The 57,671-nt window shown below is 70.8% G+C and carries 42 protein-coding genes and 1 pseudogene (2 of these 43 only partly in view); 7 read left to right on the top strand and 36 right to left on the bottom strand.

Annotated features, from left to right (window positions below):
• The 4 genes from nrdR to AB8810_RS19480 all read right to left on the bottom strand — a co-directional run.
• Positions 1–45 carry the beginning of a transcriptional regulator NrdR gene (gene nrdR / locus AB8810_RS19465; protein WP_009576486.1) on the bottom strand. 486 nt of this gene lie to the left of the window's left edge, so only the first 45 of its 531 coding nucleotides appear in the window; the start codon lies at positions 43–45; its stop codon lies beyond the left edge, outside the window.
• A 103-nt stretch (positions 46–148) separates the two neighbouring features.
• Positions 149–1,402, bottom strand: coding sequence for a serine hydroxymethyltransferase (gene glyA, locus AB8810_RS19470; RefSeq protein ID WP_369914589.1), 1,254 nt, complete (start codon positions 1,400–1,402; stop codon positions 149–151).
• 123 nt (positions 1,403–1,525) lie between these two features.
• Positions 1,526–1,981 (bottom strand): RcnB family protein, encoded by a 456-nt coding sequence (locus AB8810_RS19475; protein ID WP_179568441.1) that lies wholly within the window; start codon positions 1,979–1,981, stop codon positions 1,526–1,528.
• Positions 1,982–2,233: 252 nt separating this feature from the next.
• Positions 2,234–3,148: a helix-turn-helix transcriptional regulator gene (locus AB8810_RS19480; RefSeq protein WP_369914590.1), complete on the bottom strand. Its 915-nt coding sequence runs from the start codon at positions 3,146–3,148 to the stop codon at positions 2,234–2,236.
• Between the two features lie 134 nt (positions 3,149–3,282).
• On the opposite strand from AB8810_RS19480, the gene AB8810_RS19485 reads away from it, so the two are divergent.
• Both AB8810_RS19485 and ettA read left to right on the top strand, forming a co-directional pair.
• Positions 3,283–4,776, top strand: a complete 1,494-nt coding sequence (locus tag AB8810_RS19485; RefSeq protein ID WP_369914591.1) for an MFS transporter — start codon at positions 3,283–3,285, stop codon at positions 4,774–4,776.
• A gap of 145 nt (positions 4,777–4,921) precedes the next feature.
• Entirely contained in the window at positions 4,922–6,583 is a 1,662-nt protein-coding gene (gene ettA / locus AB8810_RS19490; protein WP_179568447.1) for an energy-dependent translational throttle protein EttA, read from the top strand.
• A gap of 185 nt (positions 6,584–6,768) precedes the next feature.
• On the opposite strand, the gene def is transcribed toward ettA, so the two are convergent.
• The gene (gene def, locus AB8810_RS19495) at positions 6,769–7,284 is read right to left on the bottom strand and encodes a peptide deformylase (RefSeq protein ID WP_369914593.1); all 516 of its coding nucleotides are present in this window, start codon (positions 7,282–7,284) and stop codon (positions 6,769–6,771) included.
• A 385-nt stretch (positions 7,285–7,669) separates the two neighbouring features.
• On the opposite strand from def, the gene AB8810_RS19500 reads away from it, so the two are divergent.
• A complete protein-coding gene (locus tag AB8810_RS19500) occupies positions 7,670–8,686 on the top strand; it encodes a DUF4434 domain-containing protein (protein ID WP_369914594.1) in 1,017 nt (338 codons plus the stop codon).
• Positions 8,687–8,701: 15 nt separating this feature from the next.
• Here the strand turns inward: AB8810_RS19500 and AB8810_RS19505 are convergent, their stop codons facing one another.
• From AB8810_RS19505 to AB8810_RS19615, 23 genes are all read right to left on the bottom strand, one after another.
• Positions 8,702–9,835 carry an acyl-CoA dehydrogenase family protein gene (locus AB8810_RS19505; protein ID WP_206256669.1) on the bottom strand — a complete coding sequence of 378 codons (1,134 nt, stop codon included), beginning with the start codon at positions 9,833–9,835 and terminating at the stop codon, positions 8,702–8,704.
• Between the two features lie 3 nt (positions 9,836–9,838).
• A complete protein-coding gene (locus tag AB8810_RS19510; RefSeq protein WP_369914595.1) occupies positions 9,839–10,519 on the bottom strand; it encodes an alginate O-acetyltransferase AlgF in 681 nt (226 codons plus the stop codon).
• Positions 10,516–11,991 (bottom strand): AMP-binding protein, encoded by a 1,476-nt coding sequence (locus AB8810_RS19515; RefSeq protein ID WP_369914596.1) that lies wholly within the window; start codon positions 11,989–11,991, stop codon positions 10,516–10,518. Before AB8810_RS19515 ends, AB8810_RS19510 begins: the two co-directional genes overlap by 4 nt.
• Positions 11,992–12,018: 27 nt before the next feature.
• The gene (locus tag AB8810_RS19520; RefSeq protein ID WP_369914598.1) at positions 12,019–12,249 is read right to left on the bottom strand and encodes an acyl carrier protein; all 231 of its coding nucleotides are present in this window, start codon (positions 12,247–12,249) and stop codon (positions 12,019–12,021) included.
• 13 nt (positions 12,250–12,262) lie between these two features.
• Positions 12,263–13,843, bottom strand: coding sequence for an MBOAT family protein (locus tag AB8810_RS19525; RefSeq protein WP_369914599.1), 1,581 nt, complete (start codon positions 13,841–13,843; stop codon positions 12,263–12,265).
• 10 nt (positions 13,844–13,853) lie between these two features.
• The gene (locus AB8810_RS19530; protein ID WP_369914600.1) at positions 13,854–14,978 is read right to left on the bottom strand and encodes a cell division protein FtsQ; all 1,125 of its coding nucleotides are present in this window, start codon (positions 14,976–14,978) and stop codon (positions 13,854–13,856) included.
• A 4-nt stretch (positions 14,979–14,982) separates the two neighbouring features.
• Complete coding sequence (locus AB8810_RS19535) at positions 14,983–16,017, bottom strand: twin-arginine translocation pathway signal (protein ID WP_179568461.1); 1,035 nt, start codon at positions 16,015–16,017, stop codon at positions 14,983–14,985.
• Between the two features lie 20 nt (positions 16,018–16,037).
• Positions 16,038–18,881, bottom strand: a complete 2,844-nt coding sequence (locus AB8810_RS19540) for a hypothetical protein (RefSeq protein WP_369914601.1) — start codon at positions 18,879–18,881, stop codon at positions 16,038–16,040.
• Complete coding sequence (locus AB8810_RS19545; protein ID WP_369914602.1) at positions 18,878–21,022, bottom strand: glycosyl transferase family protein; 2,145 nt, start codon at positions 21,020–21,022, stop codon at positions 18,878–18,880. The genes AB8810_RS19540 and AB8810_RS19545 overlap by 4 nt, the downstream gene beginning before the upstream one ends.
• Before the next feature lie 6 nt (positions 21,023–21,028).
• Positions 21,029–23,251, bottom strand: coding sequence for a hypothetical protein (locus AB8810_RS19550; RefSeq protein ID WP_369914603.1), 2,223 nt, complete (start codon positions 23,249–23,251; stop codon positions 21,029–21,031).
• Complete coding sequence (gene wecB / locus AB8810_RS19555; RefSeq protein WP_179568469.1) at positions 23,248–24,432, bottom strand: non-hydrolyzing UDP-N-acetylglucosamine 2-epimerase; 1,185 nt, start codon at positions 24,430–24,432, stop codon at positions 23,248–23,250. Before wecB ends, AB8810_RS19550 begins: the two co-directional genes overlap by 4 nt.
• Positions 24,433–25,333: 901 nt before the next feature.
• Positions 25,334–29,875, bottom strand: coding sequence for a cellulose synthase subunit BcsC-related outer membrane protein (locus tag AB8810_RS19560; RefSeq protein WP_369914604.1), 4,542 nt, complete (start codon positions 29,873–29,875; stop codon positions 25,334–25,336).
• Positions 29,863–31,026, bottom strand: a complete 1,164-nt coding sequence (gene bcsZ, locus AB8810_RS19565) for a cellulose synthase complex periplasmic endoglucanase BcsZ (protein WP_179568473.1) — start codon at positions 31,024–31,026, stop codon at positions 29,863–29,865. The genes AB8810_RS19560 and bcsZ overlap by 13 nt, the downstream gene beginning before the upstream one ends.
• Positions 31,023–33,341, bottom strand: a complete 2,319-nt coding sequence (gene bcsB, locus AB8810_RS19570) for a cellulose biosynthesis cyclic di-GMP-binding regulatory protein BcsB (RefSeq protein WP_369914605.1) — start codon at positions 33,339–33,341, stop codon at positions 31,023–31,025. Before bcsB ends, bcsZ begins: the two co-directional genes overlap by 4 nt.
• A gap of 47 nt (positions 33,342–33,388) precedes the next feature.
• Positions 33,389–35,539: a UDP-forming cellulose synthase catalytic subunit gene (gene bcsA / locus AB8810_RS19575; protein WP_179568477.1), complete on the bottom strand. Its 2,151-nt coding sequence runs from the start codon at positions 35,537–35,539 to the stop codon at positions 33,389–33,391.
• A 95-nt stretch (positions 35,540–35,634) separates the two neighbouring features.
• Complete coding sequence (locus tag AB8810_RS19580; RefSeq protein WP_369914606.1) at positions 35,635–36,057, bottom strand: hypothetical protein; 423 nt, start codon at positions 36,055–36,057, stop codon at positions 35,635–35,637.
• 50 nt (positions 36,058–36,107) lie between these two features.
• Entirely contained in the window at positions 36,108–36,566 is a 459-nt protein-coding gene (bcsD, locus tag AB8810_RS19585) for a cellulose biosynthesis protein BcsD (protein ID WP_179568481.1), read from the bottom strand.
• A 216-nt stretch (positions 36,567–36,782) separates the two neighbouring features.
• Complete coding sequence (gene pncB, locus AB8810_RS19590) at positions 36,783–37,964, bottom strand: nicotinate phosphoribosyltransferase (protein WP_369914607.1); 1,182 nt, start codon at positions 37,962–37,964, stop codon at positions 36,783–36,785.
• 239 nt (positions 37,965–38,203) lie between these two features.
• Positions 38,204–39,193, bottom strand: a complete 990-nt coding sequence (locus tag AB8810_RS19595; RefSeq protein ID WP_369914608.1) for a glycosidase-like protein — start codon at positions 39,191–39,193, stop codon at positions 38,204–38,206.
• Complete coding sequence (locus tag AB8810_RS19600) at positions 39,175–40,689, bottom strand: hypothetical protein (RefSeq protein WP_369914609.1); 1,515 nt, start codon at positions 40,687–40,689, stop codon at positions 39,175–39,177. The genes AB8810_RS19595 and AB8810_RS19600 overlap by 19 nt, the downstream gene beginning before the upstream one ends.
• Positions 40,637–42,526 carry a glycosyltransferase family 2 protein gene (locus AB8810_RS19605; protein WP_369916688.1) on the bottom strand — a complete coding sequence of 630 codons (1,890 nt, stop codon included), beginning with the start codon at positions 42,524–42,526 and terminating at the stop codon, positions 40,637–40,639. The genes AB8810_RS19600 and AB8810_RS19605 overlap by 53 nt, the downstream gene beginning before the upstream one ends.
• Positions 42,527–42,575: 49 nt before the next feature.
• Positions 42,576–43,544, bottom strand: coding sequence for a hypothetical protein (locus AB8810_RS19610; RefSeq protein WP_369914610.1), 969 nt, complete (start codon positions 43,542–43,544; stop codon positions 42,576–42,578).
• A gap of 171 nt (positions 43,545–43,715) precedes the next feature.
• Positions 43,716–44,561, bottom strand: coding sequence for a glycosyltransferase family 2 protein (locus AB8810_RS19615; RefSeq protein ID WP_206230954.1), 846 nt, complete (start codon positions 44,559–44,561; stop codon positions 43,716–43,718).
• A 369-nt stretch (positions 44,562–44,930) separates the two neighbouring features.
• Between AB8810_RS19615 and AB8810_RS19620 the strand changes: the two genes are divergently transcribed.
• The 4 genes from AB8810_RS19620 to AB8810_RS19635 all read left to right on the top strand — a co-directional run bounded on the left by AB8810_RS19620 (position 44,931) and on the right by AB8810_RS19635 (position 50,272).
• Positions 44,931–46,079: a phosphotransferase enzyme family protein gene (locus AB8810_RS19620; protein WP_179568491.1), complete on the top strand. Its 1,149-nt coding sequence runs from the start codon at positions 44,931–44,933 to the stop codon at positions 46,077–46,079.
• Positions 46,080–46,232: 153 nt separating this feature from the next.
• Positions 46,233–48,395 (top strand): TonB-dependent siderophore receptor, encoded by a 2,163-nt coding sequence (locus AB8810_RS19625; protein ID WP_369914612.1) that lies wholly within the window; start codon positions 46,233–46,235, stop codon positions 48,393–48,395.
• A 209-nt stretch (positions 48,396–48,604) separates the two neighbouring features.
• Complete coding sequence (pnuC, locus tag AB8810_RS19630; RefSeq protein ID WP_369914613.1) at positions 48,605–49,186, top strand: nicotinamide riboside transporter PnuC; 582 nt, start codon at positions 48,605–48,607, stop codon at positions 49,184–49,186.
• A 348-nt stretch (positions 49,187–49,534) separates the two neighbouring features.
• Positions 49,535–50,272, top strand: a complete 738-nt coding sequence (locus AB8810_RS19635; protein WP_191825455.1) for a UTRA domain-containing protein — start codon at positions 49,535–49,537, stop codon at positions 50,270–50,272.
• Between the two features lie 268 nt (positions 50,273–50,540).
• Here AB8810_RS19635 and AB8810_RS19640 read toward each other — a convergent pair.
• The 8 genes and pseudogenes from AB8810_RS19640 to AB8810_RS19675 form a co-directional block, all read right to left on the bottom strand.
• A pseudogene (locus AB8810_RS19640) lies at positions 50,541–50,717 on the bottom strand (glycosyltransferase); the annotation flags it as partial.
• A 171-nt stretch (positions 50,718–50,888) separates the two neighbouring features.
• Positions 50,889–51,722, bottom strand: a complete 834-nt coding sequence (locus tag AB8810_RS19645) for a glycosyltransferase (protein ID WP_206256653.1) — start codon at positions 51,720–51,722, stop codon at positions 50,889–50,891.
• 6 nt (positions 51,723–51,728) lie between these two features.
• Positions 51,729–54,017 (bottom strand): type II secretion system secretin GspD, encoded by a 2,289-nt coding sequence (gene gspD, locus AB8810_RS19650; RefSeq protein WP_369914615.1) that lies wholly within the window; start codon positions 54,015–54,017, stop codon positions 51,729–51,731.
• 11 nt (positions 54,018–54,028) lie between these two features.
• Complete coding sequence (gene xpsN, locus AB8810_RS19655) at positions 54,029–54,814, bottom strand: type II secretion system protein XpsN (RefSeq protein ID WP_179568503.1); 786 nt, start codon at positions 54,812–54,814, stop codon at positions 54,029–54,031.
• On the bottom strand, positions 54,804–55,589 hold the full coding sequence (gene gspM / locus AB8810_RS19660) for a type II secretion system protein GspM (protein WP_206231225.1): 786 nt from the start codon (positions 55,587–55,589) through the stop codon (positions 54,804–54,806). The genes xpsN and gspM overlap by 11 nt, the downstream gene beginning before the upstream one ends.
• Positions 55,570–56,694, bottom strand: coding sequence for a PilN domain-containing protein (locus tag AB8810_RS19665; protein ID WP_179568507.1), 1,125 nt, complete (start codon positions 56,692–56,694; stop codon positions 55,570–55,572). Before AB8810_RS19665 ends, gspM begins: the two co-directional genes overlap by 20 nt.
• Positions 56,691–57,551, bottom strand: coding sequence for a general secretion pathway protein GspK (locus tag AB8810_RS19670; RefSeq protein ID WP_191825450.1), 861 nt, complete (start codon positions 57,549–57,551; stop codon positions 56,691–56,693). The genes AB8810_RS19665 and AB8810_RS19670 overlap by 4 nt, the downstream gene beginning before the upstream one ends.
• Positions 57,548–57,671: the final stretch of a type II secretion system protein J gene (locus AB8810_RS19675; RefSeq protein ID WP_369914617.1), read on the bottom strand. 527 nt of this gene lie beyond the right edge of the window; only the last 124 of its 651 coding nucleotides appear in the window; its start codon lies beyond the right edge, outside the window; the stop codon is at positions 57,548–57,550. Before AB8810_RS19675 ends, AB8810_RS19670 begins: the two co-directional genes overlap by 4 nt.

The following is a 57,671-nucleotide window of genomic DNA, read 5'->3' on the forward strand; positions in this document are numbered from 1 at the left end:
ATCGATCACGCGGGTGTCGGTGTGCTGGCAGAAGGGGCAGTGCATTCAGAGTGCCGGGAATAGAGAAAGGAGAATGGAGAATGGGAACGTCAACGGCAGCAGCTTAGCGCTTCTGACCATTCCCGATTCCCCATTCCCGATTCCCGTTTCAGCCATACACCGGATACTTCCTGCACTGCGCGGTCACCGCGTCGCGCACGCGGGCGATGACCGCGGCGTCGGCCGGGGCGTCGAGCACGTCGGCGATCCAGTTGGCCAGGTCGATGCTGTCCTGCTCCAGGTAGCCGCGGGTGGTGATGGCCGGGGTGCCCAGGCGCAGGCCCGAGGTCACGAACGGCGAGCGCGGGTCGTTGGGCACCGAGTTCTTGTTGACGGTGATGTGGGCCTTGCCCAGCGCCGCTTCCGCGTCCTTGCCGGACACGTCCTTGCCGATCATGTCGACCAGCATCAGATGGTTCTCGGTGCCACCGGAGACGATCTTGTAGCCGCGCGCGATCAGGGTGTTGGCCATCGCCTGCGCGTTCTTCACCACCTGCTGCTGGTAGTCCTTGAACTCCGGCTCCAGCGCTTCCTTGAACGCCACCGCCTTGGCCGCGATCACGTGCATCAGCGGACCGCCCTGGATGCCCGGGAACACGATCGACTGCAGCTTCTTGACCAGGTCCTCGCTCGCGCCCTTGGCCAGGATGATGCCGCCGCGCGGGCCGCGCAGGGTCTTGTGGGTGGTCGAGGTGACCACGTGCGCATGCTCCAGCGGGCTCGGATACACGCCGGCGGCGACCAGGCCGGCCACGTGCGCCATGTCCACGAACAGCACCGCGCCGACCTTGTCGGCGATGGCACGGAAGCGCGCCCAGTCGATCTTCTGCGAATACGCGGAGAAGCCGGCCACGACCATCTTCGGCTTGTGCTCCAGCGCCAGCCGCTCGACTTCGTCGTAGTCGATCAGGCCCTGCTCGTCGACGCCGTACTGCACCGCGTTGAACAGCTTGCCGGAGACGTTGACCTTGGCGCCGTGGGTCAGGTGGCCGCCGTGGGCCAGCGACATGCCCAGGATGGTGTCGCCGGGCTGCAGCAGCGCCAGGTACACCGCCTGGTTGGCCTGCGAACCCGAATGCGGCTGCACGTTCGCGTAGTCGGCGCCGAACAATTGCTTGACCCGGTCGATCGCCAGCTGCTCGGCGATGTCGACGAATTCGCAGCCGCCGTAGTAGCGCTTGCCCGGGTAGCCCTCGGCGTACTTGTTGGTCAGCTGGCTGCCCTGGGCTTCCATCACCAGCGGGCTGCAGTAGTTCTCGCTGGCGATCAGCTCGACATGGTCTTCCTGGCGGCCGGCTTCGGCGGCGATGGCCTGGGCCAGTTCGGGATCGTAGGTTTCGATGCGGGCGGCACGCGGGAACATCGGGTCTCCAGGGGCATGGACAAAAGGCAGACCGCTAGTTTAAGCCCCGCGCAGGGCCGGCGGCGAACCAAAACGACGACGGCCTCCCGAAGGAGGCCGTCGTGGCGTGCCATGCGATCCGGATCAGCGGCCGTTGAGCACCAGGTCGGCGATGATGCCGCTGGCGATGGCGACCATCAGCAGGTTGCCGCGGTCGTCGCGCACCCAGCGGTAGCCGTACGGCGGGCGCCGCACCTGGTAGCGGTCGTAGTCGTAGACCACGTAGTTGGGACCGTAGTAGCGCTGGCCGCGCGCCCACGGCGGCGGACCCGGACGGTAGTAGACGACGTCCGGACGGCTGCGATACCCGTCGCGATAGCCCTGGCTGTAGTAGCGGCGGTCGTCGTGGCGTTCGCGTTCGCGCCAGTAGCGGTCGCGATCGCGGTCGCGCCGGTCGTAGTCGCGCCGGTCGTGATCGCGGTCGTGCCAGCCGCGCGGATCGCGGTCGTCCCAGCCGTCGCGGGCGAATGCGGCGGGCGCCATGAAACCCAGCGCCAGCAGGGACGAAAGGGCAAGGGTGGCAATGCGTTTGATGTTCATGGCTGCTCCGTCACTTTTGGTGTCACGACTGCATTAATGCGCTTGTCGTCTGAACCGCTTCCTGCTGGAACCGGTTACGTATTCAGCTTTCCCGAAACGGGTAAGCGCGCATTACGTTTCGGCCCTCTTTTTCCTGTCCACAGCGGCGTTTCGACGTGATCGGCGCCACCGGCGCGGGCCAATCCGCCGCAACCCGCACGCAGCCACCACCTGCGCCTCCCAGCCCTCTGGTCCCGGACTGCGCACCTGCGCTCAGTGGCGATGGGCCGGCGCGGCGACCTCGGCCGCCTGCGCATGCAGTTGCAGCAGCGCGACCCGCGCCACCTCGTCGGCAGGCAGGTACACCACCAGGCGATTGCCGTTGCGCGGCGCCGACCACCAGTTGACCTGCTGCAGGCGCAGTTCGCCCGCCTGCGGGTGGCGGAAGCGCTTGAGCTGGTTTTCCACCCCGCGCACCTCGCGCCGCTGCTGCCACAAGGCGTCGAACTCGGGCGAGGCGGCGCGGTAGCGCGCCAGCAGGCGCTCCCAGGCCGGCTCGCCCAGGTGCTCGCCCATGGCGGCGCGCAACAGCGCCACCATGTGCTGCAGGACGTTGTCCCGATCGGCCAGGCGGGCGCGCCAGTGCGGGTTGGTGAACGCCTGGTAGACGCAGTTGCGGTCGGCGTCCGGCAGATCCGCCAGGGTCACCCCCATCAGCCGCTCGAAGGCCGGATTGGCGCCGAGGATGTCGAAGCGCGGACTCTGCAGCATCGCCGGCCAGGGGCCGAGCTGGTCGAGCAGCATGCGCCCGGTGTCGGTCAACTGCTCGCACAGCGGCTGCAGCCGGGGCGCCGCATCGCCCAATCCGGCCAGCGCCAGCACGTGGCCGGTTTCCACCTCCGAGCACTGCAAGGCGCCGGCGATGGCGGTCAGCACGCGTGCGGAGGCGCGCACCGGCCGTCCCTGTTCGAGCCAGGTGTACCAGGTGACGCCGACGTCGGCGAGCGCGGCCACCTCCTCGCGGCGCAGGCCCGGCGTGCGGCGCCTGCCGGCACGCGGCAGGCCCAGCCGCGCCGGATCCAGGCTCTCGCGGCGCGCCCGCAGGAAGGCGCCGAGCGCGCGCGCGCGTTCGGCCGCCAGCGCAGTACCGTGCGCGGCAACGGCGCCACCGCCCGCCGCGTCGGTCATGGGATTCACCCGATCAATCAACATCTTGCTGTTCTCCCTGCTCCACCGCAGCGATCCCAGCCCCAGGCAGGAAGCGCCAATACCAGGATAAATAACTACTTGTACCAGTTTAAGCGGTCCGGATACTGCGCGCCATGACCACCTCCTCCGCTCCCGCCGCCACGCCCCATTCCCTCGATCGCCTCGACCGGCAGCCGCCTGCATGCGTCTGCCCCAGCGCCTCGCCGCCGACGCTGGGCGCCTGGGGCCTGGCCATCCTGCTGCTCGGGCAGATGCTGCCGCTGATCGATTTTTCCATCATCAACGTCGCCCTGGGTTCCATCGCCCACACGCTGCACGCCTCGGCGACGGCGCTGGAACTGATCGTGGCGGTGTACGGCGTGGCGTTCGCGGTGGGCCTGGCCGCGGGCGGGCGGCTGGGCGACAACCTGGGCCGGCGCCGGGTGTTCGCCGCCGGCGTGCTGCTGTTCGCGGTGGCCTCGCTGCTGTGCGGACTGGCCGGGTCGGTGCCCGCCCTGCTCGCCGGCCGCGTGCTGCAGGGCCTGGGCGCGGCGCTGGCGGTGCCGCAGATCCTCGCCACCATCCACGTCAGCCTGCGCGGCGCGGCGCATGCGCGGGCGCTGGCGCTGTACGGCTCGCTGGGCGGAATCGCCTTCGTCATCGGCCAGGTGCTGGGCGGCACCCTGGTCACGGCCGACATCGCCGGTTCCGGCTGGCGCGCCATCTTCCTGATCAACCTGCCGTTCTGCGTGCTGGCGCTGGCGGGCCTGCGCGCGGTGCCGGAGACGCGCGCGGCGCGGCGGATGCCGCCCGACCTGGCCGGCGCCGGGTTGCTGGGGCTGTTCCTGGCCTGCCTGCTGCTGCCGCTGGCGCTCGGCCCCACCCTGCATTGGTCGGCGCCGTGCCTGGCGGTGCTGGCCGCGAGCGTGCCGTTGCTGGCGGCGCTGGCCCGCACCGAAGCCTGGCAGCAGCGCCGTGGCCGCGTGCCGCTGCTGCCGCCGGCGCTGCTGCGCCTGCCCAGCGTGCGCTTCGCGCTGCTGCTGGGCGGGGTGTTCTTCGCCTGCTGGAGCGGCTTCATGTTCGTGCTCGCGCTGACCTTGCAGTCCGGCGCCGGGCTGTCGCCGCTGCAGTCGGGCAATGCCTTCATCGTGCTCGGCGCGGCGTACTTCTGCTCGGCGCTGGTCAGCGCGCGCGGAGTGGCCCGGTTCGGGCTGCTGCCGACGCTGCTGATGGGCTGCATGGTGCAGATGCTGGGCCTGCTCGCGCTGGCGTGGACCTTGCACGCGGTGTGGCCGCATCCCGGCTGGCGCGCGCTGGCGCCGGCGACCGCGCTGATCGGCGCCGGACAGGCGTGGATCGTGGCCTGCTTCTACCGCATCGGCCTGTCGCAGGTGCCGACCGAACATGCGGGTGCGGGCAGCGCCATGCTCTCCACCGTCCTGCAGGCGGCGATGGGCCTGGGCCCGGCGGCGCTGGGCGCGGTCTACGCGCACGCGCGCGGCGGCGGCAGCCTGGCGGCGATGCAGGCGGCACTGGGCAGCGAGTGGCTGGCGATGCTGCTGCTGGTGGCGTGCACGCTGGTCTACCGGCAGCGCCAGCGCCGCCAGGTGCAGGCCGCGGCCGCCTGAACCCGACCGCGCCGGTACCGCGTCGGTACGCGGCGCATGCGCGCCGGCCGCCGACGTGCCTGCGCCGGTGCCGCTATAATCGCGGACATCCATTTCGCGCCTTCCGGCCCCGGCCGGCGGGCGTCCTGCGCCTTCCGGAGACCCCATGTCGCAATACATCTACACCATGAACGGCGTCAGCAAGACGGTGCCGCCGAAGCGCCAGATCATCAAGGACATCTCGCTGTCGTTCTTCCCGGGCGCCAAGATCGGCCTGCTCGGCCTCAACGGCGCCGGCAAGTCCACGGTGCTGAAGATCATGGCCGGCGTGGACACCGATTTCAGCGGCGAAGCGCGCCCGCAGCCGGGCATCAAGGTCGGCTACCTGGCGCAGGAGCCGGAGCTGGACCCGGCCAAGACCGTGCGCGAAGCGGTCGAGGAAGGCGTCGGCGAAGTGCTGCAGGCGCAGGCCGCGCTGGACAAGATCTACGAGGCCTATGCCGAGGAAGGCGCCGACTTCGACAAGCTCGCCGCCGAGCAGCAACGGCTGGAAGCGATCCTGGCCGCCGGCGATGCGCACCTGCTGGAACAGCAGCTGGAAGTGGCCGCCGACGCGCTGCGCCTGCCGCCGTGGGACGCGGTGATCGGCCCGCTGTCGGGCGGTGAGAAGCGCCGCGTGGCGCTGTGCCGGCTGCTGCTGCAGAAGCCGGACATGCTGCTGCTCGACGAACCGACCAACCACCTGGACGCCGAGTCCGTCGAATGGCTGGAGCAGTTCCTGGCGCGCTACACCGGCACCGTGGTGGCGGTGACCCATGACCGCTACTTCCTCGACAACGCCGCCGAGTGGATCCTGGAACTGGACCGCGGCCGCGGCATCCCGTGGAAGGGCAACTACACCGACTGGCTGATGCAGAAGGAAGAGCGCCTGAAGCAGGAAGACAACCAGGAGAAGTCGCGGCAGAAGGCGATCCAGAAGGAACTGGAGTGGTCGCGGCAGAACGCCAAGGGCGGCCGCACCAAGGGCAAGGCGCGTCTGGCGCGCCTGGAAGAACTGCAGTCGGTCGATTACCAGCGCCGCAACGAGACCAACGAGATCTTCATTCCGCCGGGCGAGCGCCTGGGCAACGCGGTGCTCGAGTTCAAGCACGTCACCAAGAAGTTCGGCGACCGCCTGCTGATCGACGACCTCAGCTTCCTGGTACCGTCCGGCGCCATCGTCGGCATCATCGGCCCCAACGGCGCCGGCAAGTCGACGCTGTTCAAGATGATCATCGGCAAGGAGAAGCCGGACTCGGGCGAGATCGTGCTCGGGCCGACGGTGAAGCTGGCCTACGTGGACCAGAGCCGCGACAAGCTGGAAGGCAACCACAACGTGTTCCAGGAAGTCTCCGGCGGCCTGGACATCCTCAACATCAACGGCGTGGAGATCCAGTCGCGCGCCTACCTGGGCCGTTTCAACTTCAAGGGCCAGGACCAGCAGAAGCTGGTCGGCAGCCTGTCCGGCGGCGAACGCGGCCGCCTGCACATGGCCAAGACCCTGCTGCAGGGCGGCAACGTGCTGCTGCTCGACGAACCCTCCAACGACCTGGACATCGAGACGCTGCGCGCGCTGGAAGACGCGCTGCTGGAGTTCCCCGGCAACACCTTCGTGATCTCGCACGACCGCTGGTTCCTGGATCGCATCGCGACCCACATCCTGGCGTTCGAAGGCGACTCGCACGTGGAGTTCTTCCAGGGCAACTACCGCGAGTACGAGATCGACAAGCGCCGCCGCATGGGCGACGACGCCGGTCCGAAGCGGCTGCGTTTCAAGGCGCTCAAGTAAGCGAGCGCGGAACGCGCAGATGCACCTTGCCACGGCCCGCGCACAGCGGGCCGTGTGCATTCCGGCGCTCGGGTTCTCTCGGCCGCCTGGACCTGTAGGAGCGGCTTCAGCCGCGACCGGGCATTACCGGTAACGCCCGGTCGCGGCTGAAGCCGCTCCTACAGGGGGAAGCGCCGACCAAAGCGCTACAGCTCGTAGGACAGCACGTCCTCGAAGCCGAACTTGCCGAAGTCGCGGATCCGCGACGGGTACAGCCGGCCGATCAGATGATCGTGCTCGTGCTGCACCACCCGCGCATGGAAGCCTTCGGCCTCGCACACCACCGCGTTGCCGTCCGGGTCCAGGCCGCGGTAGCGGATCTGCCGGTAGCGCGGGATCACCGCGCGCAGCCCGGGAATGGACAGGCAGCCTTCCCAGCCATCCTCCAGTTCGTTGGACAGCGGCTCGATCTGCACGTTGGCCAGTGCGGTGCGCGGTACCGCCGGTGCATCGGGATAGCGCGCATTGCTGTCGAAGCCGAACACCATCAGTTGCAGGTCCACTGCGATCTGCGGCGCGGCCAGGCCGACGCCGCGTGCGGCGTCCATGGTCTCGAACATGTCGGCGACCAAGGCGTGCAACTGCGCGCTGCCGAACGTGTCGACCGGCTGCGCGATGCGCAGCAGGCGCTGGTCGCCCATGCGGATGATGTCGCGGATCATGCCCTGCTCCTGTGCCCGAGTGCCGCGCCGATTATCCGCCGACTGGCGCGCGCTTGCAGCCTGGTCGGGTCAGCGTGACCGTGGGTGTTCGCGGCTGCGCACGGGGCCGGGGCCGAAGCCCCTCCCACACTGCACCCGGCCGGCCCTTCGCAAGTCCTGTGCAGCAGCGGTGGCCGGTGGTGTCGGCCGCCACGTGGCGGCCTTTCCCAGCCGGCGTGCTTGGCGCCTGATCGAGCGGGACGCGAGGCCGGCGCCGCGCGCCACTGCGAAATCCATCTGCAGCGGCGCGTTTGCGGCGACCGTCGCCGCATCGCGCATGCGGCGCGACGCGATTTTTCGTGGCGATGCTGTAGAACAACGACCTGGACTCCGCCGCGCGCAGGCAATGCACAACGATCGCCCTGGATCCTCTTTCTTCTCGCCGAGCCGGCGCGACCTGCTGCGGCTGGCCGTGCTGGCCCCGGCGGCGTTCGGACTGGGCCTGCTGCCGGGCTGTTCGAATCCGCCGCGTTTCGACGGCAGCTTCATCCAGCCGTGGCGCAGCCACCTGGACCTGGGCGCGCAGGACTGGCAACAGCACATGGCGCTCGCCCAGCGCCTGGGCTGCCGGCAGATCGTGGTGCAGTGGGCCGGGCTGTACGGCAGCGGCGGCGATGCGGACTGGACCCTGCCGGACAGCACGCTGCAGCTGATCTTCTCCACGGCCGCCGCCGCCGGCCTGCAGGTGCGGGTCGGCCTGCCGTATCACAGCAGTTGGTGGAAGGCGCTGCAGGCGCCGGACCTGGCCACGCTGGATGCGTTCCTGGCGCTGACCCTGGACAACGCGCGCGCCTATCTGCAGGCCGCGCCGTGGCGCAGGCAGGCCAACTTCGACGGCTGGTACCTGCCGTACGAACTGGAACAGTTCCACTGGGCGCAGGACGCGCGGCAGCAGCGCCTGTGCAGCTGGCTGGCCGCGCTGTGCGCAGCGGCCAGCGCCGGCACCGAAAAGGTCACCGCGATCTCCACGTATTTCAGCCGGCTGCAGACCAGCGGTTCGCTGCCGCAGCTGTGGAACCGCATCCTCGACCAGGTGCCGCTGCGGCCGATGGTGCAGGACGGCGTCGGCGTCGCCGGGCTGGACAACCTGGACGGCGTGGATCCGCTGCTGGCGTCGCTGCGCGCGCGCCAGGTCGCCTTCGACGTGGTGGTCGAACTGTTCGAGGAACTGCCCAGCTCGGCCGCCGACGGCAGCCACTTCCAGGCGCAGACCGCCGATGCCGCACGTATCCAGAAGCAGCTGGCGTGGGCGCAGCGCAGCGGCGCCGCCGGCATCTTCGCGTTCGCGCTGGACCCGTGGCTGTCGCAGGACTCGCCACGTGCGCAGGCGCTGCGCCGGCAGTGGCGCGCCGGGCGCCAATAGCCGCCCGGCGCGCGCCTACAGGGCGCGGCCGATGATGTCGCGCAGGATCTCGCTGGTGCCGCCGAAGATGCGCAGCGCGCGCGCATCGGCCCAGGCGCGGCCGATGCCGTACTCGCTGCTGTAGCCGTACCCGCCGTGCAGCTGCAGCAGCGCGTCCAGCACCTGGCCCTGGATCTCGGTGGCGTTGAGCTTGGCCATCGCCGCGGTGGTCGCCTGCAGCCGGCCCTGCATGTGCTCGCCCAGGCACTGGTCGAGGAAACTGCGCAGCATCGCCAGCCGCGACGCCGCGTCGGCGAGCACGAAACGGGTGTTCTGGTGGTCGATCAGGTGGCGGCCGAACGCCTTGCGCTGGCGCACGTAGGCCAGGGTCTGGTCGAGCATGCCTTCGGCCGAGGCCGCGGCGCGCAGCGCGATCGCCAGGCGTTCGGCGGCCAGTTGTTCGCCGAGGTAATCGAAGCCGCGCTGTTCCGCGCCGAGCAGGTGCGAGACCGGCACCGCCACGTCCTGGAAGAACAGCTCGCTGGTGTCCTGCGCGTGCTGGCCGATCTTGGCCATCGGCGCGCCGCGGACGACGCCGGGCAGTGCGGTGTCGACGCAGAACAGGCTCAAGCCGCGCGCGCCCAGTTCCGGCGCCACGGTCGCCACCACCACCGCCACGTCGGCGTTGCTGCCGTTGGTGATCCAGGTCTTCTGGCCGTTGAGCAGGTAGTGTTCGCCGTGGCGCACGGCGCGGGTGCGGATCGCCTTGAGGTCGCTGCCGGCGCCGGGCTCGGTCATCGCGATGGCGCCGATCGCCTCGCCGCGCGCCATCTTCGGCAACCACGCGTCGCGCACCGCGTCGCTGCCGTACTGCATCAGGTACGGCGCGACCATGTCCGAATGGATCGAGAAGCCGATGCCGAGGAAATTCGCCCGCGCCAGTTCCTCGATCACGCAGGCGGCATGCCCGGCGTCGCCGCCCAGGCCGTAGGGCTCGGGCAGCTGGCAGTTGAGCAGGCCGGCCGCGCCGGCCGCACGCCACAGCGCGCGCGGGGTGATGCCGTCGCGCTCCCACTGCGCGTAGTGCGGGGCGATCTGGCTGTCGATGAAACGCCGCACCTGCGCACGGAACAGCGTGTGGTCTTCGCGGAACACGGGGCGCTCGCGCATGGCTCAGCGGCCGACCGGATCGGTGCCGCTGAGCTGGCCCTGCAGCACCAGCGCATTGCCGCTGCCGCTCAGGAACAGGCTGTAGTGGTCGCCGGGCTGCAGCGACGGCAGCGCCAGCGGCACGCTGTCCTTGCTGCCGCACGTGGCGACCAGGCGGGCCTTGACCGGGTTGATCGCGCGCGCGCTGCTGGCGCCCGCGGCGACGGCCGGGAATACCACCGCGCCGTTGTCGGCGATCGCCAGCCGCGCCTGGCCGCAGCCGCCGGCCAGGTTGTAGAAGCGGATCTCGGCCTTGAGCGCGTCGCTGCTGCCGCCGCCATCGGCCAGCACCGCCAGCGGCCGCGACGGCGCGGCCGGGTCCAGCACCAGCGTGGTGAAGCTGCCCGCGGCGACCTGCGCCTGCTCGCGCGCCTTGCCGGCCACGCGCAGCGCGAACGGCTTGCCGCCTTCGACGATGGCGTAGCGGGTGGCGCGGGTGGCCGGACCGATGCGCTGTGCGGCGCCATTGCCGATGCCGACCTCGAGCGCGGCATCGCCCGGGTTGAGCACGCGCACGAACGCCGAACCGGCCGGCGGGCGCGCGGCGTACAGCTGCGCGAGGCGGCCTTCCGCGGCGCCCTGTTGGGCGGTGGCGGCCAGTGGCGCGAGCGCGGTGGCGGCAAGCAATGCGAGCATCAATTTCATCGTGGCGTTTCCTGGCTGCGGAGCGTGCGCGCCATGGCATAGCGCTGCTCCAATTGTTTGCGATCGACCTTGTCGCTGTTGCCGGTGGGCAACGCGTCCACGGCGATCAGTTCGGAGGGAATCATGTAGGCCGGCACGCGGCGAGCGAGTTGCTGCTTCCAGTCCCGCAGCGCATCCGGCAGCGGCTGTACCGCGCCGAGGCCCGGCACCGACAGTTCGACGAAGCCGATCATCCGCACCAGGCTGCCATCGGGCCGGCGCAGCACCACGGCAGCACCGGCGACCACGCCGTCCAGGGTCGACAGCGCCGCATCCACTTCGGCCAGTTCGATGCGATAGCCGTTGAGCTTGATCTGGTCGTCCCTGCGGCCGCGGAAGTAGAGCCGGCCCTGCGCATCGACCTCGCCCAGGTCGCCGCTGCGGTAGGCACGCTTGCCGTTGTGCTCGAACAGCACGCCCTGGTCGAGGTCGGGGCGGTCCAGATAGCCGCGCATCACGTGGTCGCCGGCCATGCAGATCTCGCCGGCGTCGAGGAACACCTCGGCATACGGCTTGGCCACGCCGATCGGGAACGGGTTGGGTGCGGCCGCGCGCAGTGCGGCATCGATCTCCACCCAGGTGGTGGAACAGGTCGCTTCGGTCGGGCCGTAGGAGTTGACGATGCGCGCCTGCGGAAAGCGCGCCCACACCTCTTCGGCCACGCGCGGGGTCAGCGACTCGGCGCCGAACACGAACACCTGCAGCGCGGGCAGGCGCTCGGCGCTGAAGCGCGGATTGAGCAGCTGCTGGCGCACGAACGAGGGCGTGGACGCCCACACCGCCACGTCGGACTGGCGCAGATGGTCGACGAAACGGTCGCTGTCGGCGATCACCTCGCGCGGGCACAGCACGCAGCACCCGCCCAGGCCTAGCGCGCCGCACAGGTCGAACAGCGAGAAATCGAAGTTGAACAGCATCTGGTTGAGGAAGGCCGGCGCCGGCCCCAGCGCCAGGCAGTCGCGGATCCAGCCGGCGAACAGGGCCACGCTGTCGCGGCCGATCTGCACGCCCTTGGGATCGCCGGTGCTGCCGGAGGTGAACATGATGTAGGCCAGCTCCGGCACCGCCAGCGCGCGCGCGTCGTCGGCACCAGGGCCGAACGCATCGGTGGCGGCGTCGTAGACCGCGGCGGCGTGCACCAGCGCGACGATGCGCTGCAGCCGCGCCGGCGGATTGATGGTATCCACCGGCACGTAGGTCACGCCCAGTTGCAGGCAGCCGAGCATGGCCACCACGAAGGCGGACTGCTTGTGGCCCCAGATCACCAGCGCATCGCCCGGCTGCACGCCAGCGCGCTGCGCGCGGGCGACCCACTCCTGCGTGGCCTGGTACACCCCGGCCCAGTCCAGCACGCCATCGGCATCGCGCAGCGCGGGCGCCTGCGCGGCGTGTTCGCGCTCGACGAAACGGCATCGCTCGAAATCAAAGCGCATGCATGCGGCTCCTGGCGCGGTCCGCGCTCAACGCCGGTGCGCGGCCACGTACTCGGCCAGCACCTGCACCGATTCGACCAGCGTGTCGATCTCGTCGATCGGCAGGGTCACGCCGAGACGGTCCTTGACCTCGACCATCAGCTGCACCTTGGACATCGAATCGAACAGCGATTCCATGTATTTGTCGGGCTGCACGCGGGTGCCGATCACGCTCTCGACGATGTCGCTCAGCTGGGTCTGGAGGGTCTGCATGTCCATGGGGTTCACCTTGTCAGAACTGGAAATAGAGGAAACGCGATGCCTTGTGCAGGCTCGACAGGCACAGCACGAGCAGCGACAGCATCGCCAGCAACCACGGCAGGCTGGGCTGCCAGCGCATCCACGCGCGCGGCGCCGGGTTCGGCTTGCTCAACGCGGGCGAATACACGCCCATGATCTGGTGCGCGTTCGGCGCCAGCCATACGATCGCCAGCAGCAGCGCGATGTACAGCAACTGCACGTGATGGCCGATCAGCAGGCGCCAGGCATCGCCCAGGCCCATGCCGGCGACATGGCCGAGGCCGTGCAGGCTTTCCGCGCCGCGCAGGCCGGCCATGCCCTGCACCAACTGCCATGCATCGCCCACGCCGTCGGCGCGGAAGAACGCCTGCGCCACCAGCACCGCGGCGAAGGTCAGCAACAGGTACCCGACATGCTGCAGCGGATTGAACGTGCGCAGCGCCGCCGGCGTGCGGCCGACGACGAAGATGCGCCAGGCATGGTTGATCGCCAGGTAGGCGGCATGCAGCAGGCCGAAGATCAGGAACTGCAGGCCGGCGCCATGCCAGATGCCGGCCAGGCCCATCGCCCACACCGTGGGCAGCACGATCAACGACAGGAAGCCGCCCGCCGAGGCCACCGCGGCCGGGCCGCTGGCGCGCCCGTGGCGGCTGCGCCAGCGCGTCACCGCCATCGCCACCGGGTAGTACAGGTAGGCGGTGATGTAGCGGGTCAGGGTCATGTGCCAGCGCGACCAGAAGTCGATCACGCTGGTCGCCTTGTACGGCGAATTGAAGTTGAGCGGGAAGCGGATGCCGAACATCCGCGCCAGCCCCAGCGCCATGTCCGAGTAGCCGGAAAAATCGAAATACAGCTGCAGCGCGTAGCTCAACGCGGTGGCCCATGCGCCCCAGAACTGCAGCTCGCCGGTGCTGGCGAAACCGGCGTCGGCGTACGGCGCGATGCTGTCGGCCAGCAACACCTTCTTGGCCAGGCCGATCACGAACAGCATGCCGCCGACCGACAGATTGTCGGCGTGGAAACGGTAGGTCTCGCGCCTGCTGAACTGCGGCATCATTTCCTTGTGGTGGAGGATGGGGCCGGCGATCAGGTGCGGGAAGAAGGTCACGAACAACACGTAGCTGAGCGGGCTGCGGTCGTTGACCAGACCGGCGCGGCAGTCGAGCAGGTAGCCGATCTGGGTGAAGGTGAAGAAGGAAATGCCCAGCGGCAGGATCAACGCATCCATCGGGCCGATGTCGACACCCAGGCCGTGCGCGAAGGTGACCATCGCCGCGACGTACTTGTAGTGCATCAGCAACGCCAGGTCGGCGGCCACGCCCAGCGCGACCACCAGCAGTTGCAGCCGTGGCCGCTGGGCCAGCGCCAGCACGAGCAGGCTGACCAGGTAATTGAACACGATCGAGCCGAGCAGCAGCACCACGAACTGCGGATTCCACCAGCCGTAGAACACGATCGAGGCCACGCACAGCCACAGCGCGGCCAGGCGCGGTTGCAGCGCACCGAGCAGGTAGTGCACGCCCAGCGCGATCGGCAGGAACATCAGCAGGAACAGGAAGGAATTGAACAGCATCGGTCGGCGCTCAGTCGATCCCGGCCAAGGCCGCCTGCTCGTCCTCGGTCAGCGGCAGGGACAGGGCCATTTCGGAGAATTCCCAGATCACCAGCTTCAGGCTCGGCGGCCAGTGCGCGCGCTGCGGCCAGGCCGCCAGCAGCGCGCCGGAGAACTGGCCGCCGTCCAGGCTCTGGTTCCACACTTCGCGGCCCAGGGCATTGCCCAGGCGCTCGGCGAACAGGCTGCGGCGTCCGTTGGAGCTGCCCAGCAGTAGTACCTCCACCGGCGGCGTGTCATCCAACAAGCCGCCGCTGCGCAGCGGTGCGATGGTCTGCTGCGGTTCGCGATCCAGTGCCGGGCGCCAGGCCGGCGGCGCATGCTCCAGCCCGGCCAGCACGATCAGGTCGCCCATCCGCGGCGTCGGCGCACCGGGCGCGCCGACCGCGAACGCCTGCCCGCCGCGCCCGCCAAGCAGCGGCAGCGCGGAGGCGGCCACCGCGTCGGCGGCGCGCTGCGCGCCGATGCGGTTCATGTGCACGTCGGTGCGGAAGAACACCGGCGCCTGCCCTGCCTGCAGTACCGGCAGCAGATCGGTCGAGGCCACACCCGCGGCGGCCAGCGCCTGTTGCCACTGCCCCAACCGCGCGCGCATCGGCGCCGAATGGCGCAGGCCGCAGGTATGCGCCTGCTCGATCCGCGATTTGTCCGGCACCACCACCACCAGCAGGTGCACGCCCTGCGCCTGCAGTTGCCGCGACCAGTGCCGCATCAGGCGCACGCGCTGGGCGAACACCGCCGCGCCTGCGCCCGCAGGCGGACGCAGGCCATCGCGGTAGAACAACCAGTCCGGACAACCCAGCGCGACCTGCGGTCCCGGATCGCCGAGCAGCCGATAGCGCACCGCCGCGCCGACCAGGTCGGCACGCTCCTGCAGCGGCAGCTTCAATGCCGCATTGATCGCGCGGCCGGCCTCGCCATCGGCCCAGCGTGCCGGCACCAGCGATGCCGCCGGCAGTTGGGCGCGACCCAGCATCCAGCTCCCGCACGCCAGGCCGGCGACCAGCAGCGCGACCAGCACCGCAGCCGTGGCGATATGCGCGCGCGCCGGGGCCGCCACAGGCAGTGGCGCAGGCGCGCCGGGACGTGCACTCATCGGCTTACTTTCCCAGCGCCTTGTGCAGGCGCGCCTGCCACTGCTGCACGCTCATGATCGAGGCGTTGTCCCACTGGCCGCGCGCGTCCGGGCCCTGCCCATAGGTCGGCTCGAACATCTGCCACACCAGCACCTGCGGCTTGCGCTGCTGGAACTCGGGCGATTCCAGATACTCCAGCAGCGTCGTCCAGTGGCCGACATTGCCGGGCTTCCAGTTGACCGATACAGGGCGATCGAGCGCGTTGGACAGTTTCTGCGGAAAACCGAAATACGGCTGCACCATGCTGTGCCCGGTGACGTGCACCGGTGCCGGCGCGTCGTCCAGCAGCGCCTGCTGCTCGGACTGGCGGCGCACGCTGAAGGTGTCGCGGCCGACCGCCTTGCGCTGCGCATCGGTCAGGAACAGTTCGGCCAGATCGCCGAAGCGGCGTTCCTTGATCTCGCTGCCCAGGGCCATGCCGGTGCCGTCCTGGCCCTGCAGGTGCGGCAGCTGCTGGCGGATCTGCGCGGCGACCGCCATCGCCACCGCGTCGGCGGCCGGTTGGGTCCAATGCTGGTCGCTGCGGTAGAACACGTCCTGCCCGCCCTGCTTGACCTGGCGCAGCACCTGCAGCGCATCCACCGCCGGCACCTGCGCCGTCACCAGATCGGCGCGGACCAACGCATAGCGGCCGCGGACGGCATCGCTCATGCGCTTGCCGTCGGGCAGCTTGTCCTCGTAGAACAGCGCCTTGTCCGGCAGCACCACGACCTCCAGCGTGATTCCGGCCGCCGCCAGCGCCGCGCGCGCCTCGGCGATCAACGCGGTGTTGCGCCCGATCGCGGCGCCATCGACCTCGCTCAGGCTGCCCCATGCAGGGAACAACCAGCCGTCCTTGCCGACCATCACGATCGAGGAATCCTGCGCCGCGCTGGCGCTGGCGCTGGCTGGGGCAGTTGGCGCCTGCGCCAGCACCGGCGCGGCGGCGAAGGCGCACAGCAGGCCAAGCCACAGCGCGCGGGTAGGCACGGGAACAATCGGGGCGACAGGATCGGTCATGGCAGTTGTTTCGGCAGGCATCAGTAGGAGAAGGTGGCGGTGGCGAACAGGCCCTTGGCGCGTTGGGTATCGCCACCGCCGATCGCGAAGCGGTATTGCACGCTCAGGTCCAGGTAGGACCGCGCCGCGTTGTAGCGGTCCTCGCGGAACCAGTAGCGCACGCCAACGCCGGGACCGGCGCCGAGCGACCAGCTGCGGTCGGTGTCGGACAGGGCGAACGCCTGCTCGCCGATCAGCGGGTAGTCGATGTCGCTGACCCGCGAGCGCTGGTCGAGCCAGTCCGCGGCCACCACCAGAGATGGGGTCAGCACCCAGCGGGTCTGCTCGGCGCCGAAGCGGTAGCTGCGCCCGGCATGCAGTTCCGCGGCGGCGAACCATTGCGCGCGATGCAGGCGGCCATCGGAATCGAGCAGGGTTTCGACCGGCGCGCCGCTGCTGTCCAGCCGATCCACGCTGAAGCGCGCGCGGTTGTCGTCCCAGCTGTAGCCGGCCTGCGCATAGCCGCTCAGCGTCCACCACTGGTTCACGTCGGTGCGCACGCCGGTGCCGTGGTAGAAGCCGTAGGTCAGGTAGGACATCCAGCCGCCGGCATCGCTGTCCAGGCGATAGCGCGCCTGCGTATTGATCTGCTGCGGCTGGTTGGAGTCGCGCTGGATGCGGCACTGGATCGCGGTCGCGTCCGGATAGACGCCGCCGTTGCGGGTGCCGCTGCCGAGGAACTGGCGGCGCTCGATGCCCGCGCTCAGGCCGGTGCGGCCGAACGCGTAGCGCACGCCGAACGAGCCGATCGTGGACGGCCAGCCGGCACTGGAACGCGAGCGGCTCAAGCGCTCGGCACGCGCGCGTGCGTCCTCGGTGGCTTCGCCGGTGCACGGGTCCACGGCGAGCACCGATTCGAACGTGCCGCCCTCGTCGTACAGCGTGTTGGCCGCGCGCGCATACGCTTCCAGCGTGCCGTAGCGGTTGTTGAGCGCCTCGGGCCGCCAGAACGCTTCCAGGGTGCTGAACACCGAATCGCCCGGGGTGCTGATCGCCGTGCCGCCCAGGTTGCTCGCGGCCTGGCGCGCACCGCGGTAGCCGGCCGCGGCGGTGATGCCCCACTCGCGCCCGAGGTTGGCGATCGAACTGCGCGTGGTGTAGCGCTGCGCCTTGTCCAGCGGCAGCGTGCCCTGGTCGGCGCGGTCGATCGCGCTGCGCAGCAGCGCCACCGCCTGCGGGTTGTCGCCGTTGGCGGCGCTCGCATAGGCCTGGTCGAGCATCACGCTGGGCGGCGCCTTGCCGGTGGCCTCGGCCGCGCGGAAATCGTCGAGCGCCTGCGCCGGTTGGCCGGCGCGCTGCTGCAGGTAGCCGCGCTGCATCAGCAGGCCGGCGTCGGCGGGACGCTGCTGCAATGCACTGTCCAGGCGCTGCCGCGCCTGGGTGCGCTGGGCGCGGTCGCCGGCGGCCAGCGAGGTGGTGAGCAGGTTCTGCAGGCTGCCATCGTCCGGACTCTGCTGCAGCGCCTGCTGCGCTTCGCGGATGGCGTCCTGGTAATCCTGCCGCGCGTACGCGGCGTAGGCGCGCGACGCGGCGCCACCGTTGCCTTGCAGGTCGGCCGGCGTCAGTTCGCACTGGGTGCCGTAGGGCGTATCGCGGCATTGCTGGAACGGTGCCGGGTACGTCGCCAGGGTCAGTGTCGGCGCCGGGCGGGCGCTGCGCAGTGCCTTCTCGCGCTGGGCGATGGCCTGGCCGATCTGCTGGCGCGCGGGCTCTTCCTCGTCGGCCAGCGGATCGGCCTGCAGCGGCTGCAACAGGCGTGCGGCACGCGCGCGGTCGCCTGCCGCAATGGCCGCGTCCACCGCCAGCAGGCGCACGTTGCGCCGCTGCTGCGCATCCAGCCAGTCCTGCTGCAGGGCGGCGTCGAAATCGGCATTGGCCTGCGCGGTATGCAACTGGCGCTGGCGCAGGTACGCGCGCATCACCAGCGCCACGGTGTTGTCGCTGTCGTTGTCCAGGGCCGCGTCGGCGGTGGCCTCGGCGGCGGCCAGTTGCCCGTCCAGCAACTGCGCGGTCATCAGCAGCAGACGGTGCGACGCCACGTCCGGCGCATACGCCACCGCTTGCCGGGCGAACCCGGCGGCTGCGCCGAACTCCTGCTCGATCAACGCCTGGTAGCCCTGCTGCGCCGGCCTGACCGCGCGCTGGCGGCCCAGCGCCACGCGCTTGGCCTGCAGATCGGCGACATTCGGCGCGCCCAGCTGGATCGCCGCGGCGACAGCGGCCTCGGCTTGTTCGAAGCGTTGCTGGGTTTCCAGCGCCGACACCCACAGGACCGCCCACGCGCCCTGCTGCGGCTGTTGGCGGAAGGCCTGTTCGGCCTTGTCGGCGGCCTCGGCCATGCGGTCGTTGTTGTAGGCGTCGTAGGCCTGGGTGGCGAGTGCGAAGGCGTGCCGATAGGCCTGCTCGGCGGCACTGGGATGCGTGGTGACGCGTGGCGCGGGGGCGCCGCCGGCGCGCGCGGCCGTTGCGCCGGACGCCGTCGTGGATGCCGCGTTAGCGGCGGCCGCCAGACGCGGCAACGCCGGATCCTGCAGCCCGTCGGCGAGTGCACGGCGCGCCTGCGCGCGCGCTTCGTCGCCGCGACCCAGCTTCTGCAGCGCGTAGATCTGCAACAGGCGCAGGCGCACCACGTCCGGGCGCAGCCGCGCCGCTTCGGCCGCCTGGCGGTTGGCCTGCTGGTAATCGCCGCGGGCGTAGGACGCATAGGCATCCTCGGCGATGCGATAGGCGGCGCCGGCCAATGGCAGTTGCTGCGCGTGCGCGGTGGCGCTGCCCAGGCCGAGCAGGCTCAGGGCGATCACGCTGGAGAGCAGGCTGATTCTCATGCGCTCAGCTCTCCGCCGATGCTGTACTGGGGGTTGGCCGCACGGCGATGCTGCTCGCGCACGGCGGCGGCGATCGCCGCCTGGGTGGCGACGCCGTGCTTGACCAGGTAGTCGCCGATGCGGCCGTCGCGTTGCGGCCTGTATTCGTCCAGCACGCGCTCGAACTGGTCGCGCGCGATCAGGCGCAGTTCCACCAGCAGGTCGCCCAGCAGCGGCACCGCGTCGACGCGGTAGCTTTCGCCGCTGATCAGGCGCAGGCCGGCGTTGATTTCGCTTTCGCGCGCGATCGCCTGTCGCAGCACGCTCGCGTCCAGGTCGTGCAGCAACCGTTGCTGCTCCTCTTCGGACAATGCGTTGGAGACCGCGACCGCCACTTCGCCGGGCACGTCCGACGGCAGCGGCAGCAGCCGCCATTGCACGCAGGCCTGCACCGACAACGGGAACTGCCCGGCCTGCAGATACGCCACGTCGATCGCCGCGCGCGGCAGATCGCCCTGGAAGGCGATGGCTTCGGCCAGGGTTTCGTCGTCCAGCCAGCCCTGCGCCACCAGGATCCGTCCCAGCGGTTGCTGGCGTCCGCCCTCCTGCTGCCGCAGCGCCTGCACCAGGCGCTCGGGCTCGACCGCCTCCCAGGTTGTCAGCAGTTCGCCCAGGCGCCTGCGGGTATGCACCAGCTGCGCGGCGCTGGGGAAATCGTGCATGGTCTTGTCCCACACCATGCGCTTGCCGAACAGCAGGTACAGCAGGAACAGGCGCCAGGCGCGCGCGGTGGCCATGAAGTTGATCATGTTGCCGACCACCATGCGCGGGATCGACATCAGCGCATGTTCCCAGCCGTACAGGCGGTTGACGAAGTAGAAGCGCTGCGCCACGCGCGTGGCCAGCGCGGCGGTGGTCAGCAGCGCCACGTTCATCTGCCAGGTGCCGCTCTGGAAGATAGTCGGGAACTGGGTCTCCCACGCGCCGGCGACCTTGAGCAGCCAGAACAGCAACAGCTGCAGGAAGATCAGATAGGCGAACACGCTGACGAACGAGGTGACGATGCCCTTGCGGTCGCGCGCGAGCAGGTACTTGGTCGCCAGCGAACCGCGCCAGCCCAGGGTTTCCCAGCTCTGCAGGCCGATCCCCAGTACCCAGCGCGCCTTCTGCCGGTACGAGGCGCGGAAGTTGTCGGGGAAGTATTCGCGCACGCACAGCGCCATGTGCAGGGTGCGCTCGCGCACAGGGCCCCAGCCGAACCACGACGGACGGCGCACGCGGAACTGCACCGGGAAGCGCGCGAAGATCGAATGCATGCCCATCGCCGCCAGGCGCGCGCCGACGTCGTAGTCCTCGGTCAGGCTGTCGGTGTTGAACGGCTGGTTGTCGCTGGCCTCGCTCAGCGCCAGCAGCGCCTTGCGCGAGAAACAGGTGCCGACGCCGGCCGACGGCACCATGCCGGACACGCTTTCGCGCACCACCAGGTCCTTGGCGTGCCATTCGGCGAATTCGTCCATGTACACGCCGGCCACCAGTTCGTACCACTCGCGGTCCAGCGAGGTCACCGGCAACTGGATCATGTCCTTGCGCGGCAGCAGGTAGTTGAAGAAGCGCAGCTCCATCGGGTGCAGCACGTCCTCGCTGTCGTGCAGGACCACGCCGGCGAACTCGATGTCGTTCTGCTTCTCGTACTCGAAGATCGCCAGGACCAGCCAGTTCAGGCAGTCGGCCTTGCTGGTCGGGCCGTCGTGCGGCACCTCGATGCGGCGCATGCGCTTGTAGCGGCGGCGCATGCGTTCCACTTCGGCGATGGTCTGCGCGTCGTTGGGATAGGTGCCGACGAAGACCACGTAGTCGTGGTAATCGAGCACGTCGATCATGTTCTCGACCATCTGCCCGATCACGTCGAACTCGGCCCAGGCCGGCACCATGATCGCCAGCGTCTGTTCCGGGCGCTGCAACAGGTCCTGCTGGGTCAGCGGCCGGTATTCGCTGCGCTGCTTGAGGATCACGCTGCGCCAGATTTCGCGCGCCCAATACCAGGCATCGATGAACAGGTCGTCGAGGCTGGAGATCAGGATCACCACCGCGACCACCACGGCCGCCGTCTCCAGGAAGGCGTAGTAGTTGGCCAGGTAGATGTTCCAGTACAGACCGTCCACAGGCGATCAGTGCCCGTTGGTCTGCGCGGACTTGCGGCGGCGACGCACCTGCACCACCCGCGCGGCCAGCAGCATGAACACGATCACGCCCACCAGCACCACCAGCCACACCATGTGCTGCTGCCACAGCGGCTGCGGGTTGCTCTGCTCGGCCATGCGCGCGCCGGTCGGGTCCTGACCGTCGAAGTCCTGCACCACGCCGTCGGCATCCAGCAGCGCCAGATTGCCGCGGATCAGCCGGAACGGTTCGGCGATCTGCGGCCCCTGCGTGCCCAGCTCGCGGTAGATCACCCCGGTGTTGGCGCCGCTGCCGACCACTTCGACCAGCGCGGCGCGATCGAGCCCGGCCAGGTCCAGCAGCACCTGCTTGCCCGGGCCGGACACCACCAGCTTGCCGTCGCGTACCGCCCCGCTCTGCGCCAGCCCCTTCGGCGCCAGCACGAAGCTGAGGTAGGCACCGGTCGGCGCGATCGCGGTCCCGGCATCGCCGACCTTCAGCACCGCCTGCATCGGCGAGGCGCCGGTCGCGCCGGCGAGATGGATCACCTTGGCCAGCGAAGCCGGCGCGTCCTGCAGCCAGCTACTGGGTACGAACACCTCGTGCGCGCCGGCCAGCTGCGAGGCCGCGCCGACGAAATTGGCGGCCAGGCTGCGATCGGCCAGGCGGATGTGGCTGCTGGGCAGCACCGACACCGGATAGCCGGTGGCCGGATCATGGCAGTACGGACGCGCCGGCTGGCGCAGGAAGCTGATCCGCACCTGGTTGCGCGCGGCCAGCGCGAAGCTCGGCACCTTGGCGACCAGGCGCTGCGGCTTGCCGTCGGCGTCGAGCACCTTGGCGCCCAGCAGGTAGTCGTTGAAGAAGATCGAGGCGACCGCGCCCTGCCCGGCCGGGTTCGGCGCCGCACTGACGTCGACCACCACTTCGCTGGGCAGGCGTCCTTCGCTGGACAGCGCGCCCAGGTCGAAGTTCGCGGTGCGGTCGCCGCGCGAGACGATGTCCTGGGTCCCGGCCATGTCGCCGAGGCGGCCGAGCAGCACCACGTCCTTGTCGGCCGGCGGCAGCAGCGCGGTGCTCACCAGCAGCGCACGGCCCTGCGCATAGGCGCGCCATTGCTGGGTCAGCAGGCCGGCGACCTTGGCGCCGGCGCCGCTGGCGACCAGCAGGATCGGATGCCCGCCGACCAGCGCCACCTGCACCGACGCGGTGCCGGCCGGCTGTTCGAACCCGGCCATGTCGGCCTTGCGCCACGCGGCGAACGCGCCGGCCGCGTCCGGCGCGGCGCTGGCGACCTCGCTGCCCAGCGCATCCAGCGCGGCGCGCACGCCGGCGCGCAACGGATCGCTCAGCACCGCCACGTCGACCGCGAGCGGACCGCCATCGCCGAGCGACAGCAGCGCGCCGACTTCGGCCAGGCTGCCGATGCGGTGGCTGGCGCTGCCGTCGGCCAAGGCCGCATAGGCGGGGATGCCGGCCAGGCTGGCCGGGATCGCCAGCCCGCGCAGGTCCACGCTTGCGCCCACCGCCGGCAGCGCGACCACGTCGACGCGCTTGCCGCCGTTCTCCAGCGCCGTGCCCACGCGCCACGCGGTGTCGTAGCTTTGCACGCTGGTGGCGCGGCCTTCCACCAGCAGCCGCACCGTGGCCGGCAACGCGCCCCAGGCCTTGGCCACGGTGTCGATCGCGCGGCCGTCGAAGCGGTAGCTGAAGCGCGAATCCGGCGACAGCCGCAGCACGTTGGCCGGCGCGCTCTGATCGGCGCACTGGTACTCGGAGACCACCGACCACCAGCCCACGCCGAAGCGCACGAAGCCGTTGGGGCGGGCGAAGCCGTCGATGCCGATCAGCTGGCTGACGTCGCCCTGGGCATCGGTGATCGAACGCGCCGACACCGGGTCGCCGTCGATCGACAGCAGGCTGGAGGTGCGCCCGGTATGCCCGCGCACGTAGCGCGCATCGACCTGCAACTGCGCATCGCGGGTCGGCACGCCGGCCGGCACCGGCAGGTAGATGTCGCGCTGGCTTTCCTGGCCGCTGAGCACCAGCGGCTGCTTGAAGCCCAGTTCGCGCAGGGTCATCGAGCGGGTGACCGTGGTGGTGCCGGCCCACTCGCCGAACTGGCCGGCGACGGAATCGGCGGCAGCGGCAGGAGTCAGCGCGGTCGACAGGACCAAGGCCAGCGGCAGACCCTGGGGGAAACGGGCGGTGGAACGGCGGGTCTGGGTCATGGCGTCGATTCTGAAAAAAGAGGGAGGTGGGACACCGGCGCGGCACGGCCGGGCACGAAACTGTCGAAGGACTGGCCGCGCAGCGCGGCCACGATCCGCGCCGAGGCGCGGCCATCGCCGTAGGGGCTGGCGTGGGGCAGGAACCGCGCGGGCCGCGCCGGCAACTCGCAGGCCGCCGCGACCGCGGCCACGATCCGCGCCGGATCGGTGCCGACCAGGGTCACCACCCCGGCCTGGACCGCCTCGGGGCGTTCGGTGACGTCGCGCATCACCAGTACCGGCTTGCCCAGTGCCGGCGCTTCTTCCTGCACGCCGCCGGAATCGGTCAGCACCACGTGCGCGTGCTGCATCAGCCGCACGAAGGCGAGATAGTCCTGCGGCGCGATCAGGTGCACGTTGTCCAGCCCGCCCAACTGCGCGCGGACCGGGCCCTGCACGTTCGGATTCAAATGCACCGGGTAGACGATCTGCAGGTCCTTGCGCTGCGCCAGTTCGGCCAGCGCGCGGCAGATGTTGGCGAAGCCGTCGCCGAAACTTTCGCGGCGATGCCCGGTGACCAGCAGCAACTTGCGCTGCGCATCCAGGAACGGGAACTGCGCATCCACCGTGGTGCGCAGCACGGCATCGCGCTCGAGCCGCTCGACGGTCAGTTGCAGCGCATCGATCACGGTGTTGCCGGTGACGCTGATGCGGCCGGACAGGTTTTCCTGCCGCAGGTTGTCGCGCGCGCTGGCGGTGGGTGCGAACAGATGGTCGGCGACCACGTCGATCACCCGCCGGTTCATTTCTTCCGGCCACGGCTGCTGCAGATTGCCGGTGCGCAGGCCCGCTTCGACGTGGCCGACCGGAATGCGCCGATGGAAGGCGGCCAGCGCGGCGGTCATCGCGGTACTGGTATCGCCGTGCACCAGCACGCGGTCCGGCTGCACCTGCGCATACAGGGCATCGAGCCTGGCGAACAAGCGCGAACACAGGCCGTTGAGGGTCTGGTCGGCCACCATCACATCGAGGTCGTGATCGGGCTGGATCGCGAACAACGCCATCACCTGATCCAGCATCGCCCGATGCTGTCCGGTGATGCAGACCAGGGAGTCGATCTCCGGCGCGGCGTGCAGCGCGCGGACCAGCGGCCCCATCTTGATCGCCTCGGGGCGCGTACCAAAAACGCAAAGAACCTTCACCCACCACTCCATTGGCCACAAACAACAGTGACCATCGTCACACAAAATGTGCGAACTGATGTGTACAAATCGTGCGGATCGCAGGGGGATGCCCACGGTCGCCGCTAGCATCGGCACGCGCGCCGCGGCTTTGCGCCGTCGTCCCGAGGGGCTGAAAGCTTGAATTTGCAAGGCGGTCGGCCAGTCACGGCCGGGCGTCGCACAGGCACATGCGCCGCCAGGCGCGGCGCTGGGCCACGGTCAGACGCTGGCGGCAGATGGCTGGGATGGTGCACTGCAACGACGTCGGTCCCGGGCATCGCCGAGGCCGAGGCCGAGGCCGATGCCGATGCCCGCGTCGAAGCGGGCAGTTGCGCTTCGAGGCGCTCAGGCGATGCCGCGACGCGACCGGTGTCGGGGTCGAAGCCCCTCCCGCAGTGCACCCGGCCCCGCCATCCGCGAGTCCGCGGGAAAGCGACTTCGGTCGCGACGAGCGAAGCCGCGGACCGGATCGCGTCGGGGCTGAAACCCCTCCCACAAGTGCACCCAGCCGACATTCGCAAGCCCCCCCTGTGGGAGCGACTTCAGTCGCGACGAGCGACGCCGCGGACCTGACGGCGCCGGACCGGGTCGGGAGCCGAAGCCCCTCCCACAGTGCACCCAACCCGCCATCCGCAAGCCCCCTGTGGGAGCGACTTCAGTCGCGACGAGCGACGCCGCGGACCTGACGGCGCCGGACCGGGTCGGGGGCCGACGCCCCTCCCCCAGTACACCCAGCCCGCCATCCGCAAGCCCCCTGTGGGAGCGACCTCAGTCGCGACGAGCGACGCCGCGGGCCTGACGGCGCCGGGCCGCATCGGGGCCGAAGCCCCTCCTGCGGTGCGCCCAGCCCGCCAAACGCGAGCGCCCTACGTGCCCCCGCTTACTCGCCCACGTACGGCGAGGCCAGCACCTGCGGGCGGCGGCCAAGGCCGGCGCCGAGCCGGTCGAGCACGAAGCGCACGTAGAGGTTGGTGCTGAACTGGTTGTAGTCGCGGGCGTTGTTGAAGATCAGCCGCCCGCCCAGGAACAGCTGCGGAGCCAGCTGCCACTCGGCGGCGCCGGCGACGTTGTAGGACACGCCGGTCTTGCTCTGCCCGGCGTAGACCGGCGCGGTGTAGGTGTCCACCAGGCCCAGCAGCGCGGCCAGCGATGCGGCGTCGTAGGCGTCCTGCTGCATCTGCGCGCTGGTCGGGAAGTAGTTGCTGTCGTCGCTGCGGAAATGCTGCACGCCGACGCTGGCGTCCACGCTCCAGTTGACCTTGCGCCCGGCCGAACGCCCGCTCCAGTGCACCGGGAAGCCGAGGTCGACATAGTCCTGCGGGCTGAAGTAGCCGCCCTGGCCGTAGGTGTAGCCGCTCAGGTTCTTGTCGTACTGCATCGCGGTCAGGTTGAGGCCGGCGGTCAGCGACTGGTTCTCGGTCTCCAGCGCGTGCACGTACACGCCCAGGTCCACCTGGCGGTGGTCGTTGTCGGCGACGTTGTGGCCGACCAGGCGATCGGCGGTCAGGTTGGCGTAGCCGCCGAGCAGGCCGTTGTCGAGCGTGGCCGACAGGCGCACGCCGTTGCTGGTCACGCCGCCCCAGCTGAGCCCGGCGCGGCCGTCGTCGACACCGGCGAAGGACAGCAGGCTGTCGCTGACCGCGCGCCGGAACGCCTGGCCCGAATAGGTCAGGTTTTCGCCGATCTGGCCGCGGTAGCCGACGCCGCCGACGATGCGCTGCTCGGGGAAGCCCACCGGCGTGCTGCCGAGATCGGCCGCGAAGCCGCCGCGCTTGTACTTCACCGACACGCCGACGCCGCTGGCGTCCTGGTCCATGCGCCGCGAGGCCGAGCCGTTGGCGGCCATCGTGTACAGCGCCTGGCTGAAGCCGGCCGGGGTCAGGCTGGCCGCGGTGGTGTTGGCCGCCAGCGCCTGGAAGCGGGCGATGTCGGCGGCGCTGAGATCGGCGCTGCGCGAGGCATCGCCGAGGATCGCGCTGGCCAGGGTGCTGATCGACACGTCCGCGGCGATGTTGCCGAGCAGGAACGCCGACAGCGGCTCGGCATACAGCGCCTGCAGCGCCGCGGCCTCGCGCTGCGCGTTGGTCAAGGTGGCGTCGGTGTCGTTGTACAGCTCGTTGTACAGGCCGGTATTCACCGCATAGGTGCGCAACGCGTTGCGGGTGGCGTTGGTGTCGCCCTCGGTGAGCAGCAACTGGTACAGGTCGCTGCCGACCAGGTCGTCGATCGGGGTGCGGTCGGCGGCCAGCGCATCGCCCATCGCCGCGCTCGGGCCGGCGCCGAACCGGCTGGCGGTGGAATAGGCGGTGTCGAGCGTGCCGGCATCGAGCAGGGTCGGGGTGACATCGACGCTGAGCTTGCCCTCGCCGACCGCGAATTCGCCGTGCAGCGGCACTTCCAGATCGTTCAACTTGCCCAGCCCGGCCTCGCCGTCGCGGGCGCGGTAGGTGGCGCCGGCGGCCAGGCTGTCGCTGTTTTCCGACTGCACTTCGCGCAGTTCGTCGAGCACGGTGCCGGTGCGCGCCGGGGTGGCCAGCGCCTGCGCCTGGCGCGCGCTGCCGGTGGTGGCGACACGGTCGTCGGGATAGTAGGACGGGGCCAGGCTGGCCGCGGCCGGCACGCGCTGGCCCGGCACCGGCAGCGCCGCCAGCTGCACGCCGCCGGCAGCGCCGGCGCTGGCCGGCGGCGGCAGGTCGTCGCCGCCGCTGGCATAGGCCGCGCCGGCCGCGGCCGGCATTGACGGGTATTGGCCCGCGCCGGCCGCGGCGGGCATCGCCGGGAGCGCGGCCTGGCCGGCCGCGGCATAGGCCGGCGCCGGATAGCCGCCGCCGAGGCTGTCGGAGACCACCGCCGGGCTGCGCGGCATGCGCCCGCTCATGCCGGCGAACGGGTTCAACGGGCGCCCGGCGCCGGCGAAGGAGGCCGGACCGTTGGCGGCCGGCAGGCCGTTGTCGTGCTGGCCGGCCTCGCGCGCCTGCGCCGCCAGCGCGGCGCGGAAATAGCTTTCGGCCTTGCGGTTCTTGCCGGCGCTGCGGTACACGCGGCCGGCCGCGCTCAGCACCGCGGGCGAATCCGGCGCCTGCGCCAGTGCGCGCTGCAGATAGTCCTCGGCGCTGTCCAGGTCGCGCAGCGCGGCGGCGGTATTGGCCGCGGCGATCAGCGTGTCCAGGTCGTTGGGCGATTGCTGCAGCTGCTGCTGGTACAGCACCAGCGCCTGGCGCTGGTCGCCGGCGGCGGCGTACAGCCGCGCCAGCGCCGCCACCGCCTTCGGATCCTGGTTCTGCTGCGCCAGCAGCGGCGCCAGCGCGTCGTAGGCCGCTTCCAGGTTGCCCAGCTCGCGCAGCGCATCCACCTGGCGCAGCGTGTAGCCGCTGCGCAGCGCCTGGTAGCGGCGCTGCTGCTCGGCGGTCATGTCGGTATCGCGCAACTGGCGCAGCGTGGCCGCCAGTTCGGCGTCCTGCTGCGCGCGCAGCAGCACGCTGGCGTACTGCAGCCGCGCCTCGGTGCTCGGGTTCTGCGCGACCAGGCGCTGCGCCAGGGTCAGCGCGCGCTGGTTGCTGCCGATGTCGGCGTAGGCGCCGGCCATCGATGCCAGCAGCGCCGGCTGTTCCAGCGCGCCGCCGAGCGCGGCCTCGGTGCGCGCCAGCAGCAGCTGCGCCTCGCCGGCGCGGCCCTGCTGTTGCAGCAGCCGCGCCTGCGCAGCCTGCTGCTCGACCCAGGCGGTGTTGCGCAGCGCGCTCATTTCCGCGGTTCGCGCCGCGCTGGGGATGCGTTCCAGGCTGGCGTAGGCGCTGGCCCAGTCGCCGCGTTCCTGCGCCAGCAGCGCATTGGCGTACAGCGCCTCGGGCATGTCGCCGTGCACCGCGAGCAGGCCGTCCATCACGCTGCGCGCCTGGTCCGGGCGCCCGGCCTGCTGGTACAGCCGCGCCAGGTCCAGCCGCACCCACGGATCGCCGGGACGCTCGACCATCGCCGCTTCCAGTTCGCTCTGCGCCGAGACCGTGTCGCCGGCCTCCAGCGCCTGCTTGGCGCGGGCGCGCTGCACGTTGGAGCGCAGCGTGGCTTCGCCGCCGGCCTTCTCGCGCTGCGCCGGGCTGAGCCTGGCGAACAGCGCGCTGGCCTCGTCGGCGCGGCCCTGGCGGCTGTACAGGCCGATCAGGCCCTGCAGCGCGCCGGCATTGTCGGCGCTCAGCGCCAGCGCCTGGCGATAGCTGCGTTCGGCCGCGGCCGCATCGCTGGCCGATTGCAGATCGCCGAGCAACACGTAGCCGGTCGCTTCGTTGGGCTGCAATTTGAGCGACTGCTGGGTCAGGCGCAGCGCCTCGTCGCTGTCGCCGCGGCCGCGCGCGGCCTGCGCCTGTTGCAGTTGCAGCCAGTAGCGCGCGCTGTCCAGCGCCGAACGCCACTTGCCGTTGCCGGCCGCGGCCGGACGCAGCAGTTCCTGCGCTTCGCCGAAGCGCTGCTGGCGCAGGCGCACCGAGCCCAGGCCGCCGAGCGCGTCGGCATCGCGCGGACGCGCGCGCAGCACCTGGGTGAAGCGCTGCTCGGCCACGGCCAGGTTGCCGGCGTTGAGCGCCTTGAACGCCTCGCCGAGTTGTTCGCCGGCCGGATCGCCGGCCTGCGCGGCACGCTGTTCGCCCAGCTTGGTGGCCTTGGCGGCGACCTCGGCATCGTTCGGATTGGCCGCCAGGAACGCCTGGTACAGCGGCGCATCGGCGTTGCCGGCATTGAGCCACAGCAGCGCCTGGCGCCAGGCGGCGCGCGCCGGGCCGCCGACGTCGGGACGCTTGCTCATCGCGCTGAGCTGGGCGATGCCTTCGCGCCGCGACGGTTCGCGGTAGGTCAGCACCTGCGCCAGCGCCAGCGCCGCGGCGCCGTTGTTGGGCTGCGCGGCGACCAGCCGGCGCAGGCCGTCGCGGGCGCCGTCCCAGCCCTGCGGGGTGCCGGCCAGGGCCTGGTAGTACTCCAGCGCCAGGTGGTCCGGCGGCGCCTTGCCGTCGAACAGCGCCTGGTACTCGCGCACCGCTTCCACGTAGCGGCCGGCCGAGGCGGCGCGGCGCGCGTTGCGCAGGTTGACGCTGTCGCCGCTGCCGCCGATCGCCTGGCTCAGCCGCTGCGTCTGCGGCGCCTGCGGATGGGTCTTCTGCAACTGTTGCAGGCGCTTGCGCGCCTCGCCCTGGCGGCCTTGCGCCAGGTCGATCTGGGCCAGGCCGAGCAGCGCATCGGGCTGGTTCGGGTCGACCCGCAGCAGCTTGCGCCAGGTGTCGGCGGCGAGATCGTCGCGGCCCTGGTCGTGCCAGTAGTTGCCCTGGCTGACCAGTTGCTGGGTGGCGTTGCCGGCCTGCGCGTGCGCGTTGCCGGCGAGCAGGCACAGGTCGATCATGCCGGCCAGATAGAGGGGCTTGAGTTTCATGCGGAACATTGGGTTCTCCAGGCGGGCTGCAGCAGGCCGTCTGCGGAAAAGCGATAGCGGTTATCGAGCCAGCCGCGCCCGAACAGGACCAGCACCCGATCGTAATAGGGAAGTTTCGCCGCGGCGGCGTCGCCGGGCGCGGGAATCTGTTGCGCCTGCGCCTTCAGCAGCAGCGGTTGGCGCAGCGCGCTGAGGTACGGCAGCAGCGCGGCGGCGAAGCCGGGCGGCGCGGTGCCGCTGCCGACGCCCAGCCGCGTGTCCACCTTCTCGCTGAAATGGCCCTGCGCCTGCAATTGCTGCAGCGGACCGGACAGGTCCTCGAGCAGCGCCTTGCGCAGCGGCTCGCCGGCATCGAGCATGCCGGCCCACAGGTACACGCGGACCGCGTCGTAGCTGCCCAGCGCACCCTTGTCCGGATCGACCGCGAACGCGCGGCCGTCCCAGCCGATCCAGTCCGGGGCGAAGCCGACCGGCGCGCTGTCGCGCAGCAGGCGTGCGCTGCGCTGCGCCAGCCCGGCCCACGGTCCTTTCGGATCGGCGGCGGCGAAACGGCGCAGCAGCTGGATCGGCAGGTAGCTGGGATTGAGCGTCCAGCGCGGCGGCTTGGCGAAGCCCTTCACCGCCGGCAGCAGCATGCCGCCGAACCCGGGCAAGTCGGCCAGTTCCTGGCGTCGCACCAGCGCCAGCGTCTGCATGCCGGCCTGGGTGTAGCCGGGCCGCTTCCACAGCCGCCCGGCCTCCAGCAGCGCGTAGGCGATCCACAGGTCGGCGTCGCTGGCGGTGTTGTCGTCGAGCACGCGCCAGCTGCCGTCGTCGGCGCGGCCCCACAGCCAGGCCGGCAGCACCTGTTGCGGGCGGCCGCCGCTGAGGTTGTGCCGGGTCCAGCCGAGCACCCGGTCGAACAGCACCTGGTCGTTGGCGACCAGCGCGAAGAACAGCGCGTAGGACTGGCCTTCGGAGGTGCTGCGCTGATCGGCATTGCTGAAATCGATCACCCGCCCGCTGTCGTCGATATGCTTGGCGACGAAGCCGGTCCACTCGCGCCACGGCGCGCAGGCGGCCGCGGCGGCGGTGGCCGGCAGCGACGGCAGCAGCGCCGCCGCGCCCGCGGCGAGCGCGCCGCCGAGCACGCGGCGGCGCTGTCGCGCGTGCGGAGTCATTGCCCTTCCCGCAACCGTTGCGCCGAATGCCGGCGCAGCACCACGCGCGCGGCCAGCGCCAGCAGCAGGCTCAGCAGCACCACCGCCAGGCCGAGCAGCAGCGGATGCTGCGAAAAGTACCAGCGCGCCCAGGTCGGCAGCGGCAGGTGGCCGACGTAATAGGCCTGGTTGCCGGCCAGGCTGCGGATCTTGCCCTGCTGCAGCAGCACCACGCTGCCCTGGAAATCCTTCAGCGTGGCCGGCTCGAACCAGGCGTCGAACAGCTGGCCGACGCTGGCCGGATCCTCGGCCAGCAGCGCGACCACGCTGCGCCCGGGCTTGAGCGGCGACTCGAAGCCCATCAGCACCACGTCGCCCGGGGCCGGCTTCACCGCCACTTCGGCGGTGGTCGGCAGGTCGGTGCGGCGCGCGTCGAAGGACAGGAAGCCGGGCAGCTTGTCCATCACCCAGTCGGTCATCGAGAAGCGCCGGCCGGTGGCGCCGTCGCCGATCGGCAGGTGCTCGCTCCAGCGCTGGAACAGCGGCTGCGAGCGCGAGGAGCCGAACACCAGCAGGTCGCTGTCGGCGTGCTGGTCCACTTCGCCGGCATGGATCAGGGTGGCGCGCAACGCCGGATAGCCGGTGGAGGCGCCGAGCTTGCCGAGCAGGGTCAGCAGGTTGGACACGTCCTGGTCGCTGGCTTCGTCCGGCACCACGATGGTGGATTCGGACAGGTCGGCCAGGCGCGTGAACGGATAGCCGGCATTGCCGAACGCGGCCAGATTCGGCATCGCCATGTAGTGGTGGAACGAACTCAGGTCCACGCTCGAATCGGGGTCGATCGCGCCGGACACGTCGGGGAAGGTGTTCTTGCATTCGCCGGCCTGCGGGCGGTCGAAGAAGAAGTGGAAGCGCAGCTGGCTGTTGGCCGAGAACGGGCCGGTCGGCAGCAGCAGTTTCTGCTCCACCGGCATCGCGCCCTTGGCCTTGAGGTCGTGCCACCACTGCAGCGGCAGCGATTCGGCGTACGGGCGCCCGCTCAGCGGCAGCGTGGTGACGAAGGCATCGTTGATGCTGACGTTGAGCGCGGACTTGTTGCGCACGTCCGGCACCGTGTAGCGGTAGCGCAGATTGACCGGGATGCCGTCGCGCTGCCACACGAACAGGTCCGGCGGCAGCTGCAGGCCGACCCGGATCAGGTCCGGGTGGTAGCCAGTGACATTGAGCTGCGAGGTCTGCGCGACCAGGTCGGCGAAGCGCACCGGGCCGTCGCTGGAAATCCAGTTCGGCGCGTCGTAGGGCTTGCGCGGCTGCGCCTGCTTGAGTTCGCCGATCCTGGCCACGGCGCCGTTGAACGGCGTGCCCAGCGCCAGCGCGGTGGCCGCCTGCTGCAGGTCGTTGTCGTTGCGGCCGAGCACCAGCAGCAGCTTGCCGGCCGGATCGCGCGGATTGGTGACCACCGCCAGGGTCGGGCCGGCGATCTCGCCCAGGCCGTTCTCGGCGGTCGCCAGTTCGGCCGGCAGCGTGTTCGGGGTGGCGAACAGCACCGCGTTGCCGGTCGCCGGCACGTCGCCGATGGAGACGTTGAACACCGCGCCGCGGTAACCGGCCTGCGCGCCGAACCACGAGGACACGATGCCGGCGCTGCGCAGCGTGGCCAGGTCCGGCCGCTGCGGGAACACGAACGGCAGTTCCAGCCGGCGCGTGTCGCGCTTGTCGTAGAACGGCACCGGCAGCAGCGCCAGGTCGTTGGCCAGCACCAGCGGCGTGGTGCTCAGCGACAGCCGCGTGGCCGGGTCGATGTTGGCCCACAGGCTGGTGTGGTCGGGATCCTCGCATTCGCGGGTGTAGTGCCCGATCAGCTGCAGGTTGAGCTGGTTGTAGTCGCTGACCAGGCGCGGATCGATCGGCACGTCGGTCTGCTGCAGCTTGCCGGCGTTCTCGCGGGTCACCGGCAGGGTCGCCACGGTGACGCCGTTGACGGTGACCTTCAGGTGCGACAGCTCCGGCAGCAGCGCCGGCGAGTAGCTGTAGCTCAGGTGCAGCGTCGCCGCCTCGACCACTTCGTCGGTGCGCGCGCTGAACGCCACGCCGGCGCTGCCCTGGATGCCGCGCAGGGTGATTTCGTAGTCCATGCCGAGCTGCTTCAGCGTCGCCGACCGCTCCTGCACGCCTAGTGTCGGTGCGGCGGGCGCCGGCGCGGCCGGTTCTGGCACCGTGGCCGTCGCGGCGGCGGCGGCGGGCGGCGCCGGAGTGGCGGGAAGCGTCGGTTCCTGCGCCAGCGCCAGGCCGGACAGGATGGTGAGACAGCACGCGGCCAAGGCAGGTAGGCGCATCGAGGGCAACCGGAAGAAAGAGGAAAGGAAAGACGGGGGAACGCGGCTCACGGCGCGGATTCCTCGCCGGCCGGACGCGAACGGAAGCCGCCGCGCACGCTGTCGCCGACATGCTGGCCCAGGCGCTGGAAGCCGCGCATGCTCGCCGCGAACACCTGGCCCATCGATTTCCAGAAATTGTCGCGGTCGTGACGGCCCCACTGCGACACCCAGATGTCGGCGCGGGCGAAGGTGCAGGCCACCAGCCAGCGCTCCTGCTCGATCGACATGGCGCGGAACTGCACGCTGATGTGTCCGTCGCGGTCGTGGCGCACGATCGCCGGCAGGCGCCGTTCGACATTGCGGTGCGACAGGCCCACGTCGACCAGCGTATCCGGCTCGACCGGCGCCGTCTCGACCAGGTTCAGGGCCATGCCGCCGGTGGAGAAGTTGACCGTGCGGCAGGCCAGTTCCTGGCCATCGGGCAGGTACAGCGTGGCCGGGATGTCCAGCGGCACGCGGTGCGAGCGGCGCACCTGGCGCATTTCGCTGGCGGTGGCGATGGTGGCGCCGAGCAGCAGCACGTTGTAGACGGTCCAGGCCAGGTTGAACCAGATCGTCTGCGCTTCGCCGGTGGCGTCGGTGTAGACCAGGCGCATCGCGCCGGCGGCCAGGCCGGCCAGGTTCAGCACCAGCAGGAACAGGTAGGGCTTGGCGATCTGCCGGTCGAAATAGCTGCGCGTGACCAGGCCGCCCTTGGGGGTGACGTTGAACTTGCCGAGCTTGGGATTGAACAGCGCCACCAGCGTCGGGCGCAGGATGTACCAGGCCAGCGTGGTCTCGTAGACCTCGTTCCACAGCAGATGGCGGAACTTGCCCTGGGTGCGCAGGTTGGTCAGGTTGGCCTGCATGATGTGCGGCAACGCGTAGGCCAGGATCATCAGCGCCGACGCGTGGATCACGTGCGCGCCGAAGAACAGGAAGGCCAGCGGCGCGGTCAGGTAGATGATGCGCGGCAGCCCGTAGAAGAAGTGCAGCATCGCGTTGGCGTAGCACAGCCGCTGCGACAGGCGCAGGCCCTTGCCGAGCAGCGGGTTGTCCAGCCGCGCGATCTGCGCCATGCCGCGCGCCCAGCGGATGCGCTGGGCGACGTGGCCGGACAGGCTCTCGGTGGCCAGGCCGGCGGCCTGCGGCACGGTGATGTAGGCGCTGCGGTAGCCGCGCCGGTGCAGCTTCAGCGCGGTGTGCGCGTCCTCGGTGACGGTTTCCACCGCCACCCCGCCGACTTCCTCCAGCGGCTTGCGCTTGATCACCGCGCACGAGCCGCAGAAGAAGGTCGCGTCCCACTGGTCGTTGCCGTCCTGCAGCAGGCCGTAGAACAGCTCGCCTTCGTTGGGCACCTTGCCGTGGTTGCCGAGGTTGCGCTCGAACGGATCGGCGGAGAAGAAGTAATGCGGCATCTGCACCACCGCGAGCATGCGGTCGCGCAGGAACCAGCCCATCGCCACCTGCAGGAACGAGCGGGTCGGGATGTGGTCGCAGTCGAAGATCGCCACGTACTCGCCGCTGGACTTCTTCAGCGCGGCGTTGATGTTGCCGGCCTTGGCGTGGAAGTTGTTGGTGCGGGTGACGTAGTGGATGCCGGCCTGCACGCAGAACTCGCGGAACTCGTCGCGGCGGCCGTCGTCGAGCAGATAGATGTTGAGCTTGTCCGCCGGCCAGTCCATCACGCTGGCGGCCAGGATGGTGGAGCGCACCACCGACAGCGGCTCGTTGTAGGTGGGAATGAACAGGTCCACCGTCGGCCACTGGCTCTGGTCGGCGGGCAGCGGCACCGGGCGCCGGTTCAGCGGCCACAGCACCTGGAAATAGCCCAGCACCAGGATCGTGAAGGCATATACCTCGGCCAGCAGCAGGCCCAGGCCGAGGCTCAGATCGACCGCGCTGCTCACGCCCATGGTCTGGGTGATGCGCCACCAGATGTAGCGCGAGGACACCGCCAGCGACAGCGCCATCATGATCAGCACGGCGAGCCGGCTGCCGCTGCGGCGCAGCAGCATCGCCGCGGCGAACACCACCAGCGAGAACAGCAGTTGCTGCGGCACGTCCATCGGAATGGCGACCACGAACACCAACAACAAGGCGCCCAGCGCCCACAGCGACCAGGTGGCCAGTGTGTGCATGGGTTGACCGGTACGCGATGCGGACGCAGCGCTCATCAGCGATTCCTAACGAAGGGGGCGAAGCCGGCGCGCGTTTTCCCCTCCGCGCGGCGACAGGACGACGATGCGCGGCAGCAACGGCCGCGCGCGGGTCAGCGGTTCTGGAAACGCTTGAGCGGGCTATCGGGCGACGGCGCGCGCGTGCGGTCGCTGTCGAGCAGGCGCTGGAACAACCGGGTCAGCGGCGTGGCCGTGCTGGCCGGTGCCGGCTCCGGCAACGCGGGCCTGGCCTGCGGCGCGCGTACCGGCTCGGTCGCGACCGGCCGGGCGGCGGGCGGCGCGACCGCCAGCCTGGGCTCGGCCGGCGCACGCACCACCGACAGCGTCGGCGCCGGTGCCGCGGCAGGCGGCAGCGGTGCCGCCGCCGGCGGTTCGGCGGCGGCAGGCTCCGGCGCGCTCAGCCGCGCCCCGGAAAAATCCTGGTACGCGCTGGCGCCCTGGCTGCCGAGCTTGGCGAACAGGCTGGAAATGTCGTCGGCCGCATCGGCGCCCGCATGGTCGGTCTTGTTGGACATCGATCACCCCCTAAGATGATTTTTGTAGCCGGTGGAATCGGATGGCCCGCTCAGGCGACCCGGCACAGCACGAAACGACGGACATCCTCCTCGACGGCCGGCACCGCGCGGATCCCCAGACCCGCCAACATGCCGGCCTGCTCGAACCAGGCGTGGTACACCCCTTCCAGGAATCCATCCGCCCCGGCCGTCTCCCCGGCCAGGGCGATCTGCAACGGCGAGCCGACGTGGGCCAGGTCGACCCGGTCGGCCTGCTCCTCGAAGCGCGCATAGCCCCACTCCATCCCCTCCCAGACCCGGTTGACCCCGGCCTGCACCTCGTCCAGCGTCGCGCAGGCCCCGATCGGATGCTCGCCGGCGAAACGGCGCCCGATCCGCGCCATCAGCAGCGCCAGGTCCTCCGTCGACAGCTCCGCCGCGAACTCCTGGGCCAACGCGCGCAGGAAACCGCGCCACTGCCGCGAACAGGCCTGGGTGCGGAAATGCGTCTGCAGCTCGGGAGAGCTCATCGGTGCTGCCTCTGATGGAAAAATGGCACGGCGAGTGCCTCGCAAGGGTATCCAGCAAGCGCGATGCCAATATGGCGAACATTGCCACTAATGCGACACAGTTCTCACTTTCACCGCCAATGGTAGCCCACTGCTGCGCCACAGCAAAGTCCCTCCCAGCCCAATCTCCCGCCATTTTCGTCGCAACCGTCCCGAGGCAGGCAGGCACACGTCCCACTATGGGTGATCGGCCGCCACGTCAAAGACCTGACGCAGATAGGCCAGATATGCCGGGTCGTCGCACAGGTTCTTGCCCGGCGAGTCGCTGAGCTTGGCCACCGGCTGGCCGTTGCAGCGGACCATCTTGATCACGATCTGCAGCGGGGTCGGCCCCAGGTCGTTGGTGAGGTTGGTGCCGACGCCGAAGGCGAGCATGCAGCGACCGTGGAAATGCGCGTACAGCCGCATCACCTTGTCGATGTCCAGGCCGTCGCTGAACACCAGGACCTTGCCGCGCGGGTCCACCCGGTGCCGCTGCAGATGCGCCAGCACGCGCTCGCCCCACTCGAACGGGTCGCCGGAATCGTGGCGCATGCCGTCGAACAGCTTGCAGAAGTACGCGTCGAAATCGCGCAGGAAGGCGTCCAGCCCGACCACGTCGGACAGGGCGATGCCGAGGTCGCCGCGGTATTCGCGCGCCCACGATTCCAGCGCCGCGGCCTGCGAATCGCGCAGCCGCGGACCCAGCGCCTGGAACGCCTGCAGGTATTCGTGGGCCATCGTGCCCAGCGGGGTCAGCCCGTAGCGATGCGCGAAATTCACGTTGCTGGTGCCGACGAACTGCGCGCCCAGGGTCTGCTGCAGCACCGGCAACAGCTCGCCGTGCCAGGCCCGCGAATAGCGGCGGCGGGTGCCGTAGTCGGCGATCGCGCAGCCGCCGTAGCCGCTGCTGTCGCGCAACAGCGCGATCTTGGCCCGCAGCCGGCGCAGGCCCTCGTCGTGGTGGTCGCCGCCGGTGTTGCGGAACCAGACCTCGTTGACGATCGCCAGCAGCGGCACTTCGAACAGGATGGTGTGCAGCCACGGCCCGCGGATGCTGAGCTCGATCTCGCCCGGCACCGTGGCCGAGGCCTGCAGCTGCAGGTACTTGCGGTCCAGATGGAACAGCCCGAGGAAATCGGCGAAGTCCGGTTTGATGAAGCGCAGGCCGCGCAGGTAGTCCAGCTCCTCGGCGCGAAAGCGCAGCGCGCACAGCGCGTCGATCTCGTCGGAGATCTGCCCGATGAACTGCGCCAGGTCGATGCCCGGCGTGCGGCACTTGAAGCGGTACTCCACCTGCGCGCCGGGATGCTGATGCAGCACCGCCTGCATCATCGTGAACTTGTAGAGGTCGGTGTCGAGCAACGAATCGATGATCATCGCGCAATTATGCGCCCAGCGTGTTGCCGGCTCCCGCCTTTCCCTTCCCTTGCAGGAGCGGCTTCAGCCGCGACGAACGAAGCAGGGAACCCCACCCGCTTCGGAAACTGTCGGGGCTCAAGCCCCTCCCACAGTGAACCCAGCCAGCACGCCGCTAGCCCCTGTAGGAGCGGCTTCAGCCGCGACCGGGCGTTACCGGCAAGTCTCGGTCGCGGCTGAAGCCGCTCCTACAGGAAGCGTCAGTGCGCAGCGCTGCGCGCCAGCACCGCCTGCGCCGGCTTGTGCTGCACGGTGAAATCGCTGTCGTGCGCGCCGCCGGCGTCCGGATCGGTGTACCAGCACCACAGCGCGATGCCGGCGATGCGTTGCTCGCCCAACACCCGGCGCCAGTCAAGCAGCACCTGCGCCTGCAAGGCGGTGTCCACCGCGGCGCGGCGTTGCTCGGGACTCTCCCAGGGTGCGGCCAGGCTGCCGCGCGCCGAGCGCAGCCCCAGTTCCGCCACCCACACCGGGCGTCCGCTGCGCGTGCCCAGCGCCTGCACCCGCGCGGCCGCCGCGCGCATCTGCGTCAAGCGCTGCGCCGGCACCGCCGACAACGCCGGATACAGGCTGGTACCGACGAAATCGAAGCGCTCCCAGTAGCCGAACCGCTCGGCCTGCTCCAGGCCGTCGGCCACATAGCCGAGCGGACCGCGGTAGACCTGGCGCACCGCCGCGACCAGCTCGGGCCATTGCGGCGCGTCCTGCAGGCCGCGCAATTCGGTGCCGACGATCAAGGCCTCGGCCCGCTCGTCGGCGGCGACCTGCGCCAGCTGCAGCAGCGCGCGCCGGTAGGCGCCGAACCAGGCCGCGCGATCGGCCGGCGCGGCGTCGCCGGCCCAATGGCCGGGGATCCACAGATGCACCTTCAGCACCGGCTGCAGGCCGGCCGCGCGCATCTGCCGCAGCCCGGCGCGCACCTGTTCGGGAGTGCTGTCGCTGCCCAGCACCGGATCGTCGGACTGCGGCGTGGCCTGCCAGACGAAGGCGACCAGCAGCGCGCGCTCGGCGCCGGCATCGGCCAACTGCTGCAGCGAGCGCTGCGCCGCGTCGCTGCCCCACGGCGCCTGCGCCGATACCTTGACGTTGGCGCCCATCCACGGCGCTGCCGCGGGCGTGGCCGCGCCGCAGCCGCACACGCTCGTCGCGAACAGCATGCCCAGCAGCCACCTCACGGCGATCGACGCCATACCCGGTAGGACCCTTGTCGGTAGACCAGACTGTAGCCCGGCAGGCCCTGCTGCCACAGCTGCGGCAGGCGCCGGTTGACGCTGTCCAGGACCCCGGCCTGGCTCGCCGGGTCGGCCACCACCACCTGCGCCGGCATCTGCCGCGGGTCGTCCAGCGCGCGCTTGAAGCGCGGATCGAACGGCAGGATCAGGCCTTGCGCATCGCCGCGCGCCACGATCACCGCGTAGCCGGCGCGATCGTCAAGCAGGGTCGGCAGCCGCGCCTCGGCCAGCCAGGCGCCCAGCCGGGCTTCGTCCGGGTGCCGCGGCGGCACCGGCGCGCGCAGGGCCGTCGCCCAGTCGCGGGTGGTCGACGCGGCGGTCTGCGCGATGACCCAGCCGCTGGCGACGGCGCCCAGCAGCAGCAGCGCCAACGCCGGCCAGCGCAACTCGCGGCGCAGGTCGCCCAGCACCAGCGCCGCCGGCACCACCATCAGCGCCAGGAAATCCAGCGGCTGCGCGCTGAAGCGCGCCCATGCCGCCAGCGTGCCGGCGCCGATCACGGTGACCGTCGCCACCAGTACCCAGCGCCAGGTGTTGCTCAGGCGCGTGCGCCGCACCAGCAACAGCAGCGGCGTGGTGACCAGGCCGGCCAGCGCCAGGTACAGCGGCGGCCACCACGGCCGCGCCATGGCCTGCTGCAGCCACGGCTGCAGCGCGGCCTGCGCGTAGCTGCCGCGGAACGCCGAATGCTGGTCGCGCACGAACAGCAGCGCATCGCCGAAGAACAGATAGTTGAGGTACATCCAGGTCGCGACCGCGAACAGGAACGGCAGGTAGCACACCAGGTAGAACGACAGCGGCGCGCGCCGCAGCATGTCCTGCGGCGCGATCACGCCCAGCCACGGCGCCATCGCCACGGCCAGGAAGCAGGCGCGTTCGTCGACGAAGAACAGCAGGCACAGGCCCAGCGCCAGGCGCAGGTAGGCGAAGGCTTCCGGATCGTCGCGGAAATGGCGCAGCGCGCGGCAGGTCAGGTAGAACACCAGCAGGCCCAGGCCCTGGTTGTTGCCCGACAGCGTCGGCCACAGGAAGAACGGCTGCAGCACCAGCGCCGCGCACAGGCCCCAGGCCCAGGCGCGGCCCAGGCCCGCGGCGAGGTCGCGCCACAGCAGGGTCACCATCGCCGCGCCGGCCAGCACGTCGGCCAGGTACGGCAGCAACGGCGTGGACAGCCCCGGCACGCCGCCGATCACCAGGCCCAGGTACAGCGAGGCCTGCGCGTACAGGAAGCCCAGGTATTCGGTGCGGAAACCGGCCGCGTCGCGCAACAGCAGCAGCTTGGCGTACTGCGCCATCGCGTCGTCGCTCATGTAGCCGTGCGCCAGCAAGCGCTGGCACAACAGCGCCAGCAGCGCGGCGGTGACCACGAACACCGCGACGCCGCGCGGGCGCCGCGGCGTCTCAGTCGTCGAGTGCGGCGCGGCGCTCTTCGGCCATGTGCTTGCTGATGCCATGGGTGGTCTTTTCCCAGTAGAACGGATTGTGGATGAGCTGCCACAGGCCCTTGTAGGCGGCGACCGATTGCAGCAGCCAGTACAGCGGCACGGTCAGCGCGTACGGCGCCAGCCGGAAGTAGTCGCGCTTGAACGCCGCCAGCAAGGTCATGTAGATCAGGAAGCCGTTGCCCAGCAGCAGGTTGAGCAGGCTCAGGTACAGCAGCGCGGGCGGGAAGAACGGATTGAACGCATGCGTGTCGGTCAGCGCCCAGATCCCGTAGATCAGCCACATCGGCGGGGCGATCAGCGCGGTGAAGAAGGTGCCGCCGACGAAGAACTGGAAGCCCCAGAAGCCGCGGAAGCCGACCGAGCGGTACAGCTGCACCGGATCGCGCATGTGCACCAGCCAGGTCTGCATGTAGCCCTTGAGCCAGCGCGAACGCTGCCGGATCCAGTTGGGAATGCTGACGTTGGCTTCCTCGAACGTGGTCGAGTTGACCACGCTGACCCGGTAGCCCTGCTGGGTCAGGCGCACGCCCAGGTCGGCGTCCTCGGTGACGTTGTACGGGTCCCAGGCGCGCACCTTGCGCAGGATGTCCAGGCGGAAGTGGTTGGAGGTGCCGCCCAGCGGGATCGGGATGCGCAGGGTTTCCAGCGCCGGCAGGTAGAAGTCGAACCACAGCGTGTATTCCAGCGTGAACATGCGCGTGAGCCAGTTCTCGTCGGCGTTGTAGTAGTTCAGCCGCGCCTGGATGCAGGCCACGTCGGCTGGCGACTTGCGGAACGCGGCGACCGCGCGCTTGAGCTGGTCCGGCTCCGGCTTGTCCTCGGCGTCGTAGATGGTGAGCATCTGCCCGCGCGCGAACTGCAGCGCGTAGTTGCACGCCTTCGGCTTGGTCTTGGGCTGCGACGGCGGCACCCGGATGATCTCGAAGAACGCCTCCAGGCCCAGCGCCTTGGCCGCCTCGATGGTCTCGGTGTCGTCGGCCTCCAGCACCAGCTTCACGTCCAGCTTGGAGGTCGGGTAGTCGAGCCGGCGCAGCGCGTTGGCCAGGATCGGCAACACGTCCGGCTCCTTGTACATCGGCACCAGCACCGTATACACCGGCAGGTCCTCGTCGCTGAGCGCGGCCACTTCCGCGTCGGTGACCTTGATCTCGATGCGGCGCCGCGCGCCCAGCCAGGCCAGCGCGAACTTCAGCGCGAACGTGGCCACGAAGGCGATCCCGACCACGCTGTTGATCGCGATCAGGCTCGGCACCGGCCAGATCGCCAGCGCCAGCAGCAACAGCGCCGCCACCGTGCACAGCGACACCACCTGCTTGCGGGTCACCACCTGCTTGGCCGAATGCTCCGGCGCGTGCTCGGCGAGCAGGTTCAGCGCATCGTGGGTGAGCTGCGCATCGGCCTGCTGCTGCAGGCCCCAGACCACATCGAACTTGGAGGTACCGACGAAGCGCACGTCCGCGCCGTACTGGCTGCGCGCCCAGGCGAAGGTCTCCGGGCCGGGATCGGCCACCGCCAGCATCAGCCGGCCCTCTTCCATCCGCCACGGCAGCACCAGGCGTTGCGCGTAGTCGGCCAGGCGCTCCGGCTCGAACAGGGCGGAGTCGATCGGCTGCTGCAGCAGGTTGACGAAGTTCAGTCCGAAATGCGCCGACAGCACCGTGTAGAAGCGCAGCGCGGTGACCCCGCGCTGGGCCAGCACCACGTCGCCCAGGCGCGAACGCCAACGCGCCTGCAACGCCAGCGCGTCCTGCAGCTGCGCCGCATCGATGACCCCGGCTTCGACCAGCGCGGTGCCGATCGGGGTCTGCCAGCCGCGCGGCTCGGGCACGCTGCCGAGCGGGCCGATCGCGTCGTCGGCGGTGCGGCTCGTCGCCGGATGGTTCACCGCGGCCACGTCAGAACCGCCACCAGGCGGCGACGAACGGGCCACCCGCGCCGCCGGTGTTGCGCCCGGCCACCGGCTGCTGGTAGCCGAGCTGCACCTGGGTGCCGCCGGGCAACGTGTGCAGCAGCGAGGCCTGCAGCTTGGTCAGGTCGTAGTTGTTGCCGCGGATCGGGGTGCCGGGCGCGTAGACCGGATTGGGGCCGTTGCCGTTGCCCAGGCCCTGGATCACGTTGAGTTCGCCGATCAGCATCCAGCGCGGCGCCAGCGCCAGGCCGCTGCTGATGTCCAGGCGCGCCTCGTCGGCGGAGTCGCCGCCGCGCAGGCGCACCGCCGCGCCGAGGTCCACGTAGCCGTCGTGGTTGCCGGCCCGATAGCCGCGGCCGACGCTGTAGCGCAATTCGGCGCCGTAGTCGCCCTGCCCCAGCGCCGGATGGTCGCGATCGTCGGCGCCCTGGCGGCTATAGCCGGGGATCAGCGCCAGCACCTGCAGCGCGCCCTGCCACGGTCCGTCGCGGCCGTCCGGATCCAGGCGGTAGCGCAGGCCGATTTCCTGGTCGGCCCAGCCGGTGGTGTGCTGGTTGCCGTAGCCGCTGTCGTTGCGATAGCCGACCTTGCTGAAATAGAAGTTGCCGACCAAGGTAAGGTCCGCGCTCAGCCCATACTCGGCGTAGAGATTCAGCTGGTCCTGGCGGCTGCGCCCGGCATCGGGGAAATTCTGGTCCTGGCCGTGGCTGTTGTAGACCGCGCCGCCGTCGCTATGGCTGGCCTTGAGGATCGCCAGCGCGGCGCCGTCGTCCTGCACCCAGGCCCCGGCGGAACACGGTCCGGTCGCCAGTGCGGCCAGGCCCAGCGCCAGCGTCGACAGCCTGCGTGCGCGCCGGTCAGGTCGGTGCCGGGCGCGGCCATCGCCGGCCACGGAAGAGGGAGTCGCGCATACGCGCGACCACGAGCGCGGGCGCTCGCCGTACGACTGGTTCATCGCAATTGTTTCCTGGAGGGGGGCCCCTGGAACAGGGAGCAGGAAACGATTCCGTAGCGGAATCGCGACAGGAACGTAGCACCTTTCCTGTGTGATTCAAATCACGCGATAAATGAATTGCTCATCACGCATACAGCCTGCGCTAGCGCACGCACCAGCCTGGTGCTGCGTTCAGCCAGGTCGGCGCCAACACAGCCTGGCGAAGGTCACCCAGGCGTGCAGCCAGATCACCGCCCACACCGCCGCACGCACCGGCGCGGTGCGCGCCGGCGCCTCGAACTTGCGGAAATAGCGCCACAGCCCGCGGTGCTTGTGCCATTCCACGAACCAGGGCCGCTTGCGGCTGGAAACGCCGCGCACGTGCAGCACGCGCAGGCGGTTGCACACCGCCACGGTGGCCCCGGCCTGGCGCGCGCGGCGGCACAGGTCCAGGTCCTCGGCATGCAGGCGGTAGCCGGCGTCCCAGCCGCCGATGCGGTCGAACAGCGCGCGCGGCAGCAGCATCAGCGCGCCGGAGATCGCGTCCACGCGCTGCAACGGCTGCGCCGGATCGGCCGCCAGCGCCAACCGCGAACCGGCCAGCGGATGCCGCAGCATTGCCGCGAAGTCCGGATCGCGGCGGCGCACCGCGGCGTCGGCGCGGCCGTGCTCGTCGACCTGCTCGACCCCGAGCAGCGCGTCGCCGAGCGCGGCGACCTGCGCGCGCAGCAGCGCCAGCGTGTCGGCCTCCACCATCAGGTCCGGATTGACGAACGCCAGCCACGGCGCATCGCTGGCCGCCGCGCCCTGGTTGCAGGCGCTGGCGAACCCGGGATTGTCGGGGTTGGCGATGAAGCGCACGCGCCGATCCTCCAGCGCGTGGCGCTGCACGATCGCCAGGGTGTCGTCGCGCGAGGCGTTGTCGACCACGCGGATCTGGGCGACGTCCGCGGCCGCGCGCAGCCGCTGCAGACAGGCGTCGATGGTGCTGCCGCTTTCGTAGGTCACCACCACCACGGCCATCTGCTGTTCGCTCATGCGCCGATTATCCGGGCAAAGCCGCGCGCGCAGAAGGCGTCGCACCTGGCCGGCGTTCGCGCGCGGCGATTCTGCGGCGTGGGCGCCGCGCCGACGCGGTAGAATCTCCGGTTCCATGCCTTGCGCGGTGTAGATGACGGCTAGCGCCCACTACCGCGCGCTGCCGCCAGGATCGAGACGCATCGGCCGCCCAGTTCGCTGGCGGCCGTGCATGCCGATGGCCCGGCAGCGTCGCCGCTTTTCGACCGATGTCGCCGTCGGCCGCAGCCGCAAACCTCCGCATCACTGGTCTAGACCAACGCCCGAAAGGCGCGAAGCGCCGCGCCATTGCGACGCTACGCCTGCGTTCCCGCCGCCGGGACAGGCCCGATGAGCGCGCACCAGATCCACGGCATGAGCCTGGCCCCGGCTGCGGCGGACTGGCCGCCCCTGCGCAGCGACGAGGTGGACGCGCTGTTGCGGCACATGGGCCTGCCCGACGCGGTCCGCGCCGTGCGCTGGCACAGCCCGCGCCCGTTCTCCGCCGCGGCCGAGGTCGAGACTTCCGTGGGCACGCTGTTCGTCAAGCGCCATCACCGCAGCGTGCGCGATGCGCGCACGCTGGACGAGGAGCACCGTTTCATCGAGCACCTGCGCGCACGCGGCATGCCGGTGCCGGGACTGCTGCGCGCGCCCGACGGCACCAGCGCGATCGCGCTCGGCGACTGGACCTACGAAGTGCAGCGCGCCGCCGCGGGCGAAGACCTGTACCGCGACACGGCGTCGTGGCGGCCGTTCGCCGACACCGCCCATGCGCAGGCCGCCGGACGCGCACTCGCGCTGCTGCACCAGGCCGCGGCCGGCTACACGGCGCCACCGCGCAGCACCACCCAGTTGGTCGCCAACCTGCGCCTGTTCGGCGGCGCCGATCCGCTGCAGGCGCTGCAGCAGGACCTGCGCGCGCGGCCGGCGCTGGCCGCCTGGCTGCAGCGGCGCGACTGGCGCGGCGACCTGCGCCGGCATCTGCTGCCCTGGCACGCGCGCGCCTGGCCGCTGCTGCGAACGCCAGCGCCGCCGCTGTGGACGCATGGCGACTGGCACGCCTCCAACCTGCTGTGGCGCGGCCACGGCGCGGCGAGCGAGGTCAGCGCGGTGTTCGATTTCGGCCTGGCCGACCGCAACTTCGCGCTGTTCGACCTGGCCACCGCGATCGAACGCAACCTGGTGCCGTGGCTGGATCTGGACATCGGCGGCCGCGCGCCCGCCGATCTCGACCAGCTCGACGCGCTGCTGCACGGCTACGCGCAGCTGCTGCCGCTGGACGCGGCGCAGCTGCGCCTGCTGGCCGCGCTGTTGCCGATCGCGCATGCCGACTTCGCGCTCGCCGAGATCGACTATTTCGCCGGCATCACCGGCTCCGACGCGAACGCCGAGATCGCCTATCGCCGCTACCTGCTCGGCCATGCCGACTGGTTCGGCGGCGAGGAAGGCCAGCGCCTGCTGCGGCAGTTGCAGCGGCACGCGGACGCCGCGCGATGAGCGTTTCGCGTTCGCTGCCGCGCGCGCCGGCGCGCCCGGTGCGCGCGCATGCCGCGCCGCGCGGCCGGCAGCGCGCCCGCCCACGCCTCCGCCGTTGCCCGCGCGCAGCGGCATCCGTCCTTTCCGTTCCGACTCCCGCTTAGAGGTTCTCCCATGTCCCACGCCTTCCCCGCACTCGCGCCGCTCGCCCTGGCCTTGGCGCTGGCCGCCACCGCCGCACCGGCGCGCGCCGCCGATGCGGACACGCAGACGCCGGTCGAACTGGACGCGGTCAACGTGCAGGGCGAGCAGCCGCGCAACCGCTCCACGCTGGGCGGCTACGGCGACGCCGCGCTGCTGGACACGCCCGCCTCGATCGGGGTGATCGACCGCACGCAGCTGGACGACCGCCAGGTGCGCGTGCTCAGCGAGGTGCTGCGCGCCGACGCCTCGGTCGGCGACAGCTATGCGCCGATCGGCTACTACGAGAACTTCGTGGTGCGCGGCTATTCGCTCAACGCCGCCAACAGCTACCGCATCAACGGCCTGACCGTCACCGGCGAGCAGAACGTGGCGCTGGAAAACAAGCAGCAGGTGCAGGTGCTCAAGGGCCTGTCCGGGCTGCAGTCCGGCCTCACCGAACCGGCCGGCGTGATCGACTACACGACCAAGCGCCCGCAGCAGGTGCGCACGCTGACGCTCGGCACCGACGACGACGGCGGCCGCTACGCCGCGCTGGACCTGGGCGACTGGTTCGGCCGCGACCGCCAGTTCGGGCTGCGCGTCAACGCCGCACACGAGGACATCCGCAGCTACGTCGAGCATGCCGACGGCCACCGCAATTTCCTGTCGCTGGCCGGGGACTGGAACATCGATCCGCAATCGGCGCTGCAGCTGGACGTGGAATACCAGGACCGGCAACAGCGCTCGGTGCCCGGCTATCAACTGCTCGGCGGCGAGCGCGTGCCCGGCGACGTGTCGGTGCACCGGCTGCTGGCCTACCAGCCCTGGTCCAAGCCGGTCGGCATCGACTCGCTCAACGCGCAACTGCGCTATCACTACCGCTTCAACGACGCCTGGCGCGCGCAGTTGGCGGCAGCGCACAGCCGCGCGGTGATCGACGACTATTCCAGCTTCGCCTGGGGCTGCTATGGCGCGGCCAGCTGCGCCAGCGACGCGATCCCCAACTACTTCAGCCGCGAAGGCGACTACGACCTCTACGACTACCGCAGCCCCGACGACACGCGCCGCAACGACCAGGTGCAGGCGACCGTGTCCGGCACGTTCGCCACCGGCGCGCTGCAGCACCAGCTCAACATCGGCGTGGACTACCTGCAGCGCACCATCGACCAGCACGGCTCGATCAACGAATGGATCGGCAGCGGCACTATCGACGCCGATCCGCCGCTGCTGGCCCAGGCCGACGCCGAACTCGGCGCCAAGCGCAGGCGCCTGGACAGCACCCAGCAGTCGCTGCTGGTCAGCGACCGCATCGGCATCGGCGAGGCCTGGCAGTTGCTGCTGGGCGCGCGCCAGGTGCGCTACGACGAGCGCGCCTGGGATCGCGACGGCGCGCTGACCCGCCACACCCGCCGCTCGGAATTGTTGCCGCAGGCGGCGCTGCTGTTCAAGCCGCGGGACACGCTGTCGCTGTACGCCAGCTTCGCCAAGGGCCTGGCGCCGGGCGGCACCGCGTCGTGGTTCGCCAGCAACGCCGATGCGATCCTCGCCCCGACCAGCGCCTACCAGACCGAAGCCGGCCTGAAATACGAGCGCGACGGCCTGGCGCTGGGTGCGGCCGTGTTCGACATCCGCCAGGCCTATCAGTATGCGCAGCCGCAGGCCGACGGCAGCTTCCTGTATGTGCAGCAGGGCCGCCTGCACAACCGCGGCATCGAACTGTCGGCCGACGGCGCGATCGGCGAGCGGCTGCACCTGCAGGCCAGCGTCGCCGGCATCCGCGCGCGCGCCGAAGACACCGGCACGCCGGCCTACGAAGGCCACCAGGCCTTGAACGTGCCCAGGCTGCGCGCCAGCGCCCAGGCCAGTTGGGACGTGCCCGGGGCGAGCGGCCTGGCGCTGCTGGGCGGCGCGCAGTACAGCGGCGCCAAGTACGCCGACCGCAGCGGCCGCGTCGCCGTCGGCGGCTACACCGTCTACAACCTGGGCGCGCGCTACGCGACGCGGCTGGGCACGCTGCCGACCACGCTGCGGCTGAGCGTGGACAACCTCGCCGACAAGCGCTACTGGCGCGACGTCGGCGACTACATGGGCGACGACTATCTGTTCCTGGGCGCGCCGCGTACGGCGCGGCTGGCGCTGCAGTTCGATTTTTGAGGGCCGGGAGTGGGGATTCGGGATTGGGGATTCGTAAAAGCCAAGCGCAGGACACGGAGCGTCACTGTCTTGAGAGCGGCCTTGGCCGCGACAGGACTTCCTGGAAAGCCCGTCGCGGTTGAAGCGCTCCCACAAACGAACGCATTGTTTCGCGCTCGCGGAACCTCTCCAATCCCTAATCTCCAATCCCCAATCCCGGCCTTCCAACAATGTCCCCTCTCGAACTTCTCGCCGTGCTGATCAACGTGCTCGGCGTCTGGCTGACCGCACGTCGGGTGCGCTGGTGCTGGCCGGTCAACGTCGTCGCGGTGCTGCTGTACGCATGGCTGTTCTACCAATGGAAGCTGTACTCGGACATGCTGCTGCAGGGCGTCTACGTGTTCCTGCAGGGCTACGGCTGGTGGCGCTGGAGCCAGGGCCGGCTGGAGCACGGCAAGGTCCAGGTCGGCCCGTTGCCGCTGCGCGAAGCGGTGCTCTCGCTGCTGGCCGGTGCCGCCGGTGCAGCGCTGTTGGGTTGGCTGATGCACCGCCACACCGATGCCGCCCTGCCGTGGCTGGACGCCGCGCTGTCCGCCTTCAGCCTGGTCGCGAGCTTCTGGGCGGCGCGCAAGCACATCGCCAACTGGAGCCTGTGGATCGTGCTCGACTGCGTCTACGTCGGCGTCTTCGTCTACAAGGGGCTGTATCCCACCGCGGCGCTGTACGCCGGTTTCGTGGTGCTGGCGATCTACGGCCTGCGGCTGTGGCGGGCGGACCTGCGGCGCGCCGTCGCCGCGCAGTCGTCGCCATGAGCCGGCGCATCCGCATGCGCTGCGATCCACGCAGGCCGGCGTCGGCGTGCAGGCCGGGACGATCGTCGTGACCGGCGCGCAAGAAGCGCAGACGATGCACGTCAGCCCGCGCTAGCCCGGCATGCCGGTCGCGCCGCAGTGCCACGAGCGCGCGCGGCATCGCTATGCTGGAGCCGCTCGATCCTGGCATTGCAGTGAGCGGAGCGTTGTGGGAGCGGCTGCGGATGGCCCGGGTCGTTCGCCGCGACGGGCTTTGCAAGCGAGGCCTGTCGAGACCGCAGCCGCTCCCACCAGCATCGTTGCCTGCGACCATGGGCAAGAACAGTGCAGCACCGCCACGGAGACCCCATGCCCACGCCGTTGAATCCCGCCGCCGGCTTCGGCCAGCGCATCGTCGATGCACTGCTCGCGCGCATCGTCGGCGGCGAATGGGCCGCGGACCAGCGCCTGCCGGTGGAACGCGAACTGGCCGCGCTGTTCGGCTGCACCCGCATCACCTTGCGCGAGGCGCTGCAGCAACTGGAATCGGAAGGCTACATCTACCGCGAGAACCGGCGCGGCTGGTTCGTCAGCGCAGCGCGCGTGCGCCACGATCCCACCAGCATCGCCGGCTTCATGCAGTACGTCGCCGCGCAAGGCGGCACGCCGCGTACCGAACTGCTCGGCGCGCGCCGCCAGCCGGCCGGCGCGACGCTGGCGCGGCACCTGGAACTGGACGATGCCGGGGCCGAGGTATTCGTGCTGCAGCGCCGGCGCTGGATCGGCCGCCGCGCGGTGCTGCTGGAGACCAATGCGATTCTCGCCGCATGGGCGCCGACCCTGCTCGATCACGACCTGGCCGGCTCGCTCAGCGCGGTGCTGGGACAACGGCTCGGGTTGCGCCAGGCGCGCAGCCGGCTGTCGATGTACCCGGCCACGCTGGTCGCCGAGCAGGCCGCGCTGCTGCAGTCCACCGCCGGCACGCCGTGCTTCCGGCTGCAGCGGGTGAGCTACGCCGCCGACGGCCGCGCGGTGGAATTCGACATCGAGTCCTGGCGCCACGACGTGCTGGAAGTGACAGTGGACGTGCAGGCCCCGCCTGAGTGAGGCCGGCGCGCGTCCGGCGGTGGCGGGCGGTTGCGGTCGCGTCCGCCCGCTCCGGCAATGGCATCGCGAATGCGCCGATCAAGCCGCGCGCGGCGGGTGTGCCCAAGCCAACGACCATTACGGACCTCTTGCACCTTGTGGGAGCGACTTCAGTCGCGATGGGCTTTACCGGTAGAGCCCGTCGCGACTGAAGTCGCTCCCACAACACTCCGCCGACTGACAACACTCCGCAGATTGGCCGATTGCAGATGCCCGCGTCGAAAACGCGCTAGATGTCGAACAACGCGCGCTGCGGGTCCGGCGGCGGCAGCTCGGCGTACAGGCGATGCAGCTCTTCGCGGCGCACGCGCAGCGGATCGTGCATCAGGAAGCCGGCCAGGCGCGCGTGCCAGGCCGGCCAGCGCGTGGCCAGCGCATCCATGTCGCCGTCGGCGGCGCGGCCTTCGCCGCTGCGCGCCACGTAGGAAGTGACGGTTGAGGTGCAGGCGCCACCGGAGTGAGGCCGGCCTGCGCGTTGGCGGGAGCCTGGCGGACATGCACCTGTAGGAGCGGCTTCAGCCGCGACAAGTTGCCGGCCATCTGTCGCGGCTGAAGCCGCTCCTACAATTGTCGCAGGCTAGGCATCGAACAGCGCGCGCTGCGGGTCCGGCGGCGGCAGGTCGGCGTACAGGCGTTGCAGGTCCTCGCGGCGCGCGCGCAGCGGATCGTGCATCAGGAAGCCGGCCAGGCGCGCGTGCCAGGCCGGCCAGCGCGTGGCCAGCGCGTCCATGTCGCCGTCGGCGGCGCGACCTTCGCCGCTGCGCGCCACATATGCGGTCTCGCACAGCACGTTGCGCCAGCCGAGTCCGGCCATGCGCAGCGACAGGTCGATCAGCGCCGCGTACCAGGAACCGTAACTGCTCGCGTCCAGGCCGCCGGCGCGCTGCCGCGCCGCGCCGCGCAACGCCACCGCGTGGCACACCGCCGACGGCAGTTCCGGATGCTCCGGCGGCAGCGCCGCGCAGGCGCGGGCCAGGCGTTCGCCATCGTCGGGCAGCGGATTGATCTCGCCCAGCCGCGGCCAGGCGCAGGCTTCGCCGGCATTGCTCCACGGCGTGGCGCTGGCGATGGCCGCATCGCGCGCCAGGCACGCGCCCAGGTGCTGCAGCCAGCCGGGCAGCGGCTGCGCGTCCGCGGCCAGCACCACCACGTCGGCGGCGCCGCAAGCGCGCAGCATCTCGTCCAGATGCGCGACCTCGCCGAGCATGCGCGGACGCCGGGTGTAGTCCGCCTGCAGGCGGGTATGCGCCAGCCAGGCCTCGACCACGCGCTGCCCGCGCGGCCCGGCCTGCGCGTCGTCGGCCAGCCACACCCGGGTACCGGCCGGGGTATGCGCCTCCAGCGCGCCCAGGCATGCGTCCAGCGCGGCGTCGTCGACGCCGACCGGCAGCAGCACGATGGGCAGGGTCACCAGCGCTTACTTCTTGCCCGTGGCCGGCAACGGCTGCATCACCTTGAACTTCTGCCCGTACTCGTCGGTGAGATTGCGCGCTTCCTGCGGGTTGCGCACGATGGTCGGGGTCAGCAGCACGATCACTTCGTTGCGGGTCTTGTCCTGCGTCTTCTGACCGAACAGCGCGCCGACCACCGGCAGCTTGCTCAGCAGCGGCACGCCGGCGCTGCCGTCGCTGGTGCTGTCGTTGATCAGGCCGGCGAGCATGATGGTGTCGCCGCTCTGCACCGCGGCCTCGGTCTTGACCCGACGCGTGTTGATGTCCACGTTGCAGGACGCGCTGTTGGCCACGGTGGAGGTGCCCGAGGTGCACGCCGCCGGACGCGCGCCGGGCGTGCTGACTTCCTGCACGATGTCCAGGAACACCATGCCGTCCTTGGTCACCCGCGGACGCACCTTCAGGATCACGCCGGTATCGATGTATTGCACCGACGAGTAGGTGCTGTCGGTGCCGATGCCGGTGTTGATCGAGGTCGAGTTGATCGGGATGCGCGTGCCCACGTTGAGCGTGGCCTCGGCGTTGTTGCGCACGAACACCGACGGGGTCTGCAGCAGCTTGAGGTTGGTGACCTTGTCCAGCGCGCTGATCACCGCCGCGGCGTTCTTGCCGAGGAAGGTCCAGCCGAGACCGGTGCTTGTGACCTTGCCGGCGATATCGCCCCAGATGCTGCGTCCCGCGGCGCTGGGCAGACCTGCGCCGCCTCCGATACCGATGTTGGTTGCATCGCTGGCGGCGCTCACCGCCTGCTCGAAGTACCAGTTCACGCCGTACTGCAATTGGCCGGTCAGGCTGACCTCGGCCACCTGCGCCTCGATGTGCACCTGCATCGGCATCACGTCGAGCTTCTCGACCACGTCGCGGATCGAGCGCCACGACTGCGGCGTGGAACGCACCAGCAAGGTGTTGGTCTCCTCCACCGCCGACACGCCGACCTTGTCGCCCTGCACTTCCAGGGTCACGCTGCCGTTGCCGGAGGTGCGCGGCGACAGCTGCAGGCTGCCGTTGCCCAGCCCGCCGCTGCTGCTGCCGGACGAGGAACCGCCGCTGCTCGAGGACAGGCTGTCGCTGCTGCCGTTGAGGCTGCTGCTGCCGCCCAGGCTGCCGTCGCTGCTGCCGTTGAGGCCGCCACCGCCCATCTGGCTCAGCTGCGTGCCCGGCATCAGCGAGGCGTTGGAATCGCTGCGGTTGCCGCCGGCGCCGAACACTTCGGCCAGGCGGTCGGCCAGGTCCTTGGCCTTGATGTATTTCAGTTCGTAGGAGAACAGCCGGCTGCCGCCGCCGGCGCTGTCGATCCGGTCCAGCCACTCCTGGATCTGGTCCAGATAGCGCGCCTGCGGGGTGATCACCAGCACCGCGTTGGCGTTCTCCAGCGGCATGAAGCGGAACATGCCGGCACTGGGCGTCTTGCTGTTCTCGCCGAACACCTTTTCCAGGTCCGCGGCGACCTGCTCGGCCTTGCCCGACTGGATCGGGAACACGCCCACCGACATGCCCGACAGCCAGTCCACGTCGAAGATCTGCACCGTGCGCAGGTAGTTCTCCAGTTCCGCACGGGTACCGCCGAGGGTGATGACGTTGCGCGAGCCGTCGATGCCGACGATCGCGTTCGGCCGCGCGTACGGCTCCAGCACCTTCTTCATCTCGCTGGCGGAAATGAACTTCAGCGGCACCACGCGCACCTCGAAGCCGCGCGCGCTGGCCGGCGAGGCGGTGCTCGGCGCCACCGTGCCGGCCAGGGCCTGGTCGGCGGGCACGATGTTGTAGCGGCCGCCGCTGTAGACCATGCGTGCGTTGTTCCAGCCCAGCACCATCTCCAGCAGGTTCAGCGCCTGCGCCGGCGACACCGGCTTGGGCGTGGCCAGGGTCACGGTGCCCTGCACGCCCGGCGCGATCACGTAGTTCTGCCCGAGCATGTCGCCGAGGATCGCCTTGACCACCGCGTGCACCGACTCGCCTTCGAAGTTGAAGGTGGCGCTGCCGCTGCTGGCGTTGGCCAGCGACGGCGCCGGCGCGGCGGCGGCGCTGGAATTGATCATGCTGCCGCTGCCGCGGCGGATCACCGGGGCGACGCGGTCCGGCACGTCGTTGGGATCGGCCGTGCCCGTGGTTCCGTCGGTCGTGGTGCTGGTGCTGCCGGCGGCGCCGACGTTGGGATTGATCGCGGCGCCGCGGCGGACGTCCGGCGAGGGCGTGGTGGCGCAGCCGGCCACCAGGCCGATCGCGAGGAACAGGGAAAACAAGCGCGGCGTCATGCGATCACTCTTCAAGGGTTCTGGCCGGGGGTGGTGCCGTTCTGGCGCTGCTGCTGCAACTGCCGGCGGCGGGCTTCGATACGTTCGCGGATGGCTTGCAACTGTTCCGACGACGGCGCCGGCGCGGCCGCCGGTGCGCTCGGTGCCGGCGTTGTCGACGTCCCGTTGGCGCCCGCCTGCGGCGTGGCGGCGACGGGATTGACGGGGGCGTTGTTGACCACAGGCGCAGCCGCAGGCGGTGGCGGCCCCGGCAACGGCGGCATGCCCGGCGGCCGCGCGCCCTGGCCGAGCGCGGTCGGCGGCTGCCCGCCCTTGCCGTCGAACACCTGCAGGTCCAGGGTCTGGGTGCCGCTGCCGCCGCTGACCACCGCGCGGCGCGGTTCCAGCGACAGCAAGCGCCAGCCCTTCACCGGATCGCGGCCTTCCTGCAGGCGCAGCGATTCGCCCTGCTCGGTGGTCAGCGTGGCCATCTTGAAGCTGTCGGTGAGCAGCACGCCGGTCAGGCGCACGCTCGGCGCGGCGCCCTGGCCGTTGTCGGCGCTGAGGAAGAACGGATGCGGCCGGCGGTCTTCGGCGAACACCGGACGCGCGGCGATTTCGGCGTAGCGCGAATAATCGCCGAGGCGCTCGCCGGACGCCGCCGGCAAGCTCGGCAGGCGCTGGGTCATGCCCGGATCGTCGGGCAGCGGCACGATGCGCTGGCCCAGGCCGGCCAGGCCCAGCGCCCAGATCAGCAGCCCCCACAGCGCCAGCGTCGCCAGCCACACGGTGCGCAGGCCGATCGCTTCAATTCGCATGCGCGCCCTCCACTTGCTGCGGCGGCTGCGGCGTGGCCGCATCGCGCATGGCCGGCGGCGCTTGCGCAGGCGCCGGTTCGCTCGGCCCGGGGCCGGCCGGCGTGCCGGCGTCCATCGCCGGCGCGCCGGGCGGCGGCGGCGGTGGCATGCCTGGCGGCATGCCTGCGGCGGCGGGCGGCGGCGGCATCGCGTTCGGGCGCAGATAGCCGGCCAGTTCGAAGGCCACGTCCAGGCCGTTGCCGCTCTCGCCCGGCGACAGCTGGTAGCGCTGCGCCATCACGTTGAGGTTGTCCACGAACAGCGCCGGGGTGCCGCTCTCCAGCGCGTGCAGCACCGCGGCCAGTTCCGGCGTGCCGCAGCGCAGCCGCACCTGCACCGCGACGCGGGTGAAGCGGTCGCGGCGGTTGTCGGCGGCGAGCGGCGAACGGTTGCTGATCGCACAGCTGCGGTTGCCGGGGCTGGCGGTGGCCACCGCGCTTTCCAGGCGCTGCACCAGCCCGGCCGAAGCCAGCTCGGCCGAGGTCTCGCGCAGGAAGCCCGGACGCGCGGCCAGATCGCGTTGCGCCTGCTGCAGCCGCTGCGCCACCTGCGGCGCCTGCTGCAACTGCATGCGCACGCGCAGTTCGCGCTGGCGCAATTCCTGGATCTGCGCCTCGACCTCGCGCATCGGCACCGTCCACCACGGATGCACCAGCAGCAGATAGGCCAGCGCCAGCGCCGCCAGCAGCAGGCCCAGCGCCAGCCAGCGGTCGCGCTTATCGACCTGCACCGGCATTGGCGGCCTCCTTGCGCTTGGTCCCGGCCAGTTCGGCGGTGAGGGTGAAGCGGTCGCGGTGGCTGCCCGGATCGGCCTGCAGCACGCCGGTCAGCGATGGCGTGCGCCACAGCGGCGACCCCTCCAGCCGGCCGACCAGCGAGGACGCCTCGCTGCTGAGGCCGATCAGCTGCAACTGGTCGCCCTCGACCGAGAATTTTTCCAGATAGGTGCCCTCGGGCAGGCGCTTGCTCAGCTCGTTCCAGATTTCCAGCGCGGTCGGGCGCTCGGCGCGCAGTTGGTCGAAGAAGGCCGCGCCTTCGACCAGATCGACCAGCTGCTGGCGCTGCGCGGCCACACCGCGCGCGCGCTGCGCGCCGCTGTCCACTTGCGCGCGCAACTGCTCGAGCGCGTCGCGGCGGTTGTCCAGCAACTGCCAGCCGGCGGCGAACAGCGCCAGCAGCGCGGTGGCGGCGAGGATCGCGTTCCAGCGCCGCATCGGATCGGCGCGGCGATGGCGCTGCTCCGGCGGCAGCAGGTTCACGCCCAGCGGCGCGCCGTCGGCGCCAGCGACATCGACCCCGGCCAGGGTCGGGCGCAGCGCGCCGGCGCTGGCGTGCAGTTCGTCCAGCACGCGGCGCGGCGCCACCACCAGTTCGGCGTCCAGTTGCGCATCGTCGCGGCGCGCGCCGAGGCGCACGTCGTAGACCACCTGGTCGGCCTGGAACGGCGTCTGCCGGTCGATCTCGAAGCGGACCACGTCGCGCAGGTGGTCGGCGGCCGCGGCCGGCAGGCGCAGCGTGCGCTGCAGCGCGGACTGCGCCGGCAGCAGCCAGACCCGCGGCAAGGCGGCCAGGCGCGGGCCGAGCACGGCCTCCAGGTCGCTCGGCAGCAGCGGCCACGGCAACGCCAGCGGCGTGCCCAGTTCGGCATCGATCTGGCGCGCGACGTACAGCTGTTCGCCGTCGCGCCACAGCAGCAGCCGCGCCTGCGACCAGCCCAATTGCAGTTGCCAGCGCGGCGGCAGCCACGCCATCAGCGAACGCTGCCACCAGGCCAGCACGCCGCCGGCACCGGGCGCCATGCGCACGCCGAGCTTGTCCATCGTATCTCGCCACGCAGTCATCGAACGGTCGATCCTTCTTCCCATCGCAGCACAGTGTAGGCGGAGCCCGGTAGCGCCGACGAGCCTGGGCGCACCACGGCGCGCAGCACCGCCGCGCGCCCAGCGGCCAGTTGCGCGCGGCTTTCGATGCTGTAGGTGCCGCCGCCCCCGCCCATCGCAGCGGCCTGCGCCGGGTCGTTGCGCTCGCGTTGCGCCAGCACCTGCTGCGCATCCAGGCCCAGCGCGGTCAGCACCGGCGCCGGCGCGAAATCCGGCGCCGGGCGCGAAATCCCGCTGTACAGGGTCAGGTTCGGCAGCAGCTTGGCGTACAGATCCGCATCCATGCCCAGCACCAGTTGCAGTTCGGCCAGGCTCTCGAACGGCGCGTCCTTGGCGCCGTACGGCAGCCCGGCGGCGGCATAGTCCGGGTCCTCGGCGCCGCCGTTGGGCTGGCTGAGGTTGTCCGGGTCGCGCCAGTCCACGATCGCCGCGGCGATGCGGTCGGCGCGCTGCGGATCGCCGCCGACCGCGCGCACCAGCGCCGCCAGCAGCGGCGCGTCGGCCAGGTTCAGATCGACCTTGCCGCTCTCGTCGGTGATCCGTAGGTCGATCGTGGCGTCTTCGTACTGCCAGCGGTAGCGGCGCCCGTCCGCGCGCCAGCCCGGCTGCGTCGGCGTGCCGGCGAGCCGGGTCAGCGCGTACTCCAGCCCGGCGCGGGCGCGCTCCTGCGCCGCCGCGCCGTCGCCCAGCACCTTGCCCTGCAGGCCCTCGGTGCGCGCGGTCAGCGCGAACGCGCCGATCAGCGCGGTCAGCAGCGCGATCAGCCACAGCACCAGCACCAACGCCGCGCCGCGCGCCTGCCGAGGTGCCGCGCTCATTGCCGCGCCTCCGCGCCGCCGGCCTGGCGCAACGCCACCACCAGCGGCGGCCACACCATGCCGTCGTCGCTGCTCAGTTCGATCGACACCAGCAGCGGCAACTGGTCGGTCTTCTCCCAG

Source organism: Xanthomonas sp. NCPPB 3005 (assembly GCF_041228095.2).
In the GTDB taxonomy this organism is placed as follows: domain Bacteria; phylum Pseudomonadota; class Gammaproteobacteria; order Xanthomonadales; family Xanthomonadaceae; genus Xanthomonas_A; species Xanthomonas_A bonasiae.

Bases quoted from the DNA above. Each gene is read 5' to 3' on its own strand.
- glyA (WP_369914589.1), bottom strand. From the start codon at position 1,402: ATGTTCCCGCGTGCCGCCCGCATCGAAACCTACGATCCCGAACTGGCC.
- AB8810_RS19475 (WP_179568441.1), bottom strand. From the start codon at position 1,981: ATGAACATCAAACGCATTGCCACCCTTGCCCTTTCGTCCCTGCTGGCG.
- AB8810_RS19480 (WP_369914590.1), bottom strand. From the start codon at position 3,148: ATGACCGACGCGGCGGGCGGTGGCGCCGTTGCCGCGCACGGTACTGCG.
- AB8810_RS19485 (WP_369914591.1), top strand. From the start codon at position 3,283: ATGACCACCTCCTCCGCTCCCGCCGCCACGCCCCATTCCCTCGATCGC.
- ettA (WP_179568447.1), top strand. From the start codon at position 4,922: ATGTCGCAATACATCTACACCATGAACGGCGTCAGCAAGACGGTGCCG.
- def (WP_369914593.1), bottom strand. From the start codon at position 7,284: ATGATCCGCGACATCATCCGCATGGGCGACCAGCGCCTGCTGCGCATC.
- AB8810_RS19500 (WP_369914594.1), top strand. From the start codon at position 7,670: ATGCACAACGATCGCCCTGGATCCTCTTTCTTCTCGCCGAGCCGGCGC.
- AB8810_RS19505 (WP_206256669.1), bottom strand. From the start codon at position 9,835: ATGCGCGAGCGCCCCGTGTTCCGCGAAGACCACACGCTGTTCCGTGCG.
- AB8810_RS19510 (WP_369914595.1), bottom strand. From the start codon at position 10,519: ATGAAATTGATGCTCGCATTGCTTGCCGCCACCGCGCTCGCGCCACTG.
- AB8810_RS19515 (WP_369914596.1), bottom strand. From the start codon at position 11,991: ATGCGCTTTGATTTCGAGCGATGCCGTTTCGTCGAGCGCGAACACGCC.
- AB8810_RS19520 (WP_369914598.1), bottom strand. From the start codon at position 12,249: ATGGACATGCAGACCCTCCAGACCCAGCTGAGCGACATCGTCGAGAGC.
- AB8810_RS19525 (WP_369914599.1), bottom strand. From the start codon at position 13,843: ATGCTGTTCAATTCCTTCCTGTTCCTGCTGATGTTCCTGCCGATCGCG.
- AB8810_RS19530 (WP_369914600.1), bottom strand. From the start codon at position 14,978: ATGAGTGCACGTCCCGGCGCGCCTGCGCCACTGCCTGTGGCGGCCCCG.
- AB8810_RS19535 (WP_179568461.1), bottom strand. From the start codon at position 16,017: ATGACCGATCCTGTCGCCCCGATTGTTCCCGTGCCTACCCGCGCGCTG.
- AB8810_RS19540 (WP_369914601.1), bottom strand. From the start codon at position 18,881: ATGAGAATCAGCCTGCTCTCCAGCGTGATCGCCCTGAGCCTGCTCGGC.
- AB8810_RS19550 (WP_369914603.1), bottom strand. From the start codon at position 23,251: ATGACCCAGACCCGCCGTTCCACCGCCCGTTTCCCCCAGGGTCTGCCG.
- AB8810_RS19560 (WP_369914604.1), bottom strand. From the start codon at position 29,875: ATGTTCCGCATGAAACTCAAGCCCCTCTATCTGGCCGGCATGATCGAC.
- bcsZ (WP_179568473.1), bottom strand. From the start codon at position 31,026: ATGACTCCGCACGCGCGACAGCGCCGCCGCGTGCTCGGCGGCGCGCTC.
- bcsB (WP_369914605.1), bottom strand. From the start codon at position 33,341: ATGCGCCTACCTGCCTTGGCCGCGTGCTGTCTCACCATCCTGTCCGGC.
- bcsA (WP_179568477.1), bottom strand. From the start codon at position 35,539: ATGAGCGCTGCGTCCGCATCGCGTACCGGTCAACCCATGCACACACTG.
- AB8810_RS19580 (WP_369914606.1), bottom strand. From the start codon at position 36,057: ATGTCCAACAAGACCGACCATGCGGGCGCCGATGCGGCCGACGACATT.
- bcsD (WP_179568481.1), bottom strand. From the start codon at position 36,566: ATGAGCTCTCCCGAGCTGCAGACGCATTTCCGCACCCAGGCCTGTTCG.
- pncB (WP_369914607.1), bottom strand. From the start codon at position 37,964: ATGATCATCGATTCGTTGCTCGACACCGACCTCTACAAGTTCACGATG.
- AB8810_RS19595 (WP_369914608.1), bottom strand. From the start codon at position 39,193: ATGGCGTCGATCGCCGTGAGGTGGCTGCTGGGCATGCTGTTCGCGACG.
- AB8810_RS19600 (WP_369914609.1), bottom strand. From the start codon at position 40,689: ATGGCATCAGCAAGCACATGGCCGAAGAGCGCCGCGCCGCACTCGACG.
- AB8810_RS19610 (WP_369914610.1), bottom strand. From the start codon at position 43,544: ATGAACCAGTCGTACGGCGAGCGCCCGCGCTCGTGGTCGCGCGTATGC.
- AB8810_RS19615 (WP_206230954.1), bottom strand. From the start codon at position 44,561: ATGAGCGAACAGCAGATGGCCGTGGTGGTGGTGACCTACGAAAGCGGC.
- AB8810_RS19620 (WP_179568491.1), top strand. From the start codon at position 44,931: ATGAGCGCGCACCAGATCCACGGCATGAGCCTGGCCCCGGCTGCGGCG.
- AB8810_RS19625 (WP_369914612.1), top strand. From the start codon at position 46,233: ATGTCCCACGCCTTCCCCGCACTCGCGCCGCTCGCCCTGGCCTTGGCG.
- pnuC (WP_369914613.1), top strand. From the start codon at position 48,605: ATGTCCCCTCTCGAACTTCTCGCCGTGCTGATCAACGTGCTCGGCGTC.
- AB8810_RS19635 (WP_191825455.1), top strand. From the start codon at position 49,535: ATGCCCACGCCGTTGAATCCCGCCGCCGGCTTCGGCCAGCGCATCGTC.
- gspD (WP_369914615.1), bottom strand. From the start codon at position 54,017: ATGACGCCGCGCTTGTTTTCCCTGTTCCTCGCGATCGGCCTGGTGGCC.
- xpsN (WP_179568503.1), bottom strand. From the start codon at position 54,814: ATGCGAATTGAAGCGATCGGCCTGCGCACCGTGTGGCTGGCGACGCTG.
- gspM (WP_206231225.1), bottom strand. From the start codon at position 55,589: ATGCCGGTGCAGGTCGATAAGCGCGACCGCTGGCTGGCGCTGGGCCTG.
- AB8810_RS19665 (WP_179568507.1), bottom strand. From the start codon at position 56,694: ATGACTGCGTGGCGAGATACGATGGACAAGCTCGGCGTGCGCATGGCG.
- AB8810_RS19670 (WP_191825450.1), bottom strand. From the start codon at position 57,551: ATGAGCGCGGCACCTCGGCAGGCGCGCGGCGCGGCGTTGGTGCTGGTG.